The organism is Nocardia sp. NPDC049526, assembly GCF_044465765.1.
GTDB lineage: Bacteria > Actinomycetota > Actinomycetes > Mycobacteriales > Mycobacteriaceae > Nocardia.
In genome coordinates, this window is sequence record NZ_JBITMA010000004.1 from 106,184 (window position 1) to 148,698 (window position 42,515).

A 42,515-nucleotide genomic window follows, 5' to 3' on the forward strand; every position below is an offset into this window, starting at 1 on the left:
AACCATCGGCGCGGCAGTGACTTCGGCCGCCCCCCAGCCGGACGTGCCGAAATGAGGGGCGGCACGATTCCCGGCTCGCAGGGGTGGCGCCGTGTTCCCGTTTCCGGGGACACCTCCGTTGTCCCGGCGGCGACCGGAGCCCGACCGCCGAGCGGGCACTGCTCGTCGCCGAGACGATGGCGGGACTCACTTCGACCCGGCACAACCGAGTCGGGAGTCCGACGATGAGCAATCCCGCACTGGTCTTCGCCGGGATTCGCCACAACCGATTCGGAAGTCCGGCAATGAAAGAACGAATCACGTGCCGGCGCGCCCCGGGCAGACGCAGCGAGGCCCGGACATGAGCACTTCTGCCCTGTTCGAACCACAGATCACCGACGATGCGTCGCCCGCGGCCACCGCGCTTCGGCGCAATTGGCGTCCGGTGTTGTGGACGCTGCCGCCGCTGCTCGTGGTCCTGTTCATCGCGGTGTACCCGATCGTGCGGGTGCTCGCCGAATCCACCGAGACCGAGCACGGTCGAGGTACGGCGGTCTGGTCGCAGGTACTCGGCTCGGAATCGTTCCGTAATGCGTTGTGGCGCACCATTTCCATTGCAGTCTGCTCGACCGCGGGGTGTCTGGTGCTCGGCACGTTTCTCGCAATTGTGCTGGCATTCGTGCCGTTTCCCGGTTCGGCGCTGGTCGGCAGATCGATCGATACGGTGCTCACACTGCCGTCGTTCCTGATCACCTTGGCCTTCACATTTCTTTACGGCACCGCCGGTGCCGTCAACGCACTGATCGCGCGGATCACCGGGGAAAAGACGCCGGTGCTGGACTTCCTGAGCACCCCGCTCGGCGTGATCCTCGCCGAGATCACCTTCTTCACCCCTTTCGTCGTGCGTCCGCTCTTGGCCGGATTCGCTCAACTGCCGCGCGAACAACTCAATGTGGCCGCCAGTCTCGGCGCTTCGCCGTGGCGGGTGCTGCGTCAGGTGGTCATGCCGGAGGCATGGCCGGCGCTGGCGGCGGGCGGCAGTCTCGTACTGCTGTTGACGCTCAACGAATTCGGCATCGTGCTGTTCACCGGCGCGAAGGGTGTGACAACCCTGCCCGCGCTGATCTACACCCGCGGCATCGTGACCTTCGACCTGCCGGGCGCGGCCGTGCTGGCCTCGGTGCAGGTGCTGCTGTCGCTGAGCCTGTATATCGGGTATCGGCTGAGTTTCGCCGGCTTTACTGGCCGCACCCGACAGGAGAGCTGAGCATGCTGGTCTGGACGCGTCGTGGCCGGGCAATCGTCTTGGTGGTTTTCGCCCTCGTCGTGGTCGTAGTGTTCGTCGCCCCGATCGCCACTGTGGTAGCGGCCGCGCTGGCGGGCAGCTGGACCGGTCCGCTGCCCTCGAATCTCGGACTCGCCAACTTCCGGGCGGCGCTGTCCGGCCAAGAGGCCGCGAGTCTTTCGGTCAGTCTGCAGACCGCATTGCTCTCCGGTGGGGTCGCCCTGATTCTGGGTACCTGGGCCGCACTTGCCGCGCGCGAGGCCCCCGGCTGGTGGCGCAAACTCACCGACGCGGTCTTCCATCTGCCGGTGGCGGTGCCGTCGGTGGCCATAGGTCTCGGCGTGCTTATCGCCTTCAATGAGCGGCCGCTGCTGCTCGGTGGCACCAAATGGATTGTCATCGTGGCACATTCGGTGCTGGTGCTGGCCTACGCCTACAGCACTGTCTCGGCCGCACTCGATCGGCTCGATCCCGCCTACCGGCAAGCCGCGGAATCCCTCGGTGCGGGTCCGGTTCGGGTGCTGTTCCAGGTGACGCTGCCGCTGCTGCTGCCCGCGCTGGGCGCTGCCGCGGGTTTGGCGATCGCGCTGTCGATGGGCGAGCTCGGCGCGACCGTCATGGTTTATCCGGCTACCTGGAAAACATTGCCGGTCACCATTTTCGGGCTCACCGATCGCGGTGAGGTATTCGACGCGGCCGCGAGTACCTGCCTGCTGTTGGCGGTGACACTGATCGCCTTGGTCGTCCTCGGTCGGCTGCGTGGTCGCGCCGCGCTGCGCTGAGCACCATACGATGGCCCCATGTCAGCACTGCCCCTGATCTTCACCGCGGGCTGGGCGAGCGGGGTCAATGCCTATGCGGTGGTCCTGCTGCTCGGGATCTTCGGCGTGACCGGTCTGTCCGATGAGGTGCCGGAGGCACTGCAGCGCACCGATGTGCTGATCGCGGCCGGTGTGTTGTTCCTGGTCGAGGCCGTCGCGGACAAGGTCCCCTATCTCGACAGCTTCTGGGATGCGGTGCACACCATCGTGCGCCCGGCATCGGGTGCGGTCGTCGCCGCACTGCTCGCAGGCCAGGATGGTTCGCTGCCCCAGCTGGCGGCCGCTGCGGTCGGCGGAACCACTGCCCTGGCAAGCCATCTCGTGAAGGCCGGGACACGGATGGCGATCAACACCTCGCCGGAGCCCGCGAGCAATATCGTCATGAGCCTCGCCGAGGATCTGACCGTCGGCGGCATCGTCACCATCGCGATCTTCCATCCGGTCGTGGCGGCGATCTGCGCGGGCACACTGCTGGTGATCGGCTTGATCCTGGTTTATCTACTGGCGAGCCGAATCCGCCGCTACCGCATTCGCCGCAGACAACGTCGCGAGGCCAAACGCGCGGCAGCCGTTTGAGCACGTCTACACCGGTTTGCGCCACACCAGGGAATAGCGCCAGAAGACCAGCCGCCGCACGCGCGCACCGGGCAGAATCGCCGCGACCCGTGCTCGCACCTGCCGCGTCGTCAGCGGCGGATCCAGCACAACCGGCATGACATCGTGCGTCGGCTCCACCGCATACCAACTCCCCCGCCCACGCGCGCGCAGCATCCGGAACACGATCGCGAACACCCGCTGCCCGATCACCGCCGCCAACTCGACGGGCAATTCCCGGACGAGATCGGGTCGCGGCAATGCCACCGCCGCGATCACACCACCCGGCCGGAGTGCCCGCGCCAATACCGGCAGCACCTCTTCGAGGGGCATGTGGTGCAACGTGCTGATCGACACGATCGCGTCGTAGGTTCCGTCGGGCAGTGGTTGCTACAGTACATCCCCGAGAATGCACCTGACCTGTTCCGGCACAGCCTGCTTCGCCATGTCGATCATCACCGCGGACCGATCAATCGCATCGACATGCTCGACGCGCCGCGCAAGTTCCCCCGCGAACGCCCCGGCACCACAGCCGACGTCCAACACCCGGGTACACGGGGTGGGCAGCTGCCGGATGAGAAACCGTTGGTAGTACGCGTTGTGACTCCACTCGAGCTTACTCATCCAGCACACCTTGCCACGCATCTGCCGAGAGTCCTTCCGCGCCCGAAATTATGTTCCGATCGCGGCGAAATTCTGTTGCGGAGCAGAGGATATCGATCGGGTACGCCGCGGTGTGGCGGCTGATCGACACTGACCTCGCACGAACTCGGATGGGCGGGGATGCCATCCGTCGATCACACCAATTTGGAGACAGAATGTCCGAGTCGGTCATCCAGCTGCCCACCGATGGCGAAACGGTTATCGAAACCTATGAACGAATCGCTCGACGCGGGGCGCTGGTTCCGGTCGAGCTGCCCGGCGGTGTCGCCGCCTGGAGCGCAGCGAGCTACCAGGCGGTGAGTGAAGTACTCGCCGGTGACGGCACACTCTTCAGCAAGAACGCCAAGAACTGTCCGGCCCTGCACGACGGCACCATTCCGGCGGATTGGCCGATGCGCGCGCTGACCGATATCGACCATATGTTGAACAAGGACGGCGAGGACCATCGGCGGTTACGCAAGACGATCAGCGCCGCATTCACACCGGCCCGGGTGGCCGGACTCGAGCCGCGGATTCATCAGATCGCCACCGAGATCATCGATGACTTCGCTGACGAACAGGGCGAATTCGACCTCGTCCCGCGCTTCACCACACCTCTTCCGGTGCGGGTGATCTGTGAACTGTTCGGCGTGGAGAAGGCGGATCGGTCCCGAATCCGGGACTGGTCCACCACGATCGTGTCGCACACGAGCACCATCGAGCAGATGCAGACGGCCATGGGCGAGATGATCGCGTTCTTCACCGAGCTCATCGAAGGCAAACGGCGCGAGCCGGGCGACGATATGACCTCCGCCCTGATTGCCGCCAATACCGACAACCTGACCACCGACGAGCTGGTCAATATGTTGTGGCTGGTGATCGTGGCCGGACACGAGACAACGGTGCACCTGCTGGCCAATGCGATCATCGCCCTCAGCGAGAACCCCGCACAGCTGGAAAAGGCGCGCACCCAGGACCGCTGGGCGGATGTGGTCGAGGAGGCACTGCGATACCGGTCCCCGGTGTACAGCGCCAACCTTCGCTACGCCCAGCAGGACCTCACTATCGCGGGTGTGGATCTGCCGAAGGGCGCGATCGTCATCTGGAACGGCAATGTCGGACGGGATCCGGATCGGTACCCGAACGCCGATGTCTTCGATATCGATCACGATCACCGCGGTCAGCTGGCCTTCGGGCGCGGGCCGCACATCTGCCTCGGTGCTCCGCTGGCCCGGCTGGAAGCGCGCATTGCACTGTCCACGCTGTTCAACCGCTTCCCACAGTTGCGCCTGGCGTCCGACTCGGCATCACTGCAGATCAGCCCGCAGATCCTGACCGCGGGCCCGCTCACTCTGCCGGTGCGGTTGCATCCAGCCGAGTGACCACCGGCGCCGGCTGGTCGATGGTCTCGGCCAGCCGGCGTTTGCGGAAGTCCCTCGGGGTTTCGCCGTAGCGCGTCTTGAACGCGGCGGAGAACCAGGTGACGGTGAATCCGCTGCGCGCGGCGATTTCACCGATGCTCAGTGTCGTGCTAGAGCTTTCGAGCATGGCGCGCGCCGCACGCAGTGATTCATCCTGGCGCACTTCACGATACGTGGTCCCCGCTTGCTCCAGCGCGGTCCGCAACTGCCGTGGCGACCAGCTCAAAGCCTGAGCCACCGCGGCCAGCCGGAGGTCGGCGACCCCGATATTGTCACGCACATACCGGCGCACGGTCTCGGCCGTCTCGGCCAGCTGCGGCCGCTGCGGGGTGCTGTCGCCGACAGCCATCATGCACAGCAGTTCGGTGGTCCGGTCGCAGACCGCATTGAATTGACGACCGGTGAGCCGGGATCGCTCGGCATGGGTATCGCGGATCACGCTGCGTGCGATGCGTCCGAGTCCGGAGTCGAGGTCGAATACCGGTCGACGCGCGCCGAGCGATGATATCGCGTGGTCGACCTCGGTGCGTGGGATCTGGAAGCCGAATGCCACCGAGCTGGGCACCCCTAACCGCAGGGGCTGATCCAACCCCATCAGCACCGCCTGCCCCGGTGCGACACAAGTGATTTCGCGATCATCGGCGACCGTGAAGGTGCCGCGCTCCGGGACCACCAGCCAGTAGAAGTTCTCCGCAGGCATCCGGCGGATGTGCGACGGCGTGCGGAAGGCCTGTCGGTCGCCCGGCTGATCCCAGCGCAGCAGGTTGTAGCTCGCCGTGTGCTGCGTGATCAGCGTGACCTGCCACCGGTTCCGATCTCGGTACCGGTGGTCCATGGGAACGATGCTGTTGGCCACAGCGGTCCATTCATCGACACCGGTCACGTGCAGTTCGTCGTATCTCATGTCGATACCCCGATCACCTCGACGAATAACGATATCCGCCCCGCTCACAGTGAACAATCGGACGGACTCGCCGACCGAATATCCTGCCCTACAGTCCAACTCGTGTATCCACAATCTTCCCGACAACGCAAGTTTCCTGCCCCGAAACATAAACCGGGTGCGCGGTCGCACTGCCGTGCAACCACCTTCTGCTCGGACTCGGGCCGGTGACGTAAGTTTCTGCCCCACAACGGAACTGCGCGCGCTCGCCGATCGGCAAGTTCGGGCGACTACCGGACCACGTTGACACAGGTCCGGCCTCCGGGTTACGCATGAGTCATGCACGACGACCGGCGAATCTGATCGTGGGCACGCTACTGGCGTTGGTTTCCGCGTTGAGCTATGGGCTGTCGGATTTCGTGGGTGGAGTCGCGGCGCGGCGCGGCGGATTCGGGCGCGTTGCCCTGTTGGGCCAGCTCGGCGGGTTCGTCGGCACCGCGCTCGTCGGGCCGTTCGTCTCCCACACAGTGCCTCAGCCGATGGATCTCGGCTGGGGAGCACTATCCGGTGTCGGGACCGGTGTCGCGATGACCTTCCTGTTCCGCGGAATCAGCCGCGGGGCAATGTCGGTGGTCGTACCGGTCAGCGCCGTTGGCGGTGTCGCGCTGCCGGTTCTGATCGGAACTGTCCTGCTCGGTGAGCATCCGGCACCATTGGCGTGGGCCGGGATCGTGCTCGCATTGCCCGCGCTCTGGCTCGTCGCGGGCGGCACCACCGGCACCGGCCCGAATGCCGGTGCCGCCATCGGTGACGGATTGATCGCCGGGCTCGGCATCGCCGTGCAGTATCTGGCGCTGGCACAAGCCGCACCCGCGGCCGGGATCTGGCCGGTGACGGCGGGCCGGGCCGCGGCCGTCGTCCTCGTCGCCCTGCTCGCATGGCGGCTCGCATCCGGATCCGGTGATACCGCACCGGCCCAACGACATCGAAACGATCTCGCAGCCGCATGTTCCGGCATCCTCGCCGCCGTGGCGCTGGTGTCTTACCTCTTCGCTACCCGGACTCAATACCTGGCCGTGGCAGTCGTGCTGTCTTCGCTCTACCCCATCGTCCCGGTGATTCTGGGTGTGTCCGCGCTGAAGGAGCGACTGCGCCGGAGCCAGGTCATCGGGCTGGCCGCCGCGTTGATCGCCAGCACGATCATCGCCACTTCCTGATCGTGACGGCTCAGTACGGGAGGCTGCTCAGAGCAGCTGGGGCAGCATGATGAACTCGACGGTGAGCGCGAGGACGGACAGGATGATCCCCGTGACCGCCAGGGCCTTGGCACTGCGTTGTCCGGTGCAGCCGACGATCCCGAGGACCAGTCCCGCAATTGCGAACGGAAGGCCGACCAACGGTCGCACGCCGGTCAGATCGATCGGCAGAAACGGCAGCACGCACCCGACGATGCCAAGGATCACCGCTGCTACGGCGAACCATGGCCCCGGCCGCCGATCGGTCGGCGGTGGGCCGCCCTGCCATCCGTGGGCGTTGGCATACACCCAGGGTTGTTGCTGCTGAGGAGGATTCGGGACGGGCGCGGAGTATCCGGCGTTCGGGCCGGGAACCACCGCGCCGGGTTGCCAGGCCGGGTTGGTCGGATCCGGCGGCGGACTGTACGGCATCGGTAATCCTCACTCACGAAATCCTCCGAGAATGGCCTGCTATCGCCTGCGAGCCACGATAGCCGCATACCGAACGTTCGGCCCGGTACGGATATGCCCTCCCCGTGCCAACCAGCCTCGAGGTCGTGCACAAGAGGTGGGTACAGCGTAAAGCGGAGAAATCTAAGAAGGGCCCAAATCCGCTGGGCAGAAAGCAAACCGACCGCGCGGTTGATTCAATTGGCGGGTGCGGTCGCGGGAGGCGCGCTGATCGACCATCCCGCACAGCGATTGAAGGCGACCTCGCCGAGTGCACTGCACACCGCGCGGCCGGAGACAATGCTCGCCGCAGCGGGTGCCCGATCCCGTAGCAGTGAGTTGGCCGGCCTGCTTGCCGCATGGACGCTGATCCAGCAGCGGGAATCACTTCGGCTGGTCCGCACCGTGGGTCGGCCGCTCGCCGCACTGCGCGCACACGACACGATCGAATATTCGCGCCGCGGCGGCAGCGGTCCGGATGGTCGCCGAATGAGTTCGGACACTGACGAATTCGCCGGCAATGGCGAATTCGATGGCGGGCGTGCCGCGCCAGTCGACCACGCGGCACGCCGGGCGGGGCGCCCCGTTGCGCCCGCCGTCACTATGCCTGCGACGTTAGCGTCCGGGTCGGGTCATTGGTCGGACAACGCGGACCCGGGACGTCGCCAATTGAGCAGTAACGCTGTCGAGGCAGTGTCACTATTGCGGACGAAGGTCGCCGGCGAGACTTTACTGTTCAGGCAAACGGCGGCGGCCACCGGCCACGTCGGTTACCAGATCAGTGTAGCCGTCGACGAGTTCCGCCAAGTGGTACCAGTGTTTATGGGTATTGTCGCTACGCGCGCCATCGACATCGATGGCCGTGTTGGCTTCCACCCAGCTGCGCGCCATCCGATCCACTACCGCACCTAGGCTCTCGGTATGTAGCGAAGCACCATTGCGATGCTGCGGGATCTCCTGCGCAATCCACTCATTGATATCGTCGACGAGTTCGCTACGACGGCAATCGATTTCGGCCACGAGGTTCATGTCCTGAACCTCGGCACGGCGTGCGTGCAGTTCGGCGAGGGCGTGTGCGGAACGCAGTAATTCACGATCTTGAAAACGTCGTCCCTGAAATGCACACAATATCTGCGGAGCGGTCGGCAGCACCCCAACCGTAGGCGCGCTCATCGCCGTACCTCGAATTCACCCGACACCAACGCGCTTTGTACCAACATGATTGGCTCTCGATTCGGTTATCCCGGTCATCGGATCGGTTCTTCACAACTAGCGTAGCTGGATCATGCTCTTACAAATGCAAGAACGCAAGAGTGCGTTCTCATTGCTGCGGTCACGACCTGGTCACCGAGTAGCGACCCCACAGACAGTCAGTGACAACGACTTTGACGCTCGATACTCGCCGGGAGCTGGACCGGTGGCCAAGAGTTTGCCACATCATCGCCCGGCGCGTGGGCGGTATGCGATCGCCACCTGCGGTCGGGGAGTCCCGAGGCAACTAGTCACCCCACCCGCTGGACTCGAGAATCGTCTCCCACGTCGGGTGCGCCAACTCCGGATCGGCCAACCGCAGGATCGCACCGGCCAGTGTGTCCAGCGGCGCTCTGTTCGGATCGGCGACGGTCGAATTGCTGATCACCGTTGGCTATTTCGGCGAGGCCGATATCGTGCAGCCCAGTTCGTACGCGAATCAATTCCGGTGCGGCACGAGCCAACGGATTCGACGTCGATGACAATGAATTTGCTTGTGCTGCAACCATTTTACGAAATCACAGCAACGTAGTACCGGCCGATCCGACCCCGAGCAAAGTGTGGCCTGAAACGGGCATGGGTCAACTCCTGATCTGGTCGTGCAGTGCCGAATTCGGAGAAACCAGATGTTCGGCCGATGCGCGTGCCAACTCGGCGCGGTGATCCTCCTCCACGAGCGTGAGTGCCATATCGATGCCCGCGGTCACACCCGCCGAGGTGATGATCGGACCGTCGCGCACGTAGATGGCATCGGCGTCCACATCGATTCCGGAATAGCGTGCCGCGAGCTCACCGCATGCCGGCCAGTGCGTGGTGGCCCGCCGCCCGTCGAGCAGCACGGCCTCGGCCGAGACGAATGCCCGGCCACATCGAGCAGCAGCACACCATCCGACCGCCACCACGGTGTCGCCGCGCTCCGCCGATCCCACGCCCCCCAGCCTCTGTAGGGACGCCACGACTACAAGGACGTGTACCCCATAGATCCGGCCACCGACCCGCGATCTACCGTGACAAGGGAATATCGCACCGAAAACTCCGAACTTCATTGCTGCAAAAGGCGGTAGTCTCTGACCACGCTGCGATTGCATATTTGCGTTGTGTAGCGGGCACTTACTACAGACATGTACGCAAGAGTGCTAACGGGTGCGCCGGGCGAAAGGGTTGTCATGGCAGGCAAGCGCACAGTCCTCACCGCGGGTTTGCGGCGGCTCTCGGTGCTGCTGACCGAGATGCGCGAACACGCGGGGCTCAGCAAAGAGGACGTCAGCGGCAAGACCGGCATCAACATCACCACGCTGTACCGCATCGAGACGGCGCAGGCGCGCCCGCAGCGGCGCACACTGATGGCGATGCTGGATCTCTACGGAGTCACCGAACAGCAACGCGACGATGCGCTCGAACTCCTGTCGGACGCACTCAAGCCCGGCATGTCCCGCCCGTACGAGGCGACGCTGACCGAGGTGCACGCGGCCTATATCAACTTCGAATCCGAGGCGCTATCGGCCCGGCACTACCAAACCTCCTACATCCCAGGGCTATTGCAGACCTCGGACTATGCCGAGGCGGTCATCGACACCAATATGCCGAAGCTGGACGGAGCCACGGTGTCGCACAATGTGCGGGCGCGGATGGATCGGACCATGCATCTCACCAAGCCGGATCCGCTGGAACTGTGGGTGGTGCTCGACGAAGCCGCCATCCGACGGATGGTCGGCGGCCCCGATGTCATGAAGGCACAGCTGAAGCGGCTGCTCGAAGATTCGCAGATGAAAAACGTCATCCTGCAGATACTTCCGTTCAGCGCGGGCGTGCACCCCGGCATGGCCGGATCCTTCACGCTGCTGGACTTCAAGGATCCCGCCGATCCGGAACTGGTGTACGTCGAGGGCATCGCGGGTGATCAGCTGATCGAGGGCCATCCCCAGATCCGCCGCTTCGGCATTATTTTCGACCAGCTGCGCGCCATGGCGCTCAGCCCGCGCGACTCCATGGCGCTGATCGACAGGGCCTCCAAAGAGATGAGCTGATCAGCTGCGGCTGGCCCGGCGATAGCCGACCGCCGCGGGGATCGCGAAGACTACGAGCGCACCGATACACCAGGCGATGGTGGCCAGTAGCGGGTCGCGCACCGGCCCACCGACGGATAGCCCCTTCATGGCATCGATGGCGTATGACATCGGCTGATGCTGCACAATCGGCTGTGCCCACCGCGGATAAGCGGCCAGCAGCACGAACCCGGTACTGAAGAACATCATCAACGACGATCCGAGCGAAACAGCCTCCACCAGCGCGGCTTTCGCGCTGAACACGGCCACCGCGGTGACCACGGTGGCGAAGGCGATACCGAACAGCAGCGGCACCCCGAACAGCGCGATACCGGCGAGCAGCCCGCGCTGGAATCGGAAGCCGAGCGCCACCCCCACCGCGAACATCACCGCCGTGCACAGCACAATCCGGATCCCTTCGGCGACAATGCGCGCGACCAGTCCGGATGCGCGGTGCACCGGCAGCACCCAGAAGCGGGCCAGCAGACCTTCGTCACGCTCGCGTCCGAGGGTGATGGCACCTGCCACCGAACCGGACATCACCCCGACCAGCGCCGACATCGGCACGAAACCGTACAGCGCACTCACCTCGGAGAACTCCGAAATCTGTTTTCCGAGAACGGTATTCAGCACGATCAGCAGGAGCGCAGGAAAGACGAGCGACTGCACGACGGTCAGCGGATCACGCCACCAGCGCACCAGCAGCCGCTTGGTCTGGATCAGCGTCTGCGGGATCAGCAGACGCCAGGTCTCGGTCCGACCGTAGACCTTGGGCAATTCCTCGGTGGGAGTCAGTACCTCGGTCATGCCGACCTCCGAATCGAAACGAATACCGCACCCGCACCGAAGACAATGATCTGACCGAGTATCCAGGCCAGTCCGGGCCCGAGGATCGACCAGCCGACCGCGCCCGCGTGGCCCGATGGGTCACCCGCCAGCGCCCGCAGCCCGTATACGTACTGCGAGACCGGCTGGTTGCGTGCGAACCCCTGGATCCAGTGCGGGAATTGGCTGACCGGGGAAAGTCCGCTGGACACCATGCCGAGGATCAGCTGCGGCAGGATCAGCGCCTGGGTGGTCGCCTCCGGACTCTTGGTCAGACTGCCGAGCAGATCGGCACCCAGGCACAGCGCCAGCCCGATCAGCATCGCGAACCCGATGAAACCGATTGTTTCCCACCAGCTTCCGTAGAAGCGGAAGCCGATCACATGGCCGCACACGAGGGCCGCGGCCAGCGCGACCCCCGCCCGACCCAGCGCGGTCGTGACTCGCGCAGCCAGCGGCACCGGCGAAAGCATCGGCATCGATCCGAACCGCACATTGAGCCCGTCCCTGGCATCGGCGGCCGCCCGAAATGCGGCCGTAATGGCGCAGAAGGCGATCGCCTGCATGGCGATCATGGGCATGAGGAATTGCGCGTAGTTACTCAGCCCGCCCCGCCGGAGGGGGTTCAGTGACATCACGAGGTTCAGCGGGACGTAGAAGCCGACGGTGAAGACCACTGGCGCGAGCAGCGCGGTGAATAGTTCACCATTGCGCCAGGACGGCCGGACCAGGCGCCAGGTCAGCGCCCACCATTGCGCCACCGTCGCCATCCGCGGCGGTGGCGCGTCCACCAGCCGCGCGCTGCTCAGGCGGCGGTTTTCCCCGTCGCCGCGTTCCTGCTGAACGGTGCTCGATACCGCGTCGCTACCGATGCTCATCTGCACGCTCCCATCCTGCGCGTCAACCGTGCTTGTCGGTGGGGAACCGGCTGTTCTCAGCATGTCGCACGCAGCCGCCGCCGGTACTGCTTTCCGCACTCTTCGAGTACGTATCGCATGATCAATCTCGCTCGCTCTCGTCCCCTGCCCACCGAAACGGGCGCGCCGCCGGCGTGCGGGGCGATCAGGTCGTCGTCCAATCTCGCCGCACCGACGACGTTTGGATACCACCCCCGGGTGTCGCAACAACGACTCCGAGGGGGCGATGAATCCCACCAAGGTGACTGCCGACCCGAGCAGAACACTGTCCAACGAGTGCGTGAATTATGCAGTGTCGCTATCGGTTTCGACGGAATGTCCGATTCGCGAGGTGACTACCGTGCACGGGGTGAGTAATGTATGCCCCGATGACCAGCATGGAAGCTCGTTTCCGTGAAGCAGCGCGGACCGTGCCCCTCCCCAGTCCTTGGAATCTGTCCGCCTACCTCGCAAGTATCGCCGCGCACCGTGGTCGTTCCATCTCGCTGCAGGCGATCCCCGCGGCCGCGCTCGCGGATATCGGGTGTCGCGGCAGCGGACTCTGGATCGCGCGCGGTCACGACGACATCATCGTCTACGACGCGTCCGCCACCGAGCGCAATGCGGATCACATCATCCTGCACGAAATCGGTCACATGCTATTCGGGCACGGCAAGGAAGGTAAGGAGGCAGGCGAGCCGATCACGCCGTCGCTGGCCGCGCTGCTGCCATCCATCTCACCGTCGTCCATCAAGCACGTACTCGGCCGCGAGTATTTCGGCGCCGACCGCGAACGGGAAGCGGAGGTGTTCGCCGATATGACCATGGTCTACGCCACCCTGCCGCGCCGCCCGGCACGCTCGTTCCGACTCTTCGGGCGCGGGCGCTAGCCACCGGGTAGTCGGCGGGTGCCCTCACGTAATCCGTCGATGAGATCCTGATAGCTATCCGCCAGCTCGTTGAGCTGCACCCACGCGTCATAGAAGACGGACTCCGGCGCTTCGGACAGCGGCACGAAGGCCTGCGTGGTCATTCTGGCCAGCCGATCCACGATCTCGCCGACGGTTTCGGAGTGCAACTGTGCCTCCGAGCACGGCACCGGCATCGCCAGCGTCACCCACAGGTCGATCGACCGCACCAGTTGGGCGCGCCGCCGATCCAGCTTGGGAATCTCACGCACCGGCGTCCGCTCGCGGATTTCGTGCAGCTGCGCCAGCTCCCCCGCTGCCTCCAGCATCGGATGATCGTCGTGCGGTAGCCCGCGGCATGCGGCCAGCAACATATCCCGCCCCGGAACCATCCGGTTATTTCCGACATTCGTCATCTGGGCCTCCCGCCGACGCCGGAGCGCGCCACCATCGGCGAACCTCCCGACCAGCAATGTCGTTTCCGCACCGCACGACCGCACGTCACGCCTCGATTATCGACCCAGATCCGCGCCCGCGACCGGAAACGCCGATATCAATCTGTTACCGACATGGGCGCCCATGGCAAATGTGCAGTAATCCGAACTATGGTCCGATGATCAGCGACCGGGCGGGGCGAGACGAGCTTCGACTACGCAGGCACACCGTCCGCCAGATAATCCTGACCGCCGACATAGAATGTGCGACCGGATTCGCCTGCGGCACTTGCGGCTTCGCCGACGACGGCGGCGAACGCTTCGACGGTCGGCAGTGCACCGTGATCGCGGCGAGCCGAAACCGCCTCGGGATTACGGCGTTCCAGCAGGCGGACAATGATCGTGCCGTCGATCATGTCGCCGGACACCACATTCAACCCGATACCACGCTGGGTCAGCTCCGGAATCATTGCGCGCAAGGCGTCTTCGCCCGCGCGTTTGCTCGCGGCGATCGGCTCATAGTCCGCCGGAACAGGTTTGCGGCCGTGGAAGTGGGCCTGGTGGCTGGTCACGAAGACGATCCGGCCGCCGGATGGCAGGTGCGGCAAGGCTTCTCGCACCAGACGGACCTGCGCGTCACGGTTCAACGCCATCGCGTAGTCGGGCGCGGCATTTCGCTCGAGACCGCCGGATGCGTTGAGCACCAACACCTCCAGCCGACCGAACTCCGTCACCACATCGGCGATCATCGCCGCGGCGGCGTCCGCATCCGCGATATCCGCACCGGCGATCGAGGCACTGCCGCCGACGGCACCGATCTCATCGGCGATCGCCTGGGCGCGCTTGCGCTTCTCCCGATAGTTGATGATCACGTGATCACCGCCCGCCGCCAGCACCTTCGCCGTCTCGGCCCCTATCCCCCGCGACGCGCCCGTGATCAGCACAATCCGTCGTTCCGTCGAGTCGCCCACCATCTGCCTCTCGCTCATGCCTACGCCTCGCCGGCGCTCGGCTTCGGCACGAGCGAGGTGCTCGGCTGTGTGATTGTTCGCTCGCTACGCTCGCTCGTCAGCCCACAGCTACGCTTCTAATTTAGAATCACTATGGTAGTTCGAAATGAGAAGTGCAAATGGAGCCAAGCCGTCGCGCGGACGAAACGACCCGGCGCACGCGCCCATGCTGGCCACCATGGAGCTCATCGGCCAACGCTGGATCCTGCGCGTCCTCTGGGAGTTGGAGCCCGGCTGCCTCGGCTTCCTCGAACTGCGCCGCCGCATGGGCAACTGCTCGTCGAGCATGCTCTCGACCCGCCTGCAACATCTCCAGACCGCGGGCGTGATCACCAAGAACGCGGACAAAACCTACGAACTCACCCCGGCGGGCGTCGACCTCACCGCGGCCCTCCAGCCACTCTGGAGCTGGTCCGAACGATGGACCCCGCCATCCCCCGATCCCGAGTAGTACGTACGACAAAGGCGGTCCCCGGCGTACTACCGGGAACCGCCTTCGCCTACTACAGGGTTACTTCAAGCGGAGCTTGCCGAACAGACCTTCCTTCTCGTCATCCGGGCCCGCGGTGAAGTACAGCGAGTCGGCGTCGCCGAGACTCTCGCCATTGCCGAACATCAGGGCCCACAGACCCTCGATCTCGACCGGCTGGCCCTTCTCATCGCGCAGGTAGTCGACGAACTTGCCGGTGGCGTCGTCGTAGGCGAGCACGTGGCCGAGGCCACCGAAGTTGCCGACGAGCAGCTTGCCGCTGAGCGGACCGAAGTTCGCGGGCGCCACCGCGACACCCCACGGCGCATTGAGACGACCACCGTCGTCGAGGATGCGGACCAACTTGCCGTTGCCGTCGAATTCCGCGACCTTGCCCTTGGCGGGCTTGCCCTTGGCGTCCTTCTCCTGGTCCTTGTCGAGCGAATCCTCTTCGGCCTTGTCGAACTTGGACGCGTCCTGCTCATCGGGCTTGGTGTCCGCGTACGAGACGAATACGCGATTGCCGATGGTGGTCACATTGAACGGGGCGGGATCGCCGGGCTTGGCCTTCTTGCCCTTGTCCGGGGCGGCCGCGTCGATCTGGTCGCCGGTGGCGAAGGGATTGGCGAAACCGACGGTCGGGATCAGCTGCCAGTCCTTGTCGAAGGTGCGGACCTGCGGGTTCTCGCCGAAGTCGGCGGCGAGCAGCTTGTCACCGGACGGAGCGAGCGCGATGCCGAAGAACGCCATGCCCTGCGACTCACCGTCGAAGACCAGATTCGCCGGACCGTCGTGCCGGACGATCGCGCCCTCGGGCCCCTGCTCGGTCCAGGCCGAGATCTTGCCGGAGTCGGTGGCGAAGATGAACCGCGACGAACCGGTCAGCAGCACCGGCGCACCGTCGACATCCACCGACTGGTCGCGGACGACGAACAGATCGGAGGTGATGGGAGCGCCGTTGAACACAACGCCGGTGGTCTTGCCGATGCTCTTATCCGAGGTGTCGGCATCCGCGCCGGGAATCGTGACGATCTTCAGCGGATCCTGGAACAGCTTCTGCACCTTGGGATCCGCGGACGCGCTGACATCGCCGACGAATTGGAAGGACTTACCGCCCGCGCCGACCCAGAAATGCCCGCCCGCCCCCTTCGGGCGATCGGCTAGGCCCCACGCGTTCACCATATCCGGAAAGGTGTACTGCGCTTTGTGTTCGGCAGTGTTGGCGGCGAGGTTGGTCTGCGCGTAGTGATTGCCGTCGAGGGCAGGCACTTCATCGTCAGACGACTTCGAATCCGAGCATGCCGCGGCCACGACCAGGGCAGCGCCGAGCACCGATGCGCGCAGCAGGCCGTTGCGGGCCCGCGACCGCCAGGCACCGTTGCGGCGCAATTCACTAAGGCGTGCGTTCAACTTCTTCGTCCTTTCCAGCCACTCGCAACCCTCATTTGGCGATTAGGCGACGCTAACCTTAGCTTGACGGAATTTCGACCGTATCGGAACGCCCCGAATCCGACGGGTTTAAGCTGTCGCGCGTGGTCGCCCCCCAACCTTCCGTCGCCCCCCATCCGGATATCGCTCCGCTCGCTCCATTGCTCGGCACATGGCGCGGACCAGGGCACGGTGAGTACCCGACCATCGAGTCATTCGACTATGTCGAGGAAATCAAGTTCGGCCACCTCGGCCGACCGTTCCTCACCTACCGCCAGCGCACCCGCGCCGCCGACGGCAGCCGACCGATGCATGCCGAAACCGGTTATCTGCGGTGCCCACGCCCGGATCACGTCGAATTGATCCTGGCCCACCCGACCGGCATCACCGAGATCTGTGAGGGCAGCCTCACCATCATCGATGGTGAACTGCGAATGGAATTCGAATCGACCAGCATCGGCCGCAGTAGTACCGCGAAAGTGGTGACCGCCCTCGGCCGTTCGATCAAGCTGGCCGGGGACACAATCGACTACACGCTGCGCATGGCCGCGGTCGGCGAAGCACTGACCCACCACCTCGCGGCGACCCTGCACCGCGCCTGATCAGTCGCGGGACGGATCAGGACGCCAGGGCACATACGGCCGGCCCGCGGCCTGAGCGGCGGCCTCGGCCGAACGCAGTTGGTACGGCGTGATACCGCCCGTCTCCCAAGCACCGACGGAGCCCGCCGCAACGGCCTCGTGCGACTTCGCGGTCAATCCGATCTCAGTGCGCACCACCGCGATCGGCCGATCGGCCAGCGTGAACCAGTCCAGGTCGAGGAAATCGTGGCTGCCATGGGTGAGCGCCCCGCGTCGCATGGCATCGCCGAGGCGCGTCGCCATGCCCGCGGTGCTCAAATGTCCTTCGTTGGCTTCGAACAATCCGGCTCCGGCATGTAGGTAGCCGGTTTCGAAGAGCGAAATCACCATGGCGAGCAGGCTGAACGCGCGCGGGTCGTCGTTGGCGCGCGCCATGAATGCGAATACCTCGATCTCGTTTTCCAGCGTGGTGCCGTATCCGGCGAGCACATGCACCCAGTCGTGCTGGGCGAGCAGTGGCGGCGCGGAACCCGGCAGGCCCGGCGTGACGAAACCACGGTCGGCATAGAAGTCGGATACGCCGCGGCCGAGCGTACCGACGGGCAACTCGCGCAGGGTGGCCCAGTGCGCGGCCAACGCCGGATCATCGCTGACCTGCCCCCAGGACGAATCCAGACTTTCGGTGTGCAGCGCGGTCAACCGGCTCGGATCCAGCCCGCCGAGATAACCGTTGCGGTCGAAGTCGACCGCGGCGAGTTCGATCGCGCCCTCGGCGTACTTCTGCGCCACCGCGATCATCTCGTCGTCGACCTCGAGCGCGTCGGCGAACTCCCGCAGTTTGGTCGCGACTGCGGGCGGCAACGGCCGCACCACCAGCGCGGACAGCAGCATCGTTTGCACGATCCGCTCCCGGAAGATCCGATTGCGCCGGGCCAGACCGACCGCGAAGGTCTCGGCATCGACGGGCGGCAGCGTCTCCAACTCGACTCGGTGTCCGGTCATCGACAAGAACAGCGACGGAATCAGCAACTGCTGCAGCGGGGTCAGCCCGTCCGTGCCGGCCGCCGCGGCGACCACACCACTGGCCAGCAGCTCCACTTCGGCCGCATCGGGCGGGGTCAGCAGTACATCTTCCATCCGGTCAACTCCAACAAGATCGCCGACGACGTCCACCACGGCGGTGGACGATCCCATTATCGATCCGAATCCGGCACGGCGCGTAGTCATTTCGCCGACGGCGTAGTCGCGACGGGCATGGCGTGCCATCAGTGCGTATGCTGAATTCCATCGCGTGACGCTTCCGTCGGCGAAACAGCCGTGGGGCAGCGGCGGTCCGGAAGCAGATCGCGTTCGGAGGGAATCTGGTGGGGTCTGCGGGCTCGAATCGACCGGCGCTCGATCTTCGAGTGCTCGGACCGGTGCGCCTGCTGGTCGACGATCAGGCAATACCGTTGCCCGGCGGCAAACTCCGTGCGCTGCTCGCCATGCTCGTCATCAACCGCCGCAATGCCGTCGCGAAAACCACACTGGCGAACAGCATCTGGGAAGAGGAGCTGCCGAATCGCTCCGTCGACGGCCTCTACGCCTACGTCTCGAATCTGCGCACCGTGCTGCGTTCGGCCGGGGTCGACGACCGGGCCATCCTGCGCACCGTGCACGCCGGATACCTCCTCGATATCGCCGAGGATCAATGCGATGTCGGCCGCTTCGAGCGGGCCAGGACCCAGGGCTCACTGGCCTTCACCACCGGCGATCTGGAAACCGCGGCCGAATGTTTCGCCGACGCGCTTGCGGAGTGGAGTGGTGAGGCGGTCGCCGGACTGCGCGGATTGCGTTTCGCCGACAATTTCGCCACCGATATGGACGAACGCCGGTTGAATGCCATCGCCGATCGCCTGGACGCGGATATCGCATGCGGGCGCGAAGGCGCGGTCCTGGGCGAACTGACCGCACTGACCACCGAACACGCCGTGAACGAGCGGCTCTGGCGACTGTTCATCTCCGCGCTCTACCGCGCGGGCCGCCAGGCCGACGCACTCACCGCCTGTCTGCGTATCCGCCGCAACCTCGCCGACCAGCAGGGCATCGACCCGGATCCGCGCACCCTGGCACTGGAGGCGGCGATCCGCAGCCAGCAGGCACTGCCGACGGTCTCCTCCTCCCCCGGGGCGACCAAGCGGGATCTGCCCGATGTGCTGCGGCAGGCCTGGCTGCGGGTCGGCGACGGTGAGGCGATCGCCATTCCGGCGACCGGGCTGCGGATCGGCCGGGAATGGGATAACGACATCGTGCTGGACGATGCCCGGGTCAGCCGTAAACATGCGCGCATCGTGCCGCGCGAGAACCGGATCTTCATCCGGGATCGGGATTCGGCCAACGGCGTCTACGTCAACGGTGTGCCGATCGGTGCCGATACCGCACTCGCGCACGGCGATGTCATCCGAATCGGTTCCACCACACTGCGTTACGAGATGCCCGATCGCGGCACCCCGCCGGAGTCCACCAGTCGCACCAACTGAGTGGGGTCAGTACCCTGCGGGCAGGGCGGCGAGCATATCGCGCGTCACCGCAACGGCATTATCCGAACTGCCGCCCTTGACCAGCAAGGTCGCGAAGGCCAGATCCCCGCGATAGCCGACGAACCACGAATGCGAGCCGCCGGCTACCTCGGCCTCCCCGGTCTTCCCGTACACCTCGCCCTGGTCGGCGATGCGTTCGGCGGTACCGCCGGTGACCACCTTGCGCATCATCAGACGCAGACCATCGATCACTTCGGCCCCGATGGCCGGACGGTCCCCTTTGATCTCCGTGGTCCGTCCGGCGATCAGATACGGCACCGGCGCGGACCCGTGCGCGACGGTCGCGGCGAGCACCGCCATTCCGAACGGGCTCACGACCACCTTGCCCTGACCGATGCCGTCCTCGGTGCGCTGGATCATATCCTCGGCCGGTGGCACCGAACCCGATTCGGTCGGCAGGCCCGGAACCGTATAACTCTGTCCCACACCGAGTTTCGCTGCGGTATCGTGCAGCGCGTCGCTGGGCAGGTCGCTGGCCAATTTCGCGAATGCGGTATTGCAGGACCGCTCGTAGGCGGTAGCCATCGGTACGTCACCGAGTTGGAAGAGGTTGTAGTTCGGAATTGTCCGCTCCCCGATGACAATTCGGCTCGGACACGGCAGAACCGTTTCGGGCGTGGCCTTTCCGAGCGACATCGCCGCAGCCGCGGTCACCGTCTTGAAGACCGAGCCGGGCGGATACTGGCCGATGGTGGCCACCGGACCGTCACGGTCGGCAGCCTTGTTCTGTGCGACAGCCAGAATCGCGCCGGTCGACGGCCGCAGTACGACCATCATGGTCTGCTCCTCCCGGCCGCTGACAGCGCGCTGCGCGGAGTTCTGCACATTGCGGTCGATGCTGAGCGAGAACGATGGGGCAGGTTGTGCGGGCACCTCGGTGAGCACATCGGTATCGGCGCCGTTGGCGTTCATGGTGACAACGCTCCAGCCCGCCTTGCCGTCCACCTCGGCGATCACCGTCTTGCGCACCTGGGCGAGCAGATCGGGTGCGAAATCCCGGTCGGCGGGGACCATATCCCACTGCTGGGTCAGCGTTACCCCGGGCAGACCGAGGAGACCCCCACTCACCTGGTCGAATTCGTACTCGCTCAACAGCGCGACGGTGTACTCGCCCTTGGCGGTGTACGCCGCGCTCAGGATCGCCTCGGGGGTGAACCGATCGTCGAAGCGGTTCAACGCCGCCGCCAGCGAGGTCGCCGTATAACCCGGATCCGGTGCGGAGGCCACAGTGAACGCGACCCGAGATACCTTGCCCGGCACCAGCACATCGCTGCCGGACTGCTCGTTCACTCTGGCGCGCGGGGCCGGGTTGGCGCGCAGTGCCATGGTCTGGGTGGCGCCGAGTTTGGGGTGGATATCGGAGGAGGTCCAGCGCACCATCCAGTGGCCGTCACTGCGGCCCATCTGCAATTGGCCGGTGTATTTCCAGATCCGGTCCTTGGGCAGGCGCCACTCGTAGGTGTAGTCGACAGTCGCGGTATCGCCGGTGACCCTGGCCGCGCCGGTATGCGCGGTCAACTTCTCCGCCTGCAACTCGTCCCATGCGGAACGCAGTGCGGCGGTTGCCTTCTCGGGCTGACTGGTGAGTTCGGCCGCGGCCTCGATATCGTGGTCGGCGAAGGCGGCAAGGAAGGCATCGGCCGCAGGCACCGGCCCCTGCGGGTCGGCCGAGCAGCCGGATCCCGCCGCCGCGAAAGCCGCGACGGCCAGCGTAATGAGCATGCGAGTCGACATCGGGACCGATCGTATAGTCAACCACGAGCAAACGGCTGTGGCACACCGATGTTCGGTGCCGCGTTCAGTCGAGCAGCACGGTCGCGAAAGTGGCGATCTGCCGGAATCCGACTCGGCTGTAGGCCCGGCGGGCGATGCTGTTGTAGTCGTTCACGTAGAGACTCGCGGTACGGCCCGAGGCCACCACCGCATTCGCCACGGCAGCCGTACCACGGGTGCCCAGACCGGCGCCGCGACGTTGCGGATGTACCCACACGCCCTGGATCTGCCCGGTACGCCGGGACAGCGATCCGACCTCGGCCTTGAACACCACTTCGCCGTCCTCGAAACGCGCCCAGGCGCGGCCGGATTCGATCAGGCTCTGGATCCGGCGCCGATAGCCCCGACCGCCGTCACCCGCGCGCGGATCGACCCCGACCTCCTCGATGAACATGGCGATCGCCGCGGCGAGATAGCGCTCCAACTCATCCGGCCGAACCCTGCGGACCTGCGCATCGGCGGTGGCCAGCGCGGGTTGGCCGAGAGCCAGCAGCGGCTGCGCGCCGCGTAACTCGCGTTCCGGTCCCCAATGCGCGGACAGCATCTCCCACAGCGGCAGCGTCAATTCCTGACGCCCTACCACCGACGAACACACCCGCGGCCAGCGGACCGCCCGCGTGGCAAAGGAGCGCAACGCATCCTCGTCACCGCGCAAGGGCACCAAATTCGCACCGGAGAAGCACAGCGATTCGGACGGTCCACCCCGACTCCACAGTTCACCGTGTCCGACGCCGGTATCCAAGCCGAATTCCTGTAACCGCGCCGCCACCATGCACGAGGCGATCGGATCGCTATCCAGCACCCGCAGCACCTGTGCCAGATCCCGATTCGCGAGCTGACGCGCGGGGGCATCCTTGGCCCGTCGCGCCGGCTCCAGCAGACTCCGCACATCGACAGCCTGCCACGAATCGGTCGACTGTGGTACGGCTACTCGGGAACTCCCGCCCGTAACGACCGCTGCGGGTCGCTCGAAAACGTCAGCCGACGGTGACGACGGGTTCGCCCGCGCCTTCCGTCTCGCCCATCTCCTCGGCAATGCGCATGGCCTCTTCGATCAAGGTCTCCACGATCTGTGCCTCCGGCACGGTCTTGATGACCTGCCCCTTGACGAAGATCTGGCCCTTGCCGTTGCCCGAGGCGACACCGAGATCGGCCTCGCGCGCCTCACCCGGACCGTTCACCACGCAGCCCATCACGGCCACCCGCAGCGGCACCTCCATGCCCTCCAGACCGGCGCTCACCTCATTGGCCAAGGTGTACACATCGACCTGGGCGCGACCGCAGGACGGACAGGAGACGATCTCGAGCTTGCGCGGGCGCAGGTTCAGCGACTGCAGGATCTGCCCGCCGACCTTGACCTCCTCGGCCGGCGGCGCGGACAGCGACACCCGAATCGTGTCGCCGATGCCCTCCGACAGCAGCGAGCCGAATGCGACGGCGGACTTGATCGTGCCCTGGAACGCCGGACCGGCCTCGGTCACACCGAGGTGCAGCGGGTAGTCGGACTGCGCGGCCAACTGGCGGTAGGCCTCGACCATGACCACCGGATCGTTGTGCTTGACCGAAATCTTGATATCGCCGAAGCCGTGCTCCTCGAACAGGCTCGCCTCCCACAGCGCCGATTCGACCAGCGCCTCCGGGGTTGCCTTGCCGTACTTCTCCAACATCCGCTTATCCAGCGAACCGGCGTTCACGCCGATGCGAATCGGGATGCCCGCGGCGCCCGCGGCCTTGGCCACCTCGCCGACCCGGCCGTCGAATTCCTTGATATTGCCCGGGTTTACGCGCACCGCGGCACAACCCGCATCGATGGCGGCGAAGATATAGCGCGGCTGGAAATGGATATCCGCGATGACGGGGATCTGGCTCTTACGCGCGATGGTCGCCAGTGCGTCGGCGTCCTCCTGACGCGGGCAGGCGACGCGCACGATATCGCAGCCCGAGGCCGTCAGTTCGGCGATCTGCTGCAGGGTGGCGTTGACGTCGTGGGTTTTGGTGGTGGTCATCGACTGCACGGAAATCGGGGAATCGCTGCCGACGCCCACATTGCCCACCATCAATTGACGGGTCTTGCGGCGAGGCGCGAGAACGGCCGCGGGTGCGGTCGGCATCCCCAATCCGATTGTGCTGGTCACTTTCGGCTGCCTACTTTCGTGCGTACTGTTTCGGGCCGTTCGCCTACCGAGCTTAGCCGCGTGTCACGGCTGCTCACCCTGTGACAGCCATGACATGAGCCATGACACACAGGTGTCCCGAAATGCCAGCAATCCGGCGTTCGCGGTGGTTATCGCGGCACAACCGCGACAGGTTAGCGCGTCAGCGGAACAATTGGATCGGATTCACGATGTCGGCGACCAGCGTGAGCACCATATACGCACCGCCGATCACCACTGCGACGTAGGTCACCGGAAGCAGTTTCAGATAGTCCACCGGAGCGCCCGGCGCCAGCCCCTTCCAACCGCGGACGGTATTGCGGACCTTCTCGTAGAGCACCACCGCGATATGCCCGCCGTCCAGCGGCAGCAGCGGCAGCAGGTTGAACGCGCCGAGGAAGAAGTTCAGGCTGGCCAGGACCAGGATGAACACGCCCCACAGGCCACGCTCGGCGGTCTCACCACCGATCTTGCTCGCGCCGTAGACACTGACCGGGGTTTCCGGATCGCGCTCGCCACCGGTCACCGCGGTCCACAGCGCGGAAACCTTCTGCGGCATCTGGGCCAGCGATTCCATGGTGCGCACGAACATCTGCCCGGTGTACGCACCCGCGGCCGGAATTGCGGCCAGCGCGTTGTACTTCAGGGGTTCGTAGTACTCCGAACCAACGCCGACCGCACTGACCTCGCGGCCCGGTCCGCCGTCCTCGGGATAGCGCGTGACGCGCTCCGGGGTGAGCTCGATGGTCCTGGTCTGACCGTCGCGCTCGATGGTGTAGGTGAACGGGCCGGTCTGCTTCTGGGTTTCGGCGGTGAACTGCTGCCAGGTCGTCACCTTCACGCCGTTGACGGCCTTGACCACGTCGCCGCGCTGCATACCGGCCTGCTGCGCCGGACCGGTGCCTTGACAGTCTGCGAGCGATTTATCCGGATTCTGCTGGGCGACGCATTTCATCGCGCCGATGGTGGTGGCCGGCGGCTGGTCGAAGCGCGGCAGTCCCCAGCCGATGGCGAGTACGACCAGCAGGAGGAAGCCGAGCACGAAGTTCATCGCGATCCCGCCGAACATCACGACCAGGCGCTTCCAGGTGGCCTGGCGGTACATGGCCCGGTCGAGATCCTCGGGTGCGAGTTCGTCCAATGCGGTCATGCCCGCGATATCGCAGAAGCCGCCGAGCGGGAGCGCCTTGAGGCCGTATTCGGTTTCACCGCGTCGGAACGAGAAAATCTTGGGACCGAACCCGATGAAATAGCGCCGCACCTTCATGCCGGTGGACTGGGCGGCCCACATATGCCCGCATTCGTGCAGCGCGATCGAAATCGTGATGCCGAGGGCGAACAGTACGAACCCCAACGCGAACACCATTTGCTGTACAGCCCTCCTGCGTTGCGCAGCTCGCCTCAAATGAAGTGCGGCCGCCCGCAGCGGCCGCGATTACCCGCACAGGCACGTCCGTCCGCGCCGCGGGCACCCCGACCACAGTAACCGGACGCCGACCAACCTTCGCTTCCAAGTCTGCCAGGCCGCCATCCGGCGGCGCGTCCGATCGCATCGAAGGGGGCGGACGGTCGCTGGCCGCGCACTTTCGCACGCATACCGCAGAGTCGCCGGACAGGGCGGGAAATGCGCGCTCAGGCCGAGTGGACGAGCGCGCGGGCGTAGTCGCGCGCCCAGGTGTCGGCCGCCAGCACGTCGTCGAGTGTCTCTGGTTCGGCCTGCCACCGATCGGCCGCCTCGACCGCGCGGGCGACGGTGCGCACGATATCCGGGAAACGAATGATCCCGTCCAGGAAGGCTTGCACCGCAATCTCATTCGCCGCGTTGTAGACCGCCGTGACGCTGCCGCCCGCGGAGCCCGCCTGCCTGGCCAGCTCGACCGCGGGGAATACCGCATTGTCGACCGGCTCGAATTCCCAGGTCGACGCGGTGCTGAAGTCGCAGGCGGCGGCCGCGCCAGGTACGCGATCGGGCCAGCCGAGGGCCAGTGCGATCGGCAGCTTCATATCGGGCGGGCTGGCCTGGGCCAGCGTGGAGCCGTCTTTGAAGGTGACCATGGAGTGCACGATCGACTGCGGATGCACCGTGACATCGATGCGGTCGTAGGGCACCCCGAACAGCAGATGTGTCTCGATCAGTTCGAGGCCCTTGTTCACCAGCGAGGCCGAATTCAGCGTATTCATCAGGCCCATCGACCAGGTCGGATGCGCCTTGGCCTCGGACGGATTCACCGATTCCAGCATTTCGGTGGTCCAGCCGCGGAACGGACCTCCCGACGCGGTCAGCACCAGCCGATCCACCTCCTCGGCCCGGCCGCCGCGCAGGCATTGGGCGAGCGCGGAATGTTCGGAGTCGACCGGCACGATCTGGCCGGGTGCGGCGGCGCGGGTCACCAGCGAGCCGCCCGCGACGAGGGATTCCTTATTCGCCAGCGCCAGTCGGGTGCCCGATTGCAGGGCCGCCAGGGTCGGCTCCAGGCCGAGCGAACCGACCAGTGCGTTGAGTACGACATCGGCCTCGGTGCGGCGCACCAATTCGGTGACCGCGCCGAGGCCGCTCAGAGCCAGGTCGAGTCGGGTGCCCGCGCCCGGATCGGCGACCGCGACATTGCGGGTCCCGGTGGCGCCCATCTGCGCCGCGAGCAGCTCGGTATTGCCGCCGCGTGCGGCCAGGCCGACCACCTCGAACTTGTCGGGATTGGCGGCAATCACCTCGAGCGCCTGGGTACCGATGGAACCGGTGCTGCCGAGCAGAAGGACTCTCACGATGTCGGACACGGCCCCATTGTCGCAGCGGGCCGACGACGCGCCCGGAGGCGGTAGCCTGCGTAACGCACGTAGGGCGCCGCTCGCCGCTCGAACACAGCCCTGCTGGCTACGACGAGCGGTCGTATGCCACGATATCGGCAGCAACGCTGACACCGAGCTAAGGAGCGATCGTGGCCGCCACGGAACTCGAACCCACCAGTGACCGCGCAATCGTCACCCACGTGGATACCGCCGAGGTTCCGTCCGCCGAATGGGGCTGGAGCGGGGAATCGCGCCGCACCTTCCGTGTCGCGGGCTGGATCGTCTGCGTGATCCTGCTGGCCATGACGATCGGCAACCACAAGGGCCACATCGAGGACCTGTTCCTGGTCGGTTTCGCCGCCGTGATCGCGGGCGTCATGATCCGCGACTCGATCCTGCGCCGCAAGCCTCGGTAGTCCACACCGAAAGGTATTGACTCGCTCGGGGATTCGCCCGCCTAACGCCCTCGTCGCTTGGCGGGCTTTTTCTTGGCTCCGGCGTTCTTGACGACATTCTTCGTCGAACGCTTGGCGGTGGTCTTCTTCGGCTCGGTCTTCTTGCGCTGAGCCTGGGCCCGCGAGCTGCGTTCCGAACGGCCGCGCACGATGCCGACGAACTCTTCGATCAGTTCGGTGGTGTGTGCGGCTGGCCAGGCCAGGGCGATTTCCGTAGCCGGGACGCCCATCATCGTCCGGTAGACGAGGTCGCGGCGGGCGTACAGCCGGGCAATGGAATGCGGGACGATGGCAACGCCGACACCGGCCGCGACCAATTCGATGGTGCCCGCGATCGCATCGATATCGCTCGCGTCCTGGATCCGTTCACCTTCCAGATCGCCCATGCCCACCTGTTCGAAAAGCGACAGGGTGTGGTCTTTGGGCACCACGACGACGGGAAGCTCTCGATAGAGCGGAATCGCGCTCAGACCTGCACGATCAATGGGCAGACGGACGAAACAGGCGTCGACGCGCCCGTCACGCAGCGCGGCGAGTTGTTCGGCCATCGGGATCGGGATCATCTCCAGTGGCGTGTCGGCAAACCGCTCACGCCAGATCCGCGTCCATTTGGAGACCGTCACGCCAGGTACGAAGCCGACCCGCAATGCGACATCCTCCGCAGCCACGGGCTCGGGCTCCGCTGCGCGCGCGATGATATCCCTGGCATCGCGCAGCAACTGCTGTCCGGCCTCGGTCAGCTGCGTCGGCTGCGCTTCGGGCACAAAAAGTTTCTTCCCGAACTCTTGCTCCAAGTCGATCACCGTGTGACTCAACTTCTGCCGCGAAATGTGCAGCGATTTCGCCGCACGGGCGAAATGCAGTTCCTCGGCAACCGCGACAAACCAGCGCAGGCGGGTCACGTCGATGGACTCGGGGTTCATTCGTATGAGGGTATTGCCATCCGCGAGGCGGGTGGTCCGAGGGCACGGCCGGGCCGGATAGGCGGTGGCCTCGCATTCGCTCGTCCAAGCGCAACAGACTGCGGGCGGACCGCGTCCGGCTGTGCCCATTAGGCTGTACCGGTGAGCCCGGATAAGAAACCGCAGACCATGAAGCCGCTGACCGCGGCGAACAAGCTCGGCATCTACCTTCCGGCGACGCCCGAGGAATTCCGCAACTCGCCGATCTCCCGCGCCGAACTCGAAGAGTTGCGCACCAATCCCCCGGCCTGGCTGGCCGAACTGCGCAAGACCGGCCCCTTCCCCCGCGATATCGTCGCCCGCAAACTCGGAGTTTCCAATACCGGCCTGGCCCGGGCCGAAGTCTCCGACGCGATGAACGCCGAGGAGATCGCCGCCCTGCTCGCCGACCCGCCCGAATGGCTGATCCGCGAACGCGAGAACTACGCCGCGGTGTTGAAGGAAAACGAGCGCATCAAAACCCAACAGGCCGAACGCCGCGCCGCTTCCAACCGCCCCGCCAAGAACCGCACGTAGAACAGCCGCACCCAACTTGGGTGCGGCTGTGTTCGGGTGGTGGAAGCGGTTATGTCGCACCGGGTTTCGTGGTGACCAGTTGGCAGGTTCCGTCTGTGCACGAGCGCTGCAGTCGGCCGCGGGAGAGCGTCTGGAGCAAGCCGATCGCCCAGCAGGTCGGGCAGCCGCGCAGTGCGACGAGACCGACCGGCAGGAGCAGCAGACCGACGGGACCGACCGCGGGCATCAGTGCGAACGAACCGACCACAGCGCCGAATCCGATTGCGCCACAGGCCAAATGGCGCGGTAGCGACGCACTGGCGAACTCATCGGGCATTACCGACCTCCAAACTCTCCTGCACCGCCGCACGCGCCCGATGCAGCCGCGATTTCATGGCCGCGGTGCTCAGCCCGAGCAGATCCGCGACCATCCGACCGCTGTACCCCTGCACATCTCGCATGATCAGCACACGCCGCTGATCGCCGGGCAGTGCCGCGATCGCCGCGGCCACCCGCTCGGCCTCCCAGCGATTGAGCGCCTCCTCTTCCGCCGATGCGATGGCCGAGTCGGGAATCGGTTCGGCCCGACGCACGCGTAACCGCAATTGCCGCAGGCATTCATTGCGCACAATGCGAAACATCCACGAGGCCAACGCACCCGATGCCCGCAGTGTCCCGATCTTGCGGTACAGAATGATCAACGCCTCCTGCGCCGCATCCTCGGCATCCTCCGGCGTCGCGCACAGCGAGTACGCGAAGCGCCGCACATGCGGATGCGATCCGGACACCAGCGAGGTGATCGACTCGATATCGCCCGCCCGCGCCGCGGCGACGAGATGTTCGTCGGGCCAGCACACCTCGGTCATTCCGACCGGCTCCACCGCCGCAGCACGGTGATGCTGCACGCGCAAATGAGCAGCGCCCCAACAACAATCGCGGTTATGATCACGACAAACCTCCCGATCTCGTGCCGACCGTGTTGCCGACACAAGTATGAGAGGTGTAAACCCGCATAAAGGATTCACCGCAATCGAGCATCGCAGCCCGATCCATGCGGACAAACGACCAGACGTTGATACGATGTGCCGAGGATATCCAGGGAGGTGCGGTGGCTGAGGCCGATCGGGCGCCGGTACGCGTCGATCCATCCAAGCCGAACTCTGCTCGGGTATACAACTACCTACTCGGCGGTAAAGACAACTACGAGGTGGACCAGCGGGTCGCCGAGCGAATGCTCGCGGTCGCGCCGGACACCAAGACGACGGCCTGGTTCAGTCGTAAATTCCTCCTCAACGCCGTGGAAGAGGCGGCCCAGAAGGGGATTCGGCAGTTCATCGATATCGGGGCCGGAATCCCCATCTCGCCCAACGTGCACGAGATAGCGCAGAAGGTGGACCCCTCGGCACGCGTCGTGATGGTCGACTACGACCCGGTCGTGTACGTGCACACCAACGCGCTGCTGTCCGGCACGGCCGGTGTCACATCGATACTCGGTGATATTCGCCATACGGACGAGATCATCGAGAAGGCGCGGAGCGAAGGACAGATCGACTTCGACCAGCCGGTAGCGATTCTGATCGTCGGCGTGCTGCACTTCGTGATGGACGACGAACACCCCGCCGAGATCATCACGCGACTGCGCGATGTGATGGCGCCGGGAAGCATCCTGGCCTTCACTCACGGATCGGTCGACACGTACGCGGAGTTCGTCGCGCAGTCGACCGGCGATACCGACGGCAGCTCGGCGCAGGTCCAATTCCGGACCCCGGATATGGTGGCCGCCTACCTGGACGGCTTCGAGGTGGTCGAACCCGGTCTGGTGCCGGTACAGGATTGGCTCGACGACGACCTGCCGCGCACCAAGTTGGTGCTGTTGGGCGGAGTCGGTCGCAAGCCCTAGCTCGCGGCGATCGTATCTGCGCGTGCCGCGAGCGCGTCGGCTATCGGACGCGGACGGCGACCGAGTCCACATGCACTCGCGACGCCGTCCACCGGTCTATTCAGTGCGTTCTCGATCAACCGTAAGGTCTCGACCTGCTCTGGCACCGTGGGAGTGTCGTGGACGAATCCCGCGTAGAAATTGGTGCCCTCGCCGAGTGACAGGTCCGCGAGGGGCGCGTAGAAGGCAGGATCTGCCGACGGCGGGATATCTCCGGCCGCAAGCGGACCGTGCACATAGGTCAGCGGGCGATCCGACGGCCACTGCCGGACAACGGAATTGGCCAGTTCCACGAACGGTCGCAGATCACGCATGCTGGCCCGGGACTTGTTGTGCATGCTTCCGACGCACAGATGTACGCCGAATCTGGTTCCCGCAGGCGCGGATTCGGCCAGCGCCGCAACCCCCTCGCCGAGGCGCAATGCCGCCTCCAACCGTCGGTGCAGTGGCTGTGCCTTCGCCATTAGCACCATTTCCGCGGTCGCCTCCAATTGCACGACCACGTCCTCGGTACCGACCAGTTCGTGGATGGCCGCGATATCGCGCACGGTCGCGTCACGGAATGCCTTGCGGTGCGCCCGGACACCTGGAATGCCCATGGCGATAAAGGCCAGAGTGAAATCGGTCGGCATCCCGATCTGGAGAGTGAGTTCGGGCAGCTCGCGCGCCGTGCGCAAATCCCGGAATATCGGCAACGCCTCCTGGGCCTCGGCGAGATAGCCGAGTTCCATCATGTCGCCCGTCAGCTCGCGACCGCTCGGAACGCGATGGATAGTCCGCTCCCGACTCGACCGCCAAGTACCCGACTTCTTCACTTCCAATGCGCCCTGCGCCACCAGATCCTCGATGATCGGCTGGATGTAGAACTCGTAGCGACGCGTTTCCCCCGTCGGAAGCGTGCGCAGGCGCGGTCCCGCGGCATCGAGCATCGCGCGCATCGCGTCGTCCGTACTCGTACCCGGAAAGCTGCCGACGAAATGCACACCACGCGAACCCATGCCCTGCATCGTAGATCGCATCTTCGTCACGCAACCCCGTAGCTACGGATCTTCGTGTGCGGTATGGTGATTCGCCAGAAGATGGCGCGGCGCACGACATTTCCCATTCGGAGGGAACGCGGTGACGAAGAAGCTCTACGCCCGAATGCTGGTGGCCGCTACCGCGGCGGCGACAATGCTCGGTGTGGTACCGGGCGGGGCCAGTGCTGATCCGGCCGCCTCGCCCGACCGTTGTCAGGAGATCTCTTTTCCGGTACCGCAGGGGACGTTGGGCGCGACCCTGTGCCTGCCGGACCAGCCGACCGACACTGTCATGGTGTTGATGGCGGGGTCCAATTACAACCACACCTACTGGGACTTTCCTTACGCCCCAGAGACTTACAACTTCCGGCGTGCGATGAACGATGCGGGTTACGCGACGCTGGTGGCCGATCGACTCGGCAACGGCGCGAGCACCCGTCCGCCGAGCATGTCACTGACCGCGTCCGCCACCGCAGAAGCCCTGCACAACATCGTGCAGGCCCTGCGCCACGGACTCGCGGGCGCACAGCCGTTCGGCAAGGTCGTCACCGGCGGTCATTCGCTGAGCTCCGGCACCTCCGTCATGGAGGCCACCACTTACCACGATGTCGACGGCGTGCTGCTCACCGGATATTCGCACACCCTGAGCGTGCCGGACGTCCTCGGTGTGATCGGCACCTACTACCAGGCGGTACAGGATCCCGTATTCGCCAGCCGCGGATACGATTCGGGCTATCTCGTGACCCGGCCGGGCACCCGGGCCAGTGATTTCTTCGGGCCGGATAATTTTGATCCGCAGGTGGTCGCGCTCGATGAGGCGACGAAGGAAACCTTCTCGCTCACCGAATATCCCGACGGCCTCACCTCTACCCTGCCCGGGATGTCCAGCTTGATCACCGCCCCGGTCATGGTGGTCAATGGCAGTTTGGACCGGTTGTCGTGCGGACCCGCCTATTCGATCTGCGCCGACAGCGCGGCCCTGCAGGCCGCGGAGGCCGCGTTCTTCAATCCGGCCGCGCGGTTGCGCACCTTCGTGCTGCCCGGCAGCGGACATTCGGTGAATCTCGCACGGAATACCGCGCAATATCATGCCGCCGTCATCGACTGGATGAAGTCGGTCGTCGGATAGCTCGATCTGCTTGCGGCAGTTCGGTTTCCGTGATCACAGCGGACCGATCTGCGCAGGGTAAGGGCGCACCGCCGCGGCCGCGCGGCCGCGCGCCTCAGGATCGCACAGGTAACGCACCGGCTGGCCTTCCGCCAGTGCGCGATAGCCCGGCACATCGATACGGCTGTATTCGACGAACACCGGCCACTGCCGGACACCGTCGGGATCGATGAAGCCGAACCCCCGCTGTTCGTCGAACCAGGCCACCGTGCCGGTCAGCCATACCGAAGTCGGATCGATAGCGCTGCTCATCGTAGCCTCCGCGATGTCGGATCCGGCCATATCCCCGCTGTCGGCTTACCCGTGAATACCACTGGTAAACACCATTTTTCAGGCCGCAAAACAGCCGGACCACCGGGCGACATCCACTCGATTAACCGACCGGATCCCGGGTAGATCGCAAATGTGGTCCGAACCGGGGCCGCAGATAGTTCCAACTACCGAGAAGGAGTGCCGTCATGGCAGATCCGAAGAACCCCGGACAGTTCGGCAATCGCAAGGACACCCAGGAGCAGGCCAGCAAGGGCGGCAAGGCCAGTACCGGCAGCTTCGGCCAGCGCAATGCGGCCGACCCGCACGAGGCAGGTCGTAAGGGCGCACAGGCGCAGCCGACAGCGGCCAAGCAGAAGGGTGGCCAGCACAGCCACAGCGGCAGCTAGCTCACCTGTCGAACGGGCCCCGGTCATGTTGATCCGGGGCCCGTTCGCACGCGTCGAATATCACGCGCGAACCTGGGTAAGCGCCCGACATGGTCAACTTCGGATATTTCTTAGCCAGCGAACAGTTCGGGCCGAAGGAACTCGTCGAGCAGGCCAAACGCGCCGAACAGGCCGGGTTCGAGCGGCTGTGGATCTCCGACCACTTCCATCCGTGGAATGACGCCGAGGGCCAGAGCCCCTTCGTCTGGGGCACCATCGGGGCGCTCTCGGAGGCCACCGATCTGCCGATCACCACGGCGGTCACCTGCCCTACCGTCCGGATCCACCCGCTGATCATCGCGCAGGCCGCGGCGACCGCCGCCGTCCAACTCGACGGCGATTTCATACTCGGCGTCGGCAGCGGTGAGGCACTCAACGAGCACATTCTCGGCGATCCGTGGCCGTCGCCCGCGGTCCGGCTCGAAATGCTGGAGGAAGCGGTCCAGCTGATTCGGCGGCTGCACCGCGGCGGCAATGTCAACCACCGCGGCGAGTACTACACCGTGCAGGACGCCAGAATCTACACACTGCCCGATGCTCCGGTACCGATCTACATTTCCGGATTCGGCCCGCAGGCAACGCAATTGGCAGCGCGCATCGGCGACGGTTTCTGCACCGTACTGCCCGATGCCGATGCGGTCGACACCTTCCGAACCACGGGCGGCGGCGCGAAACCGGTACAGGCGGGTGCCAAGGTCAGCTGGTCCCGCGACGAGGAGTCGGGTCTGGATGCCGCACATCGCCTCTGGGCCAATGAGCTGCTGCCCGGCCAACTTTCCCAAACCCTGCCGCGGCCACGCGATTTCGAGGACGCGATGAGCCTGATCGATCGCGAATCCACCCGTGACCACTTCGCCATCGGGCCCGATCCGGAACGTCATGTCCGCCAACTTCGGCAGTATCTCGATGCCGGTATCGACGAACTATACGTCCAGCAGATCGGGCCCGATCTGGAAGGCTTCTTCACCGCGTGGGAGAAGGAAATCCAGCCCGCCCTGAGCTGAACTGGGAGGACTAGGCGGGTACCGCGACGGTCGACCGGCGCCAGACCCGATGCTGGGCAAGCGCATTCGCGAACGTCTCGATGAACTCCTCGGCCACGCCCGCGCCGCCGGCGGTCGTGGTGAAGACACCTGTTTGCGCGTCGTGATCGGTACCGGATGTTATACCGGCGACCTGCAGTAGCGTGACACCGTCGCCGAAGCCGCCGATCGGTTTGGCGTGTTTGAACGCCTCCAGGACGAAGTGCACGGCCGCGCCATTGCCTACCAGGGTGTCGGTGGACTGCGCGCCACCCGCGACCAGCACCGCATCGTAGAGAACCGAGGCGACGGTGGCCAGCGACCGGTCCACCGCGAGGGTTTCGCCGTCACTGCCGTCGCCGCCCAACGTACCGGCATGCGGCGCAAGCACTTCGGGAACAGCACCACGGTCTGCCAACCACGATTTGATGCGGCGCACACCGAGTGTGTCCACACCATCGGCGGCCAGGATCGCGATCTTCCGGGGCGCGATGGTGTCGGTGACCGTATTCAGTTGCGACAGCGCGGGAGATACCACCGCCGCACGGTCACCCGAGTCCGGTTGCGGCACCGGCATTCCCAGTTCACTCGCGACCCGCTCGGCCAGTTCGGGCTCGATCCGCACCAAATGTTCGAGCACCCTGGTCCGGATGATCGGCCGCTCCACCTTGCCCAGCTCGAAGGCGAAGGCGGCGACGATGTGGTCGGCCTCCGGCGGCGACATACTGCGCCAGAACATCCGCGGCTGCCGGTAGTACTCCCGAAAACTGCTGACGCGCTCTCGAATAGCAGAACCGGATAGTGGCTCGGCGTAGTGCTGGAACATCTCGGTATCCGCCAATGCCGGACAACCGCCACCGATGGTGTTCTTCGTATACGCGGCCTCACCTCGCGGAATGGCGTGCTGCCCGTAGCCGTCCTGCTGGTGATTGCGCACGTCGGCGACCGGCCGGTTGATCGGCAGCTGGGCAAAATTCGGCCCGCCCAAACGGATCAGCTGAGTATCCAGGTAGGAGAAGTTGCGCAACTGCAGCAGCGGATCATCGCTGAAATCGATACCGGGCACCAGATTGGCGGTGTGGAAGGCCACCTGCTCGGTCTCGGCGAAGAAGTTGTCCGGATTGCGGTCCAGCACCATGCGACCGACCGGCTGCACCGGAACCTGCTCTTCCGGAATGATTTTCGTCGGATCGAGCAGGTCGAAGTCGAAGCCGAATTCGCTTTCGTCCGAGACCAGCTGCACGCCGAGTTCCCACTCCGGATACTGGCCCGCCGCGATGCAGTCCCACAGATCGCGCCGGTTGAAGTCGGGATCACGCCCGGCGATCTGCTGACATTCGTCCCACAGCAGCGAGTGCACACCGAGTTTCGGTGTCCAGTGGAACTTCACGAAAGTGCCTCGGCCCTCGCTGTTGACGAGTCGGAAGGTGTGTACGCCGAAGCCCTGCATCATGCGATAGCTACGCGGCAGTGCCCGGTCCGACATCAGCCACATGATCGCGTGCAGTGTCTCCGGCTGCTGCCCCACAAAGTCCCAGAGCGTGTCGTGTGCGGAGGCGGCCTGCGGAATCTCATTGTGCGGCTCGGGTTTCACCGCGTGCACGAAGTCCGGGAATTTGATTCCGTCCTGGATGAAGAACACCGGGAAGTTATTGCCGACCAGATCATAATTGCCCTGGGCGGTATAGAACTTCGTCGCGAAGCCGCGGACATCACGCACGGTATCCGCGGATCCGCGCGAACCGGCGACGGTCGAAAACCGCACGAATACCGGCGTTTCCACGCTCGAATCGATGAGGAAGCGGGCGGCGGTGAAGTCGCCGAGCCAGCCGTCGTAGGGCCGGAAGTGTCCGTAGGCGCCCGCACCTCTGGCATGGACCACTCGCTCCGGAATCCGCTCGTGATCGAAGTGGGTGATCTTCTCCCTGGCATGGAAATCCGCGAGCAGCGTCGGTCCGCGCTCCCCCACCTTCAGGGCGTCGTCGGTGCTGTCCACCCGTACACCCTGCTGTGTGGTCAGCTTCCCCTGTTCGCGATCCACCCGATATCGATCCAGCTGGCGCTGCTTCTCATTCGATGCGCCGTTCCTATTGGTTGCGTCGGCCACGCCGCTCACCCCTCGGTCTTACGGCGCCAATCGCGCACCGCGTCGCGAATCCGGTCGAAGAGCGCAAGTGGCGGTCCGGCAACGATATTCACCAGCGCCGACTCACCTGCCTGCGGATGCGGGCGGGTCGGGGCGACGGCCTCGGCGACCCGCACGACATCGGCGAGCACCGCGCTCTCGCCGGCGGAAATCGCTTGGCGCAGCTGGTCGAATTCCTCCTTCTCCTCCAAATCGGCGTGTTCGATCACCGATTCGGCGAAACTGCGGAATTTGGTATCGAAATCCTCGTGCTGCACACCCATGTCGTAGAGCTCGGCCAGCACGCGTTTGGCCTGTTCTTCTTCGTGCAGCCTGTCGTCCACGACGCCGGCGGGCACAGATGCGCGCCGTGATGCCGGATGCACCACTTCCTCTTCGGCGCTCTCGTGCACGGCCAGCGCGCGGACCAACTCCTCGAACGGCTCGCGCTTGGCCGCACCCTGCGCAAGCTGTACTTTTTCGATCAGCCCCTTGATCAGTTCGTGTTGCGCCAGCAAGAGCGTGACGACGTCTTCCTTCTGACCGGTGGCCATTGCGTACCTCCTCGATCGGGGACGGAGCCACCGCGGCTCCTCTCGTCCGCGCATACCCGCAAGCGGCACACTCACACCTGCACTCAGGGCAGCGCGGACGAGACGGTTCGCAGGTCGCGGTCAGTCCGTCGACACCGCCTCCACCACGCCGCCGGTATCGGCATTGCCGAGCGCGACAGCCACATCGGCCTGCGCCACAATGCCCACCAACTGGTCACCGTCGAGCACCGGAACCCGGCGGATCTGATGCACCGCCATCACATTGAGCACCTCATCGGCATCGGTGCTCGCCTGCACCGTGATCGGTGTGCCCTCGGCCAGTTCCCCCGCCTTGACGCCGATCGGGTCCTTGTTCTCCGCAAGCACCTTCACAACGATGTCGCGGTCGGTCAGTATGCCCTTCAACCGATTGTCCTCACCACATATCGGCAGCGCGCCCACGCTCAGCTGTTTCATCAGCTTGGCGGCCTCGACCACCGAATCGCTGGATCGCACGCACTGCACGCCTTCGGTCATGAGTTCACGCGCGGTTGCCATGGTCGTCCTCCTGTTCGTCGCAAGCAGATTCGGGTTCGCGGTACCCGCCGCGATCGCCGATACACCCTGATTGATCCGGAACATGCCGGGTATCCGCTCGAACGAGACGATCCATCCGAACGGAGAGGACGCCATGTTTCCTGGACCCGACGCATCCGATCGGCTGCGCTCCGACTTCCCGGACCGCGCACGCAACACCAGAAATCACGCGGGCGAAATGATCGCCGACACCCACAACTGGCCCGGCGTCATCCTGGTGCTGCTCGGTGTGGCCGGCGCCGCCCTGACGCTCACCGCCGCAGGCTACGGATTCGCGGGCTGGGCCGTCGTGGCCGGCATCGCCACCGCTGTGTGCCTGATCTGCGGCGGCGGACTCATCCTCGCCGAACACCGCCGCGTCAAAGCCGACGAAGGCCGCGAACTCCTCGAGCCGGGCGGCCACTGACCCGCACCGGCGGCTTCCGCGACGCGATCGACTCGTCCGCCGCGCACCGCCAGACCGCGGCCGATATAGCCGACCGCCTGCAGCTAGACGCCGACGTGTGCGGCACTGCCGCAGGCGTTCGAGCGCTGGGACGGCAAAGGCGTGCCCGGCGACGTGCGCGGCGGACAGATCGCGCCGGTAATGCGGGTGGTGCAGGTCGCCGACGACGTCGAGGTGTAGGTGTACTGCAGTAGCGCTGCGAACGCAACGATTAGCGGGACTACGTCGCAGCTTTCACGAATTCCATAGGCTATCATTGCTATCGCACCGTTAATCTTCTCCATTCAAGGGCGAGCTGAGCGATTCACCAGGGCGTGCACGACTAGCACTTCGATAGCAACGATAGGAGTTCGGGTGACACGGCCGAAACCTCGTCGGCGATCTCGGGTCGAGATGGGTCCGCTCACCTCCTTCGGAGCCTTCATCGCGGAGCGGCGGCGCAGCCTTGGGCTGACCCAAATGGATCTATCGGATCTTGCCGATGTCGGCGTGTCATCGGTGCGCACCCTGGAGGCCGGGCAAACATCACCGACCCTCGCGATCACCTTGCGCATCCTGGACGCTCTCGGGTTGACACTCGTAACCATGCCGCACGCGGATGCCAGAACCCGGTCCGGCAGCACCGCCGAACTACGCGCCGCGGAAACCAACCGCCAGTGACCACACCAACCGACCTTGCCGACCTTCGCGCCATCGACAGTGCCGATGTCTACAAGGCCGGGCGACTCGCCGGACAATTACGCCGCGAACGCGACGACGTCGTGTTCACCTATGCCGAGCCCTATTCCGCCGATCCGACGACACCACCGGTCGCGTCGACCTTGCCGAAGTGGACAGGGACCTACCGAGCGACCGGAGGCTCGGTCCCGGCCTTCTTCGCGGGCCTGCTGCCCGAAGGCCTGCGCCTGACTGCGATCACGACCGCCGCACGGACCAGCGAGGACGACCACTTCAGCATTCTGCTGGCCGTCGGCGCCGACACCATCGGCGACGTCCAGGTGCTGCCCGCAGGAACGGTCCCCGCCGACCCAGCACCCCTGTTCGACCAGACCGACACCACGAACACGGATTTCGCGACACTGTTCACCCGCGCGACTTCCGCCGACGCAGGCGAACTCGACCGCACCGCGCTGCCCGGAGTCCAGATCAAGGTCTCCGCACAAATGATTTCGGCTCCGGTCTCCACCACACGAGGACCGGCCATTCTCAAACTCAACCCGCCCGAGTACCCGTGCATGGTCGAGAACGAGAATTTCTTTCTCGACATGGCCGACGCGTGTGGTATCCGAGTTCCCGACCACCAGCTCGCCACCGACGAAAACGGCCGCACAGCACTGTTCATCGACCGGTTCGATCGCGTCATCGAGCACGGCGAAACTCGCCGCCTCGCTCAGGAGGATGCCTGCCAGGTCCTGGGGCGGTACCCGGCCGCCAAGTACCGAATCACGTTGCAGGAAGCCATCAAAGCCCTTGCCGACGCAGTGGTCACAGGCCACGGTTCATATCCCCTGGCCACGTTGCAGATGCTCGAAATCGCCGCATTCAGCTACCTCATCGGCAACGGCGACCTGCATGGCAAGAATCTGTCGATCCGGCAGAACCCCGACGGCATCTGGGAAGTCACCCCCGCCTACGACCTGCTGTGCACCCAGCCGTACCTGAGCTGGCGCGACCCCATGGCCATTTCGCTGTACGGACGCGACACAAAGCTCGCCCACCGCTGGTGGGCAGCAGCAGCCACCCGCCTCGGCGTCACGACACGAGCTATCAACCGCAGCCTGGCGCGGATCGTCGACGCATCGGAATCGTGGACCAACCGGGTCGCGGAAATCGGCTTCGACGACAAGACCACGCACCGCCTGGCAGCCCTCATAACGGAACGACGCAAAGAGCTCAGACAATCCTCGACATGACCGTATTGCTCTGCGCCCCAATAGGATACGGTCTTCCGGCAGTCTGTCGCCGAAGGCCGACGCGGTGGCTTCGCAAAGCGGAACAGCCTAGCCCTCTGCGGCCAACTGTCCGCAGGCCGCGGCGATTTCCTGGCCCCGGGTATCGCGCACGGTGCACGGAACGCCCTGCGCGTTGACGCGCCGAACGAATTCCTGCTCAACAGGTTTCGGGCTGGCATCCCACTTGCTGCCCGGCGTCGGGTTCAGCGGGATGACGTTCACGTGCACGCGGGAGCCCAGGGCCTTGTGCAGTTTCGCGCCGAGCATATCCGCGCGCCACGGCTGGTCGTTGATATCGCGGATCAGCGCATATTCGATGGACACCCGGCGACCGCTCTTATCGGCGTAGTAGCGGGCGGCATCGAGGACCTCGGCGACCGGCCACCGGTTGTTCACCGGCACCAGGGTGTCGCGCAGTTCGTCATCGGGGGTGTGCAGCGACACCGCGAGGGTCACCGAGAGATCCTCGTCGGCGAGTTTGCGAATGGCCGGAGCCAAGCCGACGGTGGAAACGACCACGTTGCGCTGAGAGATGCCGAAGCCGTCGGGCGCGGGTGAGGTGATGCGACGAACCGCGGCGACCACTCGCTTGTAATTGGCCAGCGGCTCGCCCATGCCCATGAAGACGATATTGGACAGGCGGCCCGGACCGCCCGAGACCTCGCCATCACGCATCGCGGCGGCCGCGGCACGGACCTGGTCGACGATTTCGGCGGTGGACAGATTGCGGTTGAGGCCGCCCTGACCGGTGGCACAGAACGGGCACGCCATACCGCAGCCGGCCTGGCTGGAAATGCAGAGGGTGGCGCGGTCGGGATAGCGCATCAACACGCTCTCCAGCAAGGTGCCATCGCCCGCACGCCACAGGGTCTTTCGCGTCTCGCCGCCATCGCACGCGACATGCTTGACCACCGACATCAGCGGCGGAAACAGCGCCGCGCCGACCTTTTCCCGCACGGTGGCGGGCAGATCGGTCATCAGCTCCGGATCGGCCTGCAGACGGCCGTAGTACTGACGCGCGATCTGATCGGCACGGAACTTCGGCAGACCGAGCTCCTCGACCGCGGCCTTGCGCCCATCGGCATCGAGGTCGGCGAGGTGCCGCGGCGGCATGCCACGGCGCGGAGCATCGAAGACGAGGGGCAGCGAGACGGTCATAGTCTCTCCAGTGTCCCATCTCGCGTATGCGGCCCGGACCGAAGGTGACCATCACGACGCCCGACGCGACGAACGTCACGTTCGACCGGACCGGTCAGCAGCCCTGTCTCGACATCACGACATGCCGGTCACCGGACGGAAAAACGTGCGCCGACGATAGCGATCGACGATGATCGAAGTATGACCAGTCACGCCGAGTCGTCCGAGCCGGAGCGCACCGAAGATGCCGCACCCGCGTCGACCGACCGTGAGACGGTGGAGCCGACCGGCCGCAAGTCGGTGATGAAGTCCCGGACCGGCGACACCTGGGTCGCCCTGGTCGCCGCGACGCTGATCGGGATCGTGCTGCTGATCTTCATCCTGCAGAATCTCGAACAGCAGCGGGTGGATCTGTTCTTCTGGAGCTTCTCCATGCCGGTCGGCATCATGGTGCTGCTGTCGGTGATCGCCGGTGCGCTGGTGATGGCGCTGGTCGGCGGGGTTCGGATCATTCAGCTCCGCCACGCTGCGAAGCGCTAGATCAAGCTGCTGAGCACCAGCCAGGAAACGAAGGCCGAGGGCAGCATCGAATCGAGGCGATCCATGATGCCGCCGTGGCCGGGCAGCAGGGTGCCCATATCCTTGATGCCCAATTCCCGCTTGACCTGGGATTCGATGAGATCGCCGACCGTCGCAACCAGGACCAGGCCGACGCCGAGCACCACGCCGATCATCGAATTGGCTTCCAGCAGCAGGGTCACCGTAAGCAGACCGCCGATCACGCTGAACACCAGCGAACCGCAGAAGCCCTCCCAGGACTTCTTCGGGCTGATCGCGGGCACCATCGGATGCCGCCCGAACAGCACACCCGCGACGTAACCGCCGACATCGGAGCAGACCACCAGGATCATGAAGGTCAGCACCCGCAGATTGCCGTCGGGCTCGAGCAGCAGCAGCGTCGCGAACGAGGCGAGCAGCGGGATCCAGGCCAGGGTGAAGATCGTGATCGCGGTGTCGCGCAAGAAGTTTCGCGGCGCGGTCTGCAGACCGTGGTCGAAAAGGCGCCACACCATGCAGATCAGCGTGGTCGCGGCGAAAGCGCCCGCCACGCCGCTGGCGCCCCACGGCCAGCCGAGCCAGAACACCGCCTGACCGCCGACGATGAGCGGGATCCGCGGGACCAGGACATCCGCCTCCCGCAGCCGCTTGGCGACCTCCCAGGTGGCGACGCCGACTCCGGCGGCCGCAACGCCGATGAAAACCTTCGGCACGAACAGCAGGATCGCGATGAGTGAGAGCCCGAGGCCGAAGCCGACGGCCAGGGCGGCGGGCAGGTTGCGGCCGGCGCGCGAGGCGGGAGCGGCGGGTTCGTCCGAGTTCTGTTGCTGGGCTGCGGGATTCACGGGCGCGGCGGCCGAATATTCGGGGGTCACGGAACCGTCGTTTTCGGGTCCGGGCGTCGCCGGTCCCCAGGTCGAAGGCCCATCGGTCGCAGGTCCTGGAGTCGCAGGTCCATCAG

Annotated in this window: 47 protein-coding genes and 1 pseudogene (1 of these 48 cut by a window edge); 21 read left to right on the forward strand and 27 right to left on the reverse strand. The window is 65.4% G+C overall.

Annotated features, from left to right (window positions below):
• The 4 genes from ACIBW7_RS14075 to ACIBW7_RS14090 all read left to right on the forward strand — a co-directional run.
• Positions 1-55: the end of an ABC transporter ATP-binding protein gene (locus ACIBW7_RS14075; protein ID WP_397046641.1), read on the forward strand. Its footprint begins 1,157 nt before the window's first position; 55 of the gene's 1,212 nt are visible here — the last part of the coding sequence; its start codon lies off the left edge, out of view; it ends in the stop codon at positions 53-55.
• Between the two features lie 285 nt (positions 56-340).
• Positions 341-1,246: a 2-aminoethylphosphonate ABC transporter permease subunit gene (locus ACIBW7_RS14080; RefSeq protein WP_397046642.1), complete on the forward strand. Its 906-nt coding sequence runs from the start codon at positions 341-343 to the stop codon at positions 1,244-1,246.
• A 2-nt stretch (positions 1,247-1,248) separates the two neighbouring features.
• Positions 1,249-2,046 carry an ABC transporter permease gene (locus ACIBW7_RS14085; RefSeq protein ID WP_397046643.1) on the forward strand — a complete coding sequence of 266 codons (798 nt, stop codon included), beginning with the start codon at positions 1,249-1,251 and terminating at the stop codon, positions 2,044-2,046.
• A gap of 18 nt (positions 2,047-2,064) precedes the next feature.
• Entirely contained in the window at positions 2,065-2,661 is a 597-nt protein-coding gene (locus tag ACIBW7_RS14090; RefSeq protein ID WP_397046644.1) for a DUF4126 domain-containing protein, read from the forward strand.
• A gap of 6 nt (positions 2,662-2,667) precedes the next feature.
• Here the strand turns inward: ACIBW7_RS14090 and ACIBW7_RS14095 are convergent.
• Positions 2,668-3,324 (reverse strand): annotated as a pseudogene (locus ACIBW7_RS14095) (class I SAM-dependent methyltransferase).
• Positions 3,325-3,497: 173 nt separating this feature from the next.
• Between ACIBW7_RS14095 and ACIBW7_RS14100 the strand changes: the two are divergent.
• Complete coding sequence (locus ACIBW7_RS14100; protein WP_397046645.1) at positions 3,498-4,703, forward strand: cytochrome P450; 1,206 nt, start codon at positions 3,498-3,500, stop codon at positions 4,701-4,703.
• Here ACIBW7_RS14100 and ACIBW7_RS14105 read toward each other — a convergent pair.
• Positions 4,669-5,646, reverse strand: coding sequence for an AraC family transcriptional regulator (locus ACIBW7_RS14105; protein WP_397046646.1), 978 nt, complete (start codon positions 5,644-5,646; stop codon positions 4,669-4,671). The two genes, ACIBW7_RS14100 and ACIBW7_RS14105, sit on opposite strands and share 35 nt — an antisense overlap.
• A gap of 311 nt (positions 5,647-5,957) precedes the next feature.
• Between ACIBW7_RS14105 and ACIBW7_RS14110 the strand changes: the two genes are divergently transcribed.
• A complete protein-coding gene (locus ACIBW7_RS14110; RefSeq protein WP_397046647.1) occupies positions 5,958-6,842 on the forward strand; it encodes an EamA family transporter in 885 nt (294 codons plus the stop codon).
• A 27-nt stretch (positions 6,843-6,869) separates the two neighbouring features.
• Here the strand turns inward: ACIBW7_RS14110 and ACIBW7_RS14115 are convergent, their stop codons facing one another.
• The 4 genes from ACIBW7_RS14115 to ACIBW7_RS14130 form a co-directional block, all read right to left on the reverse strand.
• Positions 6,870-7,292 (reverse strand): hypothetical protein, encoded by a 423-nt coding sequence (locus ACIBW7_RS14115; RefSeq protein ID WP_397046648.1) that lies wholly within the window; start codon positions 7,290-7,292, stop codon positions 6,870-6,872.
• Between the two features lie 747 nt (positions 7,293-8,039).
• Positions 8,040-8,483, reverse strand: coding sequence for a DUF4254 domain-containing protein (locus ACIBW7_RS14120; RefSeq protein WP_397046649.1), 444 nt, complete (start codon positions 8,481-8,483; stop codon positions 8,040-8,042).
• Between the two features lie 325 nt (positions 8,484-8,808).
• Complete coding sequence (locus ACIBW7_RS14125) at positions 8,809-8,949, reverse strand: hypothetical protein (protein ID WP_397046650.1); 141 nt, start codon at positions 8,947-8,949, stop codon at positions 8,809-8,811.
• A gap of 193 nt (positions 8,950-9,142) precedes the next feature.
• Positions 9,143-9,490 (reverse strand): DJ-1/PfpI family protein, encoded by a 348-nt coding sequence (locus ACIBW7_RS14130; protein WP_397046651.1) that lies wholly within the window; start codon positions 9,488-9,490, stop codon positions 9,143-9,145.
• 237 nt (positions 9,491-9,727) lie between these two features.
• Here ACIBW7_RS14130 and ACIBW7_RS14135 point away from each other — a divergent pair, with 237 nt between their 5' ends.
• Positions 9,728-10,588 carry a helix-turn-helix domain-containing protein gene (locus ACIBW7_RS14135; protein ID WP_397046652.1) on the forward strand — a complete coding sequence of 287 codons (861 nt, stop codon included), beginning with the start codon at positions 9,728-9,730 and terminating at the stop codon, positions 10,586-10,588.
• Here the strand turns inward: ACIBW7_RS14135 and ACIBW7_RS14140 are convergent, their stop codons facing one another.
• The gene (locus ACIBW7_RS14140) at positions 10,589-11,413 is read right to left on the reverse strand and encodes an ABC transporter permease (protein WP_397046653.1); all 825 of its coding nucleotides are present in this window, start codon (positions 11,411-11,413) and stop codon (positions 10,589-10,591) included.
• The gene (locus ACIBW7_RS14145; RefSeq protein WP_397046654.1) at positions 11,410-12,309 is read right to left on the reverse strand and encodes an ABC transporter permease; all 900 of its coding nucleotides are present in this window, start codon (positions 12,307-12,309) and stop codon (positions 11,410-11,412) included. The genes ACIBW7_RS14140 and ACIBW7_RS14145 overlap by 4 nt, the downstream gene beginning before the upstream one ends.
• 407 nt (positions 12,310-12,716) lie before the next feature.
• Here ACIBW7_RS14145 and ACIBW7_RS14150 point away from each other — a divergent pair, with 407 nt between their 5' ends.
• Complete coding sequence (locus ACIBW7_RS14150; protein WP_397046655.1) at positions 12,717-13,217, forward strand: hypothetical protein; 501 nt, start codon at positions 12,717-12,719, stop codon at positions 13,215-13,217.
• Here the strand turns inward: ACIBW7_RS14150 and ACIBW7_RS14155 are convergent.
• Positions 13,214-13,651 (reverse strand): DUF4254 domain-containing protein, encoded by a 438-nt coding sequence (locus tag ACIBW7_RS14155; protein ID WP_397046656.1) that lies wholly within the window; start codon positions 13,649-13,651, stop codon positions 13,214-13,216. The two genes, ACIBW7_RS14150 and ACIBW7_RS14155, sit on opposite strands and share 4 nt — an antisense overlap.
• A 233-nt stretch (positions 13,652-13,884) precedes the next feature.
• Entirely contained in the window at positions 13,885-14,658 is a 774-nt protein-coding gene (locus ACIBW7_RS14160) for an SDR family oxidoreductase (RefSeq protein WP_397046657.1), read from the reverse strand.
• 127 nt (positions 14,659-14,785) lie between these two features.
• Here ACIBW7_RS14160 and ACIBW7_RS14165 point away from each other — a divergent pair, with 127 nt between their 5' ends.
• Complete coding sequence (locus ACIBW7_RS14165; protein WP_397046658.1) at positions 14,786-15,130, forward strand: winged helix-turn-helix transcriptional regulator; 345 nt, start codon at positions 14,786-14,788, stop codon at positions 15,128-15,130.
• Positions 15,131-15,190: 60 nt separating this feature from the next.
• On the opposite strand, the gene ACIBW7_RS14170 is transcribed toward ACIBW7_RS14165, so the two are convergent.
• Positions 15,191-16,495, reverse strand: coding sequence for a TIGR03118 family protein (locus ACIBW7_RS14170; protein ID WP_397047068.1), 1,305 nt, complete (start codon positions 16,493-16,495; stop codon positions 15,191-15,193).
• A 176-nt stretch (positions 16,496-16,671) separates the two neighbouring features.
• On the opposite strand from ACIBW7_RS14170, the gene ACIBW7_RS14175 reads away from it, so the two are divergent.
• Entirely contained in the window at positions 16,672-17,178 is a 507-nt protein-coding gene (locus ACIBW7_RS14175; RefSeq protein ID WP_397047069.1) for a peroxynitrite isomerase, read from the forward strand.
• On the opposite strand, the gene ACIBW7_RS14180 is transcribed toward ACIBW7_RS14175, so the two are convergent.
• Positions 17,179-18,423 (reverse strand): hypothetical protein, encoded by a 1,245-nt coding sequence (locus ACIBW7_RS14180; RefSeq protein ID WP_397046659.1) that lies wholly within the window; start codon positions 18,421-18,423, stop codon positions 17,179-17,181.
• 140 nt (positions 18,424-18,563) lie between these two features.
• On the opposite strand from ACIBW7_RS14180, the gene ACIBW7_RS14185 reads away from it, so the two are divergent.
• The gene (locus ACIBW7_RS14185) at positions 18,564-19,676 is read left to right on the forward strand and encodes a BTAD domain-containing putative transcriptional regulator (RefSeq protein WP_397046660.1); all 1,113 of its coding nucleotides are present in this window, start codon (positions 18,564-18,566) and stop codon (positions 19,674-19,676) included.
• 6 nt (positions 19,677-19,682) lie between these two features.
• Here the strand turns inward: ACIBW7_RS14185 and ACIBW7_RS14190 are convergent, their stop codons facing one another.
• The 5 genes from ACIBW7_RS14190 to dxr form a co-directional block, all read right to left on the reverse strand.
• Complete coding sequence (locus ACIBW7_RS14190) at positions 19,683-21,470, reverse strand: penicillin-binding transpeptidase domain-containing protein (protein WP_397046661.1); 1,788 nt, start codon at positions 21,468-21,470, stop codon at positions 19,683-19,685.
• A gap of 64 nt (positions 21,471-21,534) precedes the next feature.
• Complete coding sequence (locus ACIBW7_RS14195) at positions 21,535-22,398, reverse strand: GNAT family N-acetyltransferase (RefSeq protein WP_397046662.1); 864 nt, start codon at positions 22,396-22,398, stop codon at positions 21,535-21,537.
• A gap of 88 nt (positions 22,399-22,486) precedes the next feature.
• A complete protein-coding gene (gene ispG, locus ACIBW7_RS14200; RefSeq protein ID WP_397046663.1) occupies positions 22,487-23,644 on the reverse strand; it encodes a flavodoxin-dependent (E)-4-hydroxy-3-methylbut-2-enyl-diphosphate synthase in 1,158 nt (385 codons plus the stop codon).
• A 181-nt stretch (positions 23,645-23,825) separates the two neighbouring features.
• Positions 23,826-25,028 (reverse strand): M50 family metallopeptidase, encoded by a 1,203-nt coding sequence (locus ACIBW7_RS14205; RefSeq protein ID WP_397046664.1) that lies wholly within the window; start codon positions 25,026-25,028, stop codon positions 23,826-23,828.
• A gap of 266 nt (positions 25,029-25,294) precedes the next feature.
• Positions 25,295-26,437, reverse strand: coding sequence for a 1-deoxy-D-xylulose-5-phosphate reductoisomerase (dxr, locus tag ACIBW7_RS14210; protein WP_397046665.1), 1,143 nt, complete (start codon positions 26,435-26,437; stop codon positions 25,295-25,297).
• Between the two features lie 161 nt (positions 26,438-26,598).
• Here dxr and ACIBW7_RS14215 point away from each other — a divergent pair, with 161 nt between their 5' ends.
• Positions 26,599-26,865, forward strand: a complete 267-nt coding sequence (locus tag ACIBW7_RS14215) for a DUF2631 domain-containing protein (protein WP_397046666.1) — start codon at positions 26,599-26,601, stop codon at positions 26,863-26,865.
• Positions 26,866-26,906: 41 nt separating this feature from the next.
• Here ACIBW7_RS14215 and ACIBW7_RS14220 read toward each other — a convergent pair whose 3' ends face one another.
• Positions 26,907-27,827, reverse strand: a complete 921-nt coding sequence (locus ACIBW7_RS14220) for a LysR family transcriptional regulator (protein ID WP_397046667.1) — start codon at positions 27,825-27,827, stop codon at positions 26,907-26,909.
• A gap of 141 nt (positions 27,828-27,968) precedes the next feature.
• Between ACIBW7_RS14220 and ACIBW7_RS14225 the strand changes: the two genes are divergently transcribed.
• Complete coding sequence (locus ACIBW7_RS14225) at positions 27,969-28,382, forward strand: DUF5997 family protein (RefSeq protein ID WP_397046668.1); 414 nt, start codon at positions 27,969-27,971, stop codon at positions 28,380-28,382.
• A gap of 49 nt (positions 28,383-28,431) precedes the next feature.
• Here ACIBW7_RS14225 and ACIBW7_RS14230 read toward each other — a convergent pair whose 3' ends face one another.
• Complete coding sequence (locus ACIBW7_RS14230) at positions 28,432-28,698, reverse strand: hypothetical protein (protein WP_397046669.1); 267 nt, start codon at positions 28,696-28,698, stop codon at positions 28,432-28,434.
• Entirely contained in the window at positions 28,688-29,227 is a 540-nt protein-coding gene (locus ACIBW7_RS14235; RefSeq protein WP_397046670.1) for an RNA polymerase sigma factor, read from the reverse strand. The genes ACIBW7_RS14230 and ACIBW7_RS14235 overlap by 11 nt, the downstream gene beginning before the upstream one ends.
• 242 nt (positions 29,228-29,469) lie before the next feature.
• Between ACIBW7_RS14235 and ACIBW7_RS14240 the strand changes: the two genes are divergently transcribed.
• Positions 29,470-30,261, forward strand: coding sequence for an SAM-dependent methyltransferase (locus tag ACIBW7_RS14240; protein WP_397046671.1), 792 nt, complete (start codon positions 29,470-29,472; stop codon positions 30,259-30,261).
• On the opposite strand, the gene ACIBW7_RS14245 is transcribed toward ACIBW7_RS14240, so the two are convergent.
• Positions 30,258-31,298: a hypothetical protein gene (locus ACIBW7_RS14245; protein ID WP_397046672.1), complete on the reverse strand. Its 1,041-nt coding sequence runs from the start codon at positions 31,296-31,298 to the stop codon at positions 30,258-30,260. The genes ACIBW7_RS14240 and ACIBW7_RS14245 overlap by 4 nt on opposite strands.
• A 121-nt stretch (positions 31,299-31,419) precedes the next feature.
• Here ACIBW7_RS14245 and ACIBW7_RS14250 point away from each other — a divergent pair, with 121 nt between their 5' ends.
• Positions 31,420-32,448 carry an alpha/beta hydrolase gene (locus tag ACIBW7_RS14250; RefSeq protein ID WP_397046673.1) on the forward strand — a complete coding sequence of 343 codons (1,029 nt, stop codon included), beginning with the start codon at positions 31,420-31,422 and terminating at the stop codon, positions 32,446-32,448.
• 33 nt (positions 32,449-32,481) lie between these two features.
• On the opposite strand, the gene ACIBW7_RS14255 is transcribed toward ACIBW7_RS14250, so the two are convergent.
• On the reverse strand, positions 32,482-32,739 hold the full coding sequence (locus tag ACIBW7_RS14255) for a cold shock domain-containing protein (RefSeq protein WP_397046674.1): 258 nt from the start codon (positions 32,737-32,739) through the stop codon (positions 32,482-32,484).
• Between the two features lie 206 nt (positions 32,740-32,945).
• Here ACIBW7_RS14255 and ACIBW7_RS14260 point away from each other — a divergent pair, with 206 nt between their 5' ends.
• Positions 32,946-33,146, forward strand: a complete 201-nt coding sequence (locus ACIBW7_RS14260) for a hypothetical protein (RefSeq protein ID WP_397046675.1) — start codon at positions 32,946-32,948, stop codon at positions 33,144-33,146.
• Positions 33,147-33,235: 89 nt separating this feature from the next.
• Complete coding sequence (locus tag ACIBW7_RS14265; RefSeq protein ID WP_397046676.1) at positions 33,236-34,189, forward strand: TIGR03557 family F420-dependent LLM class oxidoreductase; 954 nt, start codon at positions 33,236-33,238, stop codon at positions 34,187-34,189.
• 10 nt (positions 34,190-34,199) lie between these two features.
• Here ACIBW7_RS14265 and ACIBW7_RS14270 read toward each other — a convergent pair whose 3' ends face one another.
• From ACIBW7_RS14270 to ACIBW7_RS14280, 3 genes are all read right to left on the reverse strand, one after another.
• Positions 34,200-36,314, reverse strand: coding sequence for a catalase (locus ACIBW7_RS14270; protein ID WP_397046677.1), 2,115 nt, complete (start codon positions 36,312-36,314; stop codon positions 34,200-34,202).
• 5 nt (positions 36,315-36,319) lie between these two features.
• On the reverse strand, positions 36,320-36,886 hold the full coding sequence (locus ACIBW7_RS14275) for a hemerythrin domain-containing protein (protein ID WP_397046678.1): 567 nt from the start codon (positions 36,884-36,886) through the stop codon (positions 36,320-36,322).
• 120 nt (positions 36,887-37,006) lie between these two features.
• The gene (locus ACIBW7_RS14280; RefSeq protein WP_397046679.1) at positions 37,007-37,423 is read right to left on the reverse strand and encodes a CBS domain-containing protein; all 417 of its coding nucleotides are present in this window, start codon (positions 37,421-37,423) and stop codon (positions 37,007-37,009) included.
• 133 nt (positions 37,424-37,556) lie between these two features.
• On the opposite strand from ACIBW7_RS14280, the gene ACIBW7_RS14285 reads away from it, so the two are divergent.
• The 3 genes from ACIBW7_RS14285 to ACIBW7_RS14295 all read left to right on the forward strand — a co-directional run bounded on the left by ACIBW7_RS14285 (position 37,557) and on the right by ACIBW7_RS14295 (position 39,820).
• The gene (locus tag ACIBW7_RS14285) at positions 37,557-37,868 is read left to right on the forward strand and encodes a hypothetical protein (RefSeq protein WP_397046680.1); all 312 of its coding nucleotides are present in this window, start codon (positions 37,557-37,559) and stop codon (positions 37,866-37,868) included.
• A 393-nt stretch (positions 37,869-38,261) separates the two neighbouring features.
• Positions 38,262-38,567 carry a helix-turn-helix domain-containing protein gene (locus ACIBW7_RS14290; RefSeq protein ID WP_397046681.1) on the forward strand — a complete coding sequence of 102 codons (306 nt, stop codon included), beginning with the start codon at positions 38,262-38,264 and terminating at the stop codon, positions 38,565-38,567.
• On the forward strand, positions 38,564-39,820 hold the full coding sequence (locus ACIBW7_RS14295) for a type II toxin-antitoxin system HipA family toxin (protein WP_397046682.1): 1,257 nt from the start codon (positions 38,564-38,566) through the stop codon (positions 39,818-39,820). Before ACIBW7_RS14290 ends, ACIBW7_RS14295 begins: the two co-directional genes overlap by 4 nt.
• A gap of 87 nt (positions 39,821-39,907) precedes the next feature.
• On the opposite strand, the gene rlmN is transcribed toward ACIBW7_RS14295, so the two are convergent.
• The gene (rlmN, locus tag ACIBW7_RS14300) at positions 39,908-41,017 is read right to left on the reverse strand and encodes a 23S rRNA (adenine(2503)-C(2))-methyltransferase RlmN (protein WP_357468738.1); all 1,110 of its coding nucleotides are present in this window, start codon (positions 41,015-41,017) and stop codon (positions 39,908-39,910) included.
• 180 nt (positions 41,018-41,197) lie between these two features.
• Here rlmN and ACIBW7_RS14305 point away from each other — a divergent pair, with 180 nt between their 5' ends.
• On the forward strand, positions 41,198-41,536 hold the full coding sequence (locus tag ACIBW7_RS14305; protein WP_397046683.1) for a lipopolysaccharide assembly LapA domain-containing protein: 339 nt from the start codon (positions 41,198-41,200) through the stop codon (positions 41,534-41,536).
• Here the strand turns inward: ACIBW7_RS14305 and ACIBW7_RS14310 are convergent.
• Positions 41,533-42,399, reverse strand: a complete 867-nt coding sequence (locus tag ACIBW7_RS14310) for a phosphatidate cytidylyltransferase (protein ID WP_387290040.1) — start codon at positions 42,397-42,399, stop codon at positions 41,533-41,535. The genes ACIBW7_RS14305 and ACIBW7_RS14310 overlap by 4 nt on opposite strands.
• Between the last annotated feature and the right edge of the window lie 116 nt (positions 42,400-42,515).

Coding starts and splice junctions, on each gene's coding strand:
- ACIBW7_RS14155 (WP_397046656.1), bottom strand. CDS start 13,651: ATGACGAATGTCGGAAATAACCGGATGGTTCCGGGGCGGGATATGTTG.
- ACIBW7_RS14120 (WP_397046649.1), bottom strand. CDS start 8,483: ATGAGCGCGCCTACGGTTGGGGTGCTGCCGACCGCTCCGCAGATATTG.
- ACIBW7_RS14255 (WP_397046674.1), bottom strand. CDS start 32,739: ATGAGCAGCGCTATCGATCCGACTTCGGTATGGCTGACCGGCACGGTG.
- ACIBW7_RS14235 (WP_397046670.1), bottom strand. CDS start 29,227: ATGACCGAGGTGTGCTGGCCCGACGAACATCTCGTCGCCGCGGCGCGG.
- ACIBW7_RS14105 (WP_397046646.1), bottom strand. CDS start 5,646: ATGAGATACGACGAACTGCACGTGACCGGTGTCGATGAATGGACCGCT.
- ACIBW7_RS14280 (WP_397046679.1), bottom strand. CDS start 37,423: ATGGCAACCGCGCGTGAACTCATGACCGAAGGCGTGCAGTGCGTGCGA.
- ACIBW7_RS14165 (WP_397046658.1), top strand. CDS start 14,786: ATGAGAAGTGCAAATGGAGCCAAGCCGTCGCGCGGACGAAACGACCCG.
- rlmN (WP_357468738.1), bottom strand. CDS start 41,017: ATGACCGTCTCGCTGCCCCTCGTCTTCGATGCTCCGCGCCGTGGCATG.
- ACIBW7_RS14135 (WP_397046652.1), top strand. CDS start 9,728: ATGGCAGGCAAGCGCACAGTCCTCACCGCGGGTTTGCGGCGGCTCTCG.
- ACIBW7_RS14230 (WP_397046669.1), bottom strand. CDS start 28,698: ATGCCCGATGAGTTCGCCAGTGCGTCGCTACCGCGCCATTTGGCCTGT.
- ACIBW7_RS14190 (WP_397046661.1), bottom strand. CDS start 21,470: ATGTCGACTCGCATGCTCATTACGCTGGCCGTCGCGGCTTTCGCGGCG.
- ACIBW7_RS14205 (WP_397046664.1), bottom strand. CDS start 25,028: ATGGTGTTCGCGTTGGGGTTCGTACTGTTCGCCCTCGGCATCACGATT.
- ACIBW7_RS14110 (WP_397046647.1), top strand. CDS start 5,958: ATGAGTCATGCACGACGACCGGCGAATCTGATCGTGGGCACGCTACTG.
- ACIBW7_RS14145 (WP_397046654.1), bottom strand. CDS start 12,309: ATGAGCATCGGTAGCGACGCGGTATCGAGCACCGTTCAGCAGGAACGC.
- ACIBW7_RS14260 (WP_397046675.1), top strand. CDS start 32,946: ATGGCAGATCCGAAGAACCCCGGACAGTTCGGCAATCGCAAGGACACC.
- ACIBW7_RS14275 (WP_397046678.1), bottom strand. CDS start 36,886: ATGGCCACCGGTCAGAAGGAAGACGTCGTCACGCTCTTGCTGGCGCAA.
- ACIBW7_RS14285 (WP_397046680.1), top strand. CDS start 37,557: ATGTTTCCTGGACCCGACGCATCCGATCGGCTGCGCTCCGACTTCCCG.
- ACIBW7_RS14080 (WP_397046642.1), top strand. CDS start 341: ATGAGCACTTCTGCCCTGTTCGAACCACAGATCACCGACGATGCGTCG.
- ACIBW7_RS14090 (WP_397046644.1), top strand. CDS start 2,065: ATGTCAGCACTGCCCCTGATCTTCACCGCGGGCTGGGCGAGCGGGGTC.
- ACIBW7_RS14245 (WP_397046672.1), bottom strand. CDS start 31,298: ATGGGTTCGCGTGGTGTGCATTTCGTCGGCAGCTTTCCGGGTACGAGT.
- ACIBW7_RS14265 (WP_397046676.1), top strand. CDS start 33,236: ATGGTCAACTTCGGATATTTCTTAGCCAGCGAACAGTTCGGGCCGAAG.
- ACIBW7_RS14115 (WP_397046648.1), bottom strand. CDS start 7,292: ATGCCGTACAGTCCGCCGCCGGATCCGACCAACCCGGCCTGGCAACCC.
- ACIBW7_RS14085 (WP_397046643.1), top strand. CDS start 1,249: ATGCTGGTCTGGACGCGTCGTGGCCGGGCAATCGTCTTGGTGGTTTTC.
- ACIBW7_RS14305 (WP_397046683.1), top strand. CDS start 41,198: ATGACCAGTCACGCCGAGTCGTCCGAGCCGGAGCGCACCGAAGATGCC.
- ACIBW7_RS14220 (WP_397046667.1), bottom strand. CDS start 27,827: ATGAACCCCGAGTCCATCGACGTGACCCGCCTGCGCTGGTTTGTCGCG.
- ACIBW7_RS14100 (WP_397046645.1), top strand. CDS start 3,498: ATGTCCGAGTCGGTCATCCAGCTGCCCACCGATGGCGAAACGGTTATC.
- ACIBW7_RS14160 (WP_397046657.1), bottom strand. CDS start 14,658: ATGAGCGAGAGGCAGATGGTGGGCGACTCGACGGAACGACGGATTGTG.
- ACIBW7_RS14180 (WP_397046659.1), bottom strand. CDS start 18,423: ATGGCACGCCATGCCCGTCGCGACTACGCCGTCGGCGAAATGACTACG.
- ACIBW7_RS14150 (WP_397046655.1), top strand. CDS start 12,717: ATGACCAGCATGGAAGCTCGTTTCCGTGAAGCAGCGCGGACCGTGCCC.
- ACIBW7_RS14140 (WP_397046653.1), bottom strand. CDS start 11,413: ATGACCGAGGTACTGACTCCCACCGAGGAATTGCCCAAGGTCTACGGT.